Origin of the sequence: Butyrivibrio sp. Su6 (assembly GCF_900108105.1) — a bacterium.
GTDB lineage: Bacteria > Bacillota > Clostridia > Lachnospirales > Lachnospiraceae > Butyrivibrio.
The window spans coordinates 1-57,346 of record NZ_FNUR01000016.1 but is presented as its reverse complement, the minus strand read 5'-3'; the positions used below and the strand labels follow the sequence as shown (position 1 = coordinate 57,346).

The 57,346-nt window shown below is 41.0% G+C and carries 63 protein-coding genes (1 of these 63 cut by a window edge); 8 read left to right on the top strand and 55 right to left on the bottom strand.

From position 1 onward, the window contains the following. From C4S54_RS14615 to rpsJ, 26 genes are all read right to left on the bottom strand, one after another. Positions 1–768: the 5' portion of a TRAP transporter substrate-binding protein gene (locus C4S54_RS14615; RefSeq protein WP_103870157.1), read on the bottom strand. The gene continues 318 nt to the left of window position 1, outside the view; the window shows 768 of its 1,086 coding nt (coding positions 1–768); its start codon is at positions 766–768; its stop codon lies beyond the left edge, outside the window. Between the two features lie 317 nt (positions 769–1,085). Further along, entirely contained in the window at positions 1,086–1,304 is a 219-nt protein-coding gene (gene infA, locus C4S54_RS14610) for a translation initiation factor IF-1 (RefSeq protein ID WP_013280019.1), read from the bottom strand. 23 nt (positions 1,305–1,327) lie between these two features. After that, positions 1,328–2,086, bottom strand: coding sequence for a type I methionyl aminopeptidase (gene map, locus C4S54_RS14605; protein WP_103870156.1), 759 nt, complete (start codon positions 2,084–2,086; stop codon positions 1,328–1,330). Continuing rightward, the gene (locus C4S54_RS14600; protein WP_022772948.1) at positions 2,079–2,723 is read right to left on the bottom strand and encodes an adenylate kinase; all 645 of its coding nucleotides are present in this window, start codon (positions 2,721–2,723) and stop codon (positions 2,079–2,081) included. The genes map and C4S54_RS14600 overlap by 8 nt, the downstream gene beginning before the upstream one ends. Before the next feature lie 108 nt (positions 2,724–2,831). Next, positions 2,832–4,151, bottom strand: a complete 1,320-nt coding sequence (gene secY, locus C4S54_RS14595; protein WP_022772947.1) for a preprotein translocase subunit SecY — start codon at positions 4,149–4,151, stop codon at positions 2,832–2,834. Continuing rightward, positions 4,151–4,591 (bottom strand): 50S ribosomal protein L15, encoded by a 441-nt coding sequence (gene rplO, locus C4S54_RS14590; protein WP_103870155.1) that lies wholly within the window; start codon positions 4,589–4,591, stop codon positions 4,151–4,153. Before rplO ends, secY begins: the two co-directional genes overlap by 1 nt. A 117-nt stretch (positions 4,592–4,708) precedes the next feature. Continuing rightward, positions 4,709–4,897, bottom strand: a complete 189-nt coding sequence (gene rpmD / locus C4S54_RS14585) for a 50S ribosomal protein L30 (protein WP_022764368.1) — start codon at positions 4,895–4,897, stop codon at positions 4,709–4,711. 14 nt (positions 4,898–4,911) lie between these two features. Continuing rightward, positions 4,912–5,421 (bottom strand): 30S ribosomal protein S5, encoded by a 510-nt coding sequence (gene rpsE, locus C4S54_RS14580; RefSeq protein ID WP_022772944.1) that lies wholly within the window; start codon positions 5,419–5,421, stop codon positions 4,912–4,914. Positions 5,422–5,439: 18 nt separating this feature from the next. Continuing rightward, positions 5,440–5,808 carry a 50S ribosomal protein L18 gene (rplR, locus tag C4S54_RS14575; protein ID WP_022772942.1) on the bottom strand — a complete coding sequence of 123 codons (369 nt, stop codon included), beginning with the start codon at positions 5,806–5,808 and terminating at the stop codon, positions 5,440–5,442. A gap of 21 nt (positions 5,809–5,829) precedes the next feature. After that, positions 5,830–6,369 (bottom strand): 50S ribosomal protein L6, encoded by a 540-nt coding sequence (gene rplF / locus C4S54_RS14570; RefSeq protein WP_103870154.1) that lies wholly within the window; start codon positions 6,367–6,369, stop codon positions 5,830–5,832. 15 nt (positions 6,370–6,384) lie between these two features. After that, complete coding sequence (rpsH, locus tag C4S54_RS14565) at positions 6,385–6,786, bottom strand: 30S ribosomal protein S8 (RefSeq protein ID WP_022772940.1); 402 nt, start codon at positions 6,784–6,786, stop codon at positions 6,385–6,387. A 208-nt stretch (positions 6,787–6,994) separates the two neighbouring features. After that, on the bottom strand, positions 6,995–7,180 hold the full coding sequence (locus C4S54_RS14560) for a type Z 30S ribosomal protein S14 (RefSeq protein WP_022764364.1): 186 nt from the start codon (positions 7,178–7,180) through the stop codon (positions 6,995–6,997). Positions 7,181–7,201: 21 nt separating this feature from the next. Continuing rightward, positions 7,202–7,741, bottom strand: a complete 540-nt coding sequence (rplE, locus tag C4S54_RS14555) for a 50S ribosomal protein L5 (protein ID WP_022772938.1) — start codon at positions 7,739–7,741, stop codon at positions 7,202–7,204. A 22-nt stretch (positions 7,742–7,763) separates the two neighbouring features. Continuing rightward, entirely contained in the window at positions 7,764–8,093 is a 330-nt protein-coding gene (gene rplX / locus C4S54_RS14550; protein ID WP_022772937.1) for a 50S ribosomal protein L24, read from the bottom strand. Positions 8,094–8,105: 12 nt separating this feature from the next. Further along, complete coding sequence (gene rplN, locus C4S54_RS14545; protein WP_013280006.1) at positions 8,106–8,474, bottom strand: 50S ribosomal protein L14; 369 nt, start codon at positions 8,472–8,474, stop codon at positions 8,106–8,108. A gap of 21 nt (positions 8,475–8,495) precedes the next feature. Next, entirely contained in the window at positions 8,496–8,750 is a 255-nt protein-coding gene (gene rpsQ / locus C4S54_RS14540; RefSeq protein ID WP_013280005.1) for a 30S ribosomal protein S17, read from the bottom strand. 32 nt (positions 8,751–8,782) lie between these two features. Continuing rightward, positions 8,783–8,992 carry a 50S ribosomal protein L29 gene (rpmC, locus tag C4S54_RS14535; protein WP_022772935.1) on the bottom strand — a complete coding sequence of 70 codons (210 nt, stop codon included), beginning with the start codon at positions 8,990–8,992 and terminating at the stop codon, positions 8,783–8,785. After that, entirely contained in the window at positions 8,982–9,419 is a 438-nt protein-coding gene (rplP, locus tag C4S54_RS14530) for a 50S ribosomal protein L16 (RefSeq protein ID WP_022772934.1), read from the bottom strand. The genes rpmC and rplP overlap by 11 nt, the downstream gene beginning before the upstream one ends. After that, positions 9,419–10,090, bottom strand: coding sequence for a 30S ribosomal protein S3 (gene rpsC, locus C4S54_RS14525; protein ID WP_022772933.1), 672 nt, complete (start codon positions 10,088–10,090; stop codon positions 9,419–9,421). The genes rplP and rpsC overlap by 1 nt, the downstream gene beginning before the upstream one ends. Before the next feature lie 19 nt (positions 10,091–10,109). After that, complete coding sequence (gene rplV / locus C4S54_RS14520; RefSeq protein ID WP_026663744.1) at positions 10,110–10,499, bottom strand: 50S ribosomal protein L22; 390 nt, start codon at positions 10,497–10,499, stop codon at positions 10,110–10,112. Between the two features lie 36 nt (positions 10,500–10,535). Then, entirely contained in the window at positions 10,536–10,826 is a 291-nt protein-coding gene (gene rpsS / locus C4S54_RS14515) for a 30S ribosomal protein S19 (RefSeq protein WP_022772930.1), read from the bottom strand. Positions 10,827–10,837: 11 nt separating this feature from the next. Then, on the bottom strand, positions 10,838–11,680 hold the full coding sequence (gene rplB / locus C4S54_RS14510; protein ID WP_022772929.1) for a 50S ribosomal protein L2: 843 nt from the start codon (positions 11,678–11,680) through the stop codon (positions 10,838–10,840). A gap of 97 nt (positions 11,681–11,777) precedes the next feature. Then, positions 11,778–12,077: a 50S ribosomal protein L23 gene (gene rplW, locus C4S54_RS14505; RefSeq protein ID WP_022772927.1), complete on the bottom strand. Its 300-nt coding sequence runs from the start codon at positions 12,075–12,077 to the stop codon at positions 11,778–11,780. Further along, positions 12,077–12,700 (bottom strand): 50S ribosomal protein L4, encoded by a 624-nt coding sequence (gene rplD / locus C4S54_RS14500; RefSeq protein ID WP_022772926.1) that lies wholly within the window; start codon positions 12,698–12,700, stop codon positions 12,077–12,079. Before rplD ends, rplW begins: the two co-directional genes overlap by 1 nt. 26 nt (positions 12,701–12,726) lie before the next feature. Then, complete coding sequence (gene rplC / locus C4S54_RS14495) at positions 12,727–13,410, bottom strand: 50S ribosomal protein L3 (protein WP_022772925.1); 684 nt, start codon at positions 13,408–13,410, stop codon at positions 12,727–12,729. Positions 13,411–13,553: 143 nt separating this feature from the next. Further along, positions 13,554–13,865 carry a 30S ribosomal protein S10 gene (rpsJ, locus tag C4S54_RS14490; RefSeq protein ID WP_013279995.1) on the bottom strand — a complete coding sequence of 104 codons (312 nt, stop codon included), beginning with the start codon at positions 13,863–13,865 and terminating at the stop codon, positions 13,554–13,556. A gap of 647 nt (positions 13,866–14,512) precedes the next feature. Between rpsJ and C4S54_RS14485 the strand changes: the two genes are divergently transcribed. Beyond that, on the top strand, positions 14,513–15,376 hold the full coding sequence (locus C4S54_RS14485; protein WP_103870153.1) for a class I SAM-dependent methyltransferase: 864 nt from the start codon (positions 14,513–14,515) through the stop codon (positions 15,374–15,376). 43 nt (positions 15,377–15,419) lie between these two features. On the opposite strand, the gene C4S54_RS14480 is transcribed toward C4S54_RS14485, so the two are convergent. The 18 genes from C4S54_RS14480 to C4S54_RS14395 form a co-directional block, all read right to left on the bottom strand. Beyond that, positions 15,420–16,478: a hypothetical protein gene (locus C4S54_RS14480; RefSeq protein ID WP_103870152.1), complete on the bottom strand. Its 1,059-nt coding sequence runs from the start codon at positions 16,476–16,478 to the stop codon at positions 15,420–15,422. A 124-nt stretch (positions 16,479–16,602) separates the two neighbouring features. Then, positions 16,603–17,430 carry a tetratricopeptide repeat protein gene (locus C4S54_RS14475; protein ID WP_103870151.1) on the bottom strand — a complete coding sequence of 276 codons (828 nt, stop codon included), beginning with the start codon at positions 17,428–17,430 and terminating at the stop codon, positions 16,603–16,605. 2 nt (positions 17,431–17,432) lie between these two features. Continuing rightward, complete coding sequence (locus C4S54_RS14470; protein ID WP_160110779.1) at positions 17,433–18,395, bottom strand: vWA domain-containing protein; 963 nt, start codon at positions 18,393–18,395, stop codon at positions 17,433–17,435. Next, positions 18,392–19,489, bottom strand: a complete 1,098-nt coding sequence (locus tag C4S54_RS14465; protein WP_103870149.1) for a VWA domain-containing protein — start codon at positions 19,487–19,489, stop codon at positions 18,392–18,394. The genes C4S54_RS14470 and C4S54_RS14465 overlap by 4 nt, the downstream gene beginning before the upstream one ends. Beyond that, positions 19,480–19,980 (bottom strand): OB-fold protein, encoded by a 501-nt coding sequence (locus C4S54_RS14460; protein WP_146060003.1) that lies wholly within the window; start codon positions 19,978–19,980, stop codon positions 19,480–19,482. Before C4S54_RS14460 ends, C4S54_RS14465 begins: the two co-directional genes overlap by 10 nt. Continuing rightward, positions 19,946–20,845, bottom strand: a complete 900-nt coding sequence (locus C4S54_RS14455) for a DUF58 domain-containing protein (RefSeq protein ID WP_103870147.1) — start codon at positions 20,843–20,845, stop codon at positions 19,946–19,948. Before C4S54_RS14455 ends, C4S54_RS14460 begins: the two co-directional genes overlap by 35 nt. A 16-nt stretch (positions 20,846–20,861) precedes the next feature. Further along, the gene (locus C4S54_RS14450) at positions 20,862–21,857 is read right to left on the bottom strand and encodes an AAA family ATPase (protein ID WP_022772914.1); all 996 of its coding nucleotides are present in this window, start codon (positions 21,855–21,857) and stop codon (positions 20,862–20,864) included. Positions 21,858–21,879: 22 nt separating this feature from the next. Continuing rightward, a complete protein-coding gene (gene metF / locus C4S54_RS14445; RefSeq protein ID WP_103870146.1) occupies positions 21,880–22,743 on the bottom strand; it encodes a methylenetetrahydrofolate reductase [NAD(P)H] in 864 nt (287 codons plus the stop codon). 11 nt (positions 22,744–22,754) lie between these two features. Further along, positions 22,755–24,188 carry an adenylosuccinate lyase gene (gene purB / locus C4S54_RS14440; protein ID WP_103870145.1) on the bottom strand — a complete coding sequence of 478 codons (1,434 nt, stop codon included), beginning with the start codon at positions 24,186–24,188 and terminating at the stop codon, positions 22,755–22,757. Positions 24,189–24,217: 29 nt separating this feature from the next. Next, positions 24,218–25,663 carry an amidophosphoribosyltransferase gene (gene purF, locus C4S54_RS14435; RefSeq protein WP_103870144.1) on the bottom strand — a complete coding sequence of 482 codons (1,446 nt, stop codon included), beginning with the start codon at positions 25,661–25,663 and terminating at the stop codon, positions 24,218–24,220. 97 nt (positions 25,664–25,760) lie between these two features. Continuing rightward, positions 25,761–26,954, bottom strand: coding sequence for a hypothetical protein (locus C4S54_RS14430; protein ID WP_103870143.1), 1,194 nt, complete (start codon positions 26,952–26,954; stop codon positions 25,761–25,763). Positions 26,955–26,970: 16 nt separating this feature from the next. Then, positions 26,971–27,813, bottom strand: coding sequence for a hypothetical protein (locus C4S54_RS14425; RefSeq protein WP_103870142.1), 843 nt, complete (start codon positions 27,811–27,813; stop codon positions 26,971–26,973). A gap of 12 nt (positions 27,814–27,825) precedes the next feature. Further along, positions 27,826–29,127: a DUF5716 family protein gene (locus C4S54_RS14420; RefSeq protein ID WP_103870141.1), complete on the bottom strand. Its 1,302-nt coding sequence runs from the start codon at positions 29,125–29,127 to the stop codon at positions 27,826–27,828. A 6-nt stretch (positions 29,128–29,133) separates the two neighbouring features. Beyond that, entirely contained in the window at positions 29,134–32,724 is a 3,591-nt protein-coding gene (locus C4S54_RS14415; RefSeq protein WP_103870140.1) for a DUF5717 family protein, read from the bottom strand. Positions 32,725–32,809: 85 nt separating this feature from the next. Then, complete coding sequence (locus tag C4S54_RS14410) at positions 32,810–34,021, bottom strand: ABC transporter permease (protein WP_103870139.1); 1,212 nt, start codon at positions 34,019–34,021, stop codon at positions 32,810–32,812. Positions 34,022–34,031: 10 nt separating this feature from the next. After that, entirely contained in the window at positions 34,032–35,240 is a 1,209-nt protein-coding gene (locus C4S54_RS14405; protein WP_103870138.1) for an ABC transporter permease, read from the bottom strand. 38 nt (positions 35,241–35,278) lie between these two features. Beyond that, entirely contained in the window at positions 35,279–36,916 is a 1,638-nt protein-coding gene (locus C4S54_RS14400) for an efflux RND transporter periplasmic adaptor subunit (RefSeq protein WP_103870137.1), read from the bottom strand. Between the two features lie 44 nt (positions 36,917–36,960). Continuing rightward, entirely contained in the window at positions 36,961–37,662 is a 702-nt protein-coding gene (locus C4S54_RS14395) for an ABC transporter ATP-binding protein (protein ID WP_074889759.1), read from the bottom strand. A 373-nt stretch (positions 37,663–38,035) separates the two neighbouring features. Between C4S54_RS14395 and C4S54_RS14390 the strand changes: the two genes are divergently transcribed. From C4S54_RS14390 to C4S54_RS14375, 4 genes are read left to right on the top strand one after another with little or no spacing between them, the layout of a single operon-like run. After that, positions 38,036–39,139: an ABC transporter substrate-binding protein gene (locus C4S54_RS14390; RefSeq protein WP_103870136.1), complete on the top strand. Its 1,104-nt coding sequence runs from the start codon at positions 38,036–38,038 to the stop codon at positions 39,137–39,139. Continuing rightward, the gene (locus tag C4S54_RS14385) at positions 39,114–40,130 is read left to right on the top strand and encodes a FecCD family ABC transporter permease (RefSeq protein WP_103870135.1); all 1,017 of its coding nucleotides are present in this window, start codon (positions 39,114–39,116) and stop codon (positions 40,128–40,130) included. The genes C4S54_RS14390 and C4S54_RS14385 overlap by 26 nt, the downstream gene beginning before the upstream one ends. Continuing rightward, entirely contained in the window at positions 40,127–41,161 is a 1,035-nt protein-coding gene (locus tag C4S54_RS14380) for a FecCD family ABC transporter permease (protein WP_103870174.1), read from the top strand. The genes C4S54_RS14385 and C4S54_RS14380 overlap by 4 nt, the downstream gene beginning before the upstream one ends. Then, the gene (locus C4S54_RS14375) at positions 41,161–41,964 is read left to right on the top strand and encodes an ABC transporter ATP-binding protein (protein WP_022772894.1); all 804 of its coding nucleotides are present in this window, start codon (positions 41,161–41,163) and stop codon (positions 41,962–41,964) included. The genes C4S54_RS14380 and C4S54_RS14375 overlap by 1 nt, the downstream gene beginning before the upstream one ends. Positions 41,965–43,480: 1,516 nt before the next feature. Here the strand turns inward: C4S54_RS14375 and C4S54_RS14365 are convergent. The 4 genes from C4S54_RS14365 to C4S54_RS14350 all read right to left on the bottom strand — a co-directional run bounded on the left by C4S54_RS14365 (position 43,481) and on the right by C4S54_RS14350 (position 46,988). Continuing rightward, on the bottom strand, positions 43,481–43,669 hold the full coding sequence (locus tag C4S54_RS14365) for a hypothetical protein (RefSeq protein WP_103870133.1): 189 nt from the start codon (positions 43,667–43,669) through the stop codon (positions 43,481–43,483). A gap of 134 nt (positions 43,670–43,803) precedes the next feature. After that, entirely contained in the window at positions 43,804–44,274 is a 471-nt protein-coding gene (locus C4S54_RS14360) for a hypothetical protein (protein WP_103870132.1), read from the bottom strand. A gap of 118 nt (positions 44,275–44,392) precedes the next feature. Further along, complete coding sequence (locus C4S54_RS14355; RefSeq protein WP_103870173.1) at positions 44,393–45,166, bottom strand: response regulator transcription factor; 774 nt, start codon at positions 45,164–45,166, stop codon at positions 44,393–44,395. 70 nt (positions 45,167–45,236) lie between these two features. Further along, positions 45,237–46,988, bottom strand: a complete 1,752-nt coding sequence (locus C4S54_RS14350; RefSeq protein WP_160110778.1) for a cache domain-containing sensor histidine kinase — start codon at positions 46,986–46,988, stop codon at positions 45,237–45,239. A 142-nt stretch (positions 46,989–47,130) separates the two neighbouring features. Here C4S54_RS14350 and C4S54_RS14345 point away from each other — a divergent pair, with 142 nt between their 5' ends. Further along, the gene (locus C4S54_RS14345) at positions 47,131–48,498 is read left to right on the top strand and encodes a TrkH family potassium uptake protein (RefSeq protein ID WP_103870130.1); all 1,368 of its coding nucleotides are present in this window, start codon (positions 47,131–47,133) and stop codon (positions 48,496–48,498) included. A 12-nt stretch (positions 48,499–48,510) separates the two neighbouring features. Continuing rightward, positions 48,511–49,161 (top strand): potassium channel family protein, encoded by a 651-nt coding sequence (locus C4S54_RS14340; RefSeq protein ID WP_242973833.1) that lies wholly within the window; start codon positions 48,511–48,513, stop codon positions 49,159–49,161. A gap of 12 nt (positions 49,162–49,173) precedes the next feature. Here C4S54_RS14340 and C4S54_RS14335 read toward each other — a convergent pair whose 3' ends face one another. From C4S54_RS14335 to C4S54_RS14305, 7 genes are all read right to left on the bottom strand, one after another. Next, the gene (locus tag C4S54_RS14335) at positions 49,174–50,022 is read right to left on the bottom strand and encodes a carbohydrate ABC transporter permease (RefSeq protein WP_103870128.1); all 849 of its coding nucleotides are present in this window, start codon (positions 50,020–50,022) and stop codon (positions 49,174–49,176) included. Positions 50,023–50,024: 2 nt separating this feature from the next. Then, the gene (locus tag C4S54_RS14330; RefSeq protein WP_103870127.1) at positions 50,025–50,939 is read right to left on the bottom strand and encodes a carbohydrate ABC transporter permease; all 915 of its coding nucleotides are present in this window, start codon (positions 50,937–50,939) and stop codon (positions 50,025–50,027) included. Between the two features lie 99 nt (positions 50,940–51,038). After that, on the bottom strand, positions 51,039–52,400 hold the full coding sequence (locus C4S54_RS14325; RefSeq protein ID WP_103870126.1) for an ABC transporter substrate-binding protein: 1,362 nt from the start codon (positions 52,398–52,400) through the stop codon (positions 51,039–51,041). Positions 52,401–52,459: 59 nt separating this feature from the next. Further along, the gene (locus C4S54_RS14320) at positions 52,460–53,014 is read right to left on the bottom strand and encodes a hypothetical protein (RefSeq protein WP_103870125.1); all 555 of its coding nucleotides are present in this window, start codon (positions 53,012–53,014) and stop codon (positions 52,460–52,462) included. A 145-nt stretch (positions 53,015–53,159) separates the two neighbouring features. Further along, positions 53,160–54,239: a peptidylprolyl isomerase gene (locus C4S54_RS14315; protein ID WP_103870124.1), complete on the bottom strand. Its 1,080-nt coding sequence runs from the start codon at positions 54,237–54,239 to the stop codon at positions 53,160–53,162. A gap of 9 nt (positions 54,240–54,248) precedes the next feature. After that, on the bottom strand, positions 54,249–55,682 hold the full coding sequence (locus C4S54_RS14310; protein WP_278308926.1) for an NAD(P)/FAD-dependent oxidoreductase: 1,434 nt from the start codon (positions 55,680–55,682) through the stop codon (positions 54,249–54,251). A 36-nt stretch (positions 55,683–55,718) separates the two neighbouring features. Beyond that, positions 55,719–56,183, bottom strand: coding sequence for a PH domain-containing protein (locus C4S54_RS14305; protein WP_103870122.1), 465 nt, complete (start codon positions 56,181–56,183; stop codon positions 55,719–55,721). Between the two features lie 223 nt (positions 56,184–56,406). On the opposite strand from C4S54_RS14305, the gene C4S54_RS14300 reads away from it, so the two are divergent. Next, positions 56,407–56,754: a hypothetical protein gene (locus tag C4S54_RS14300; RefSeq protein ID WP_103870121.1), complete on the top strand. Its 348-nt coding sequence runs from the start codon at positions 56,407–56,409 to the stop codon at positions 56,752–56,754. Positions 56,755–57,346: the final 592 nt, after the last annotated feature.

Genomic DNA, 57,346 nt, shown 5'->3' with positions numbered 1-57,346 from the left:
GAAAGCATTAGACTTGTAGTTTGCGATTGGCTGTTCAGCGCCATCTACAACTCCTGTCTGAAGTGCTGAATAAAGCTCACCAAAGCTTACTACTGTAGGAGATGCTCCAAGCCCTTCTACAAGACCATTCATGATAGGGTCATTTGAAACACGAAGTTTCATTCCCTTGAATGAATTGATATCTTTTATTTCATTAACTGTAAAGAAATGACGGAATCCTTCTTCTCCGTAGAAAAGACCTCTTACACCGCTACCGTTCTCTGAAGGCTCCTGAAGGAATTCCTGTGCAAGGTCTGATGTAGCAAAATTCCAGAAATGATCACGGCTTGTAAAGATATAAGGAAGTGAAAGAAGCATTGACTTCTGTCCGCCATAGCTTGTAAGAGCGAAAGCTGAAATTCTGGACATATCAATTGTTCCGCCACCGCCAAGCATTGTGTCAAGAACATCGTTCTCTGAACCAAGAACACCACTAGCCTGAAGATCAATAATGATTGATCCGTTAGATCTAGCTTCTACTTCTTCTTTAAACTTCTGATCTGTCATACCTACTATGGTATCAAGAGGGTTTACCTCTGCCATAACAAGTGTGATAGCATCTGCAGCAGGTGTAACTGCTTCAGGTGCCTTAGTCTGCTCAGCTGCAGTTTCTTCTTTCTGCTCAGCTACTGGTTCTGCAGCAGGTGCTTCTGGTGCTGTTACTCCACATGCAACAATAGAAAGTCCCATTGCCAGTGCCATAAAAACTGATACAACTCTTTTTTTCATTTGTGTAACCTCCCGTTTTCTTGAAAATCAACTAAAAAAATGACATTGTCTTCTCGACAATGCCATTATATGTTACCGCGGGAGGCAGTAAAATCGGACATTATTATCATTGACTAGCATATTTTTAACACGAGGATAACCTCACATACAAACATTGCAACTATAAATGCCTTTGCTATTAAACTTACCATATTGTTATCCTCCTTTCATGAGTGATTTTTGTTTTCTGATTATTTATACGAAGGAGAAAAACAAGTGGCAAAAAAGGCAAAAAAATAAAAAAATCCGTGGCACATTTGCCACGGACAATTTCAAAATTATTTGTCTCTCCAAATAATTCTTCCTTTTGTAAGGTCATATGGTGAAAGTTCAAGAGTTACCTTATCACCAGGTAAGATTCTGATGAAGTTCTGACGAAGCTTTCCACTGATATGAGCAAGAACAACATGACCATTCTCAAGCTCAACCTGGAACATTGTGTTAGGAAGCTTCTCAATAACCTTTCCTTCAATTTCAATTACATCAGCCTTAGACATTTCTTTCCTCCTATCCTTTACTATCAAATAATAGTTAATATCTCTGGTTCGCCATCTGTTATAGCGATAGTGTTTTCATAATGTGCAGCCAGGGAACCGTCTACAGTTACCACTGTCCAATCATCATCAAGCCATCCAACATATCTCTCCCCCATGGTTATCATAGGTTCAACACATATTGTCATGCCTTTCTTTAGTTTTACCCCGGGCAACAACTTTTTATAATTAGGTACCATTGGTTCTTCATGAAGGCTAGTACCAATTCCATGACCTGTAAGCTCTCTTACTATACCATATCCATATGGTTTTATATAGTCATCAATTGCTCTTGATATTTCATGCAGCCTATGTCCGGCTTTGGCCTTTTTTATCCCTTCAAAGAAGCTCTCTCTTGTAACATCAATAAGTTTTTGTGCTTCATCACTTATCTTACCAACGCCCCATGTTCTGGCAGCATCAGAATGATACCCTTTATATATAAGTCCTGTATCAAAGGTAACAATGTCACCCTCCTGCAGGATCCTATCAGCACTAGGAATTCCATGAACAACTTCATCATTCACAGAAATACACACGGAAGCCGGAAAACCTTCGTAGTTTTTGCAATTAGGTATTCCACCAAGAGAACGGATAGTATCTTCTCCAATCTGATCAAGTTCCAATGTAGAAATTCCGGGTTTAAGCGCAGCATGAAGTGCCTCATGCACTTTTGCAAGTCTCTGTCCGGACTGCCTCATAAGCTCAATTTCTTCATCAGTCTTAATTGTAATAACTTTACGCATTCAAAATACCTACGATATTGCTAAATACTTCCTGCATATCCTTTGTACCGTCAACAGTCTTAAGAATATTCTTCTTATCATAGTAATCGATAAGCGGCTGAGTCTGCTCATGGTAAACTGACAATCTGTTCTGTACTGTTTCAGGCTTGTCGTCTTCTCTCTGAACTAACTCACTTCCACATTTATCACATATTCCTTCTTTCTTTGGTGGGATATGCTCAATATGATAAGTTGCACCGCACTTAAGGCAAGCTCTTCTGCCTGACATTCTGCGAACAATGTTCTCATCAGGAACATCTACGTTAATGGCAAAATCAACTTTATCACCAAGCTTTGTAAGCTCACTGTCAAGTACATCTGCCTGAGGAATTGTACGTGGAAAACCATCAAGTACATATCCATTCTTGCAATCATCATTTGCTACTCTGTCAAGAAGGAGCTGAACTGTAAGTTCATCAGGAACAAGCTGTCCCTTATCCATAAATTCTTTTGCCTTCTTACCAAGTTCTGTTCCATTTTTAATATTTGCCCTAAAGATGTCACCGGTTGAGATGTGTGGAATATTGAACTTATCCGCGATCATCTGAGCCTGTGTGCCTTTTCCTGCGCCTGGTGCGCCCAACATTATTATCTTCATACCATGACCCTCTTTTTATGTTAAATGATATCATTATTTTCTGATTAAAGACAAATAAGAGGCAGCAAGGGCGCATATGCTCCCCTGCGACCTCTTTTAAGTTACCAATTAATCTTCCAGGAATCCTTTGTAATTACGTACAAGCATCTGAGATTCAATCTGCTTGATTGTCTCTAAGATAACACTTACCACGATGATAAGGCTTGTTCCACCAAAGGAAACACTTGCACCGAACATACCATTAAAGAAGATAGGTAATACACCAATGATTGTAAGACCACATGCTCCAATGAAAATGATATAGTTCAAAATGCTTGTAAGATAATCACTTGTAGGCTTACCTGGTCTGATTCCAGGAATAAATCCGCCCTGCTTTTTCATATTATCTGCAATCTCAATCGGATTGAAAGTGATTGATGTGTAGAAATATGCAAAAAAGATAAGCAGTAAAATGTAAACAACCAAACCAATTGAATAATTCCAATGGTTAGGATTGCACCAGTTACTCTGGTTTAAATATGCAATAAACTGTCCCCAGAAACCTGAACCATTATAGCCAACGAGCTGACTGATAATGATAGGGAACTGGAAGAGTGACATTGCAAAAATGATAGGCATAACGCCTGCTGTATTGACCTTGAGAGGAATCTCTGAACGGCTTCCACCGTAAGTTTTTCTTCCCTGGATCTTCTTAGCATACTGAACAGGAATTCTGCGCTCAGCACCATTAAGAAGAACGACCAATACTACCATTGCAATAATAACTGCAATAATAACAATTGCTGATACTACTCCCCTTGCAATAGGCTTTCCGCTCACAAACTGACCGAAAAGTGAGCTAATATCTGACGGCATTCTTGAAAGAATGTTGATAGTCAGAACTATTGATATACCGTTTCCAACCCCATTTTCTGTGATTCTTTCACCAATCCACATCAGGAATGCACTACCAGCTGTGAGTGCTGCTACAATCTGAACTACAAGGAAAATAGACTGTGATGTTAAGAAGCCTGTATTTCTGTAGAATCCGATTGACATCGCGATGGATTCGATAAGAGCTAAAGCTACAGTTATATATCTTGTAAGAGCTGTAAGCTTCTTTCTTCCATCTTCACCATCTCTCTGCCACTCCTCAAACTTAGGAATAGCAATTGTGAGAAGCTGAATGATAATAGAAGATGTAATGTATGGTGTGATATTGAGTGCCAAAATTGACATGTTCTCAAATGATCCACCGGTAAATCGATCCATAAAGCCAAATGCATCACTCTCTGTCAAACCCTGAAACCAATTTCTAAATACTGATGTATTCATTCCAGGTACTGGAATTGCAGAACCAAGTCTGATCAGGGCTAGCATTGCAAGAGTAAATAGAATTTTCAAACGAATTTCTTTTACTTTTAATGCATTCATTAGGGACTTAAACATTAGATCACCTCTGTTGTTCCACCAAGTGCCTCGATTTTTTCTTTAGCTGATGCGCTGAAAGCATTAGCCTTAACCGTAAGCTTCTTAGTAAATTCGCCATTTCCAAGAATCTTTACACCATCAAGCTCTTTCTTAATGATGCCCATATCCTTAAGTGCCTGAACGTCAACAACTGCTCCGTTCTCGAATACTTCAAGTGCGCTTACATTGATACCTACGATGTTCTTACGATTGATGTTCTTGAAGCCTCTCTTAGGAAGTCTTCTGAAAAGTGGCATCTGACCACCTTCGAAACCAAGTCTTGGAGCTCCTGAACGAGCCTTCTGACCCTTGTGTCCCTTACCAGCAGTCTTGCCGTTTCCTGAACCATGTCCACGGCCTCTTCTAAAATTATCGCTCTGAACTGAACCTTCAGCAGGTCTTAAGTTGGATAATTCCATGATATTCCTCCTTATAAATACTGGAGCTTATACCGCTATGCGCAGCATATAATCATTATACACCACTCGCGCGTACGTAATACAGCTCCAGTTACATTTTATGTTTCGTTTTCCTTATTAGATCTCTTCAACCTTAACAAGGTGTCTGATCTGCTGAATCTGACCTCTAGTAGCTGAGTTGTCAGGAAGTTCAACAGAACTGTTAAGTTTCTTGAATCCCATTGATTTTACTGTTGCTACCTGCTTAGGTACAGCACCGATTGTGGACTTAACCAATGTGATTTTAAGTTTCTTCTCGCTTGCCATCACTCTTCCTCCTATTATGCGGTTACTTCTGAAACTGACTTACCGCGCTTTGCTGCAACTTCTTCAGGTGTCTTTAACTGAGCAAGACCATTGATTGTAGCATAAACAACGTTCTGCTTGTTGTTTGAACCAAGTGACTTAGTTCTGATATTTCTGATTCCAGCAAGCTCACATACGGAACGAGCAGGACCACCAGCGATGATACCAGTACCTTCTGGAGATCTCTTAAGTAATACTTCGGCTGAACCGAACTTACCTACGAAATCATGTGTAATACTGTTGTTCTCATCAAGAGGAACAGTAATAAGGTTCTTTGTAGCATCTTCCTTACCCTTACGGATAGCATCTGGGATTTCTGTTGATTTGCCCAGACCAACACCAACGTGTCCATTGTTGTCACCAACTACAACAAGTGCTGTGAACTTCATGTTACGTCCACCCTTAACAACCTTTGTAACACGTTTGATGGTTACAACTTTATCTGTCAATTCGAGCTGACTAGCATCTACGATTGTACGCTTCATTATGTGTTTTCTCCCTTCTTAGAATTCCAGGCCAGCTTCTCTGGCAGCATCAGCAAGTGCTTTTACCTTGCCGTGGTAGATATATCCACCTCTGTCAAATACAACGGCTTTGATACCCTTTTCCATTGCTCTCTGAGCAACAACGCTTCCTACCTTTGAAGCAGCATCAATGTCATCTGTATTTTTAAGCTCAGCCTTGATATCTTTCTCAAGAGTTGAAGCAGATACAATTGTTTTGCCGGCTACATCATCAATAACCTGTGCATATACATGATTATTGCTTCTAAAAACTGCGAGACGTGGTCTTTCAGCTGTGCCGCTGAAACGATTACGAATCCTCATGTGCTTTTTAGCACGAATTTTTGATCTTGATTCCTTACTAACCATTTTGCACTCTCCTTATCTTAATTATTTCTTACCAGTCTTACCAACTTTACGTCTGATAACCTCATCAGCGTACTTGATACCCTTGCCCTTATATGGCTCTGGAGCTCTCTTTTCTCTGATGATTGCAGCGTGCTGTCCAACTGCTTCCTTATCAATTCCCTTAACTGTAATTACCTGACCCTCAACAACTGTCTCAATTCCTTCTGGATCAACAAGTTCTACAGGGTGAGAATAACCAAGTGTCAGAGAGAGTGTCTTACCATTCTTAGCAGCTCTGTAACCTACACCGTTAACCTCAAGCTTCTTTTCGTAGCCATCTGTAACACCAATAACCATGTTGTTAAGAAGGCTTCTTGAAAGACCATGTAAAGCTCTAGTCTTCTTCTGATCGTCAGGTCTCTTAACCTCGATCTGTCCGTCTTCCTGTGAGAAGATAATCTCAGCTGGGAAAACTCTTGTAAGAGTACCCTTAGGTCCCTTTACAGTCACCTTATTATTTTCTGCAACCTCTACAGTTACGCCTGCAGGAATTGCGATTGGCATTTTTCCGATTCGTGACATGCCCGTACCTCCAATTTACCAAATGAATGCAAGAACTTCGCCACCAACCTGGAGCTCTCTTGCTTTTTTATCAGTTACAACGCCCTGGTTTGTAGAAATGATTGCAATACCAAGTCCGCCTAATACTCTAGGAAGCTCATCCTTGCCTGCGTATACACGAAGACCAGGCTTTGAGATTCTCTTAAGACCTGTGATAACTTTATCGTTTCTGTCAGCACCGTACTTAAGAGTGATGTGAAGAGTCTTGAATACACCATCTTCTACAACATCAAGCTTCTTAATATAACCTTCTTCAAGAAGAATGTTTGCAATTGCAAGCTTCATCTTTGATGAAGGAACATCAACTGTGTCATGCTTAGCAGTATTTGCATTACGAATTCTTGTAAGCATATCTGCAATAGGATCATTCATTGCCATTTTATAATTGCCTCCTTAATTATTCTTGCTTCGCCTTACTACTCCCCAAATTGAGCAGAGACACGAAGCCGCAATGGAATCATTTTAATATTTCGTGGTCCCCATCCCGGACCACCATATCAGCAAACGAAGTTCTGCTCTCGGATTAACATCCTCGCCAGAACACGCTCAAACTAGGCTCATTAGTACTTCGCCAAGTTTTCACAGCTTACCAAGATGCCTTACGAACACCTGGGATCTCGCCCTTGTATGCAAGTTCACGGAAACAAATTCTGCAGATTCCGTATTTTCTAAGGTAAGCATGAGGACGACCACAGATCTTACAACGATTGTAAGCACGTGTAGAGAACTTTGGTTTCATCTGCTGTTTCAACTTCATGGATAATTTAGCCATCTTGTCCTATTTCCTCCTTAATTACTTTGCAAAAGGCATATTGAACAGTGTAAGAAGCTCACGAGCCTCTTCATCTGTCTTTGCTGTTGTTGTGAAAATAATGTCCATACCTCTTGTCTTGTCAATCTTATCATACTCGATTTCAGGGAAGATAAGCTGCTCTTTGATACCAAGAGCATAGTTTCCTCTTCCATCGAAAGAGTTAGGGTTGATTCCTCTGAAGTCACGTACACGAGGAAGAGCAAGGTTTACGAGACGATCAAGGAAATCGTACATCTTGTCGCCACGAAGAGTAACCTTACATCCAATTGGCATACCCTCTCTTAATTTGAAGTTAGCGATTGACTTCTTAGCCTTTGTGTAAACAGGCTTCTGACCTGAAATAATAGCCATATCGTTAGCAGCATTCTCAAGAAGCTTAGCATTCTCTTTTGCTTCACCAACTGCCATATTGATAACGATCTTGTCAAGCTTTGGAACTTCCATTACATTCTTGTAACCGAACTTCTTTGTCATTGCATCAACGATCTCGTTCTTGTATAAATCTTTATATCTACTCAACGCTTAATACCTCCTTCCTAAATTAGTCGATAACCTCACCAGTCTTTTTAGCGATGCGGTTTTTCTTTACAACCTTACCATTCTCATCCTTTTCAACCTTGAATCCGATCTTGGTAGGCTGTCCGTTATGAAGATACACAACGTTTGAGATATCAAGAGCAGCTTCACGCTCTACAATACCGCCATTAGGATTCTTAGCAGAAGGCTTCTCGTGCTTTGTAACCTTGTTAAGGCCCTCAACAACGACCTTTCCGTTCTTAGTATCAACAGAAAGAACCTTTCCTTCTTTATCGATTTCTCTTCCGGCGATAACTTTAACCATATCACCCTTCTTAATCTTACTTGTTGACATCTGGGCGCCTCCTTATAATACTTCCGGAGCAAGAGAAAGGATCTTCATGAATTTCTTCTCACGAAGCTCTCTAGCTACGGGTCCAAAAATACGTGTTCCCTTAGGCGTACCATCTTCATTGATAACAACAGCAGCGTTCTCATCAAATCTGATGTAGGAACCGTCCTTACGACGTGTCTCTTTTACTGTACGAACGACAACAGCTTTAACTACATCACCCTTCTTTACAACTCCACCGGGTGTTGCTTCTTTAACAGAAGCAACGATTGTGTCGCCGATTCTCGCATATCTTCTTGTAGATCCACCCATAACACGAATTGTAAGGAGCTCTTTAGCACCAGTGTTATCAGCGACCTTCAGTCTACTTTCCTGCTGAATCATGATATTTCTCCTTTTTTCGAATTACTTTGCACGTTCAATAATGGATACAAGTCTCCATCTCTTATCTTTGGAGATAGGCTTTGTCTCCATGACCTTAACTGTGTCACCAATACGGCACTCATTGTTCTCGTCATGAGCCTTAAGCTTATATGTTCTCTTTACGATCTTCTTGTAAAGAGGATGCTTAACATGGTCCTCAATGGAAACTGTGATGGTCTTGTCCATCTTATCGCTTGTTACTTTACCAACACGCGTTTTTCTTAAATTTCTTTCCACGATCTTTTCTCCTTTTAGATTAAACAAAGTGCTTAGTTAGCTGCCTTTGCATTCTGTGTGATTACAGTCTGGATTCTTGCAATATTTCTTCTTACTTCTTTAATTCTTGCTGTATTATCCAACTGGTTTGTAGCGTTCTGGAATTTTAAGTTGAAAAGTTCCTTTTTAGCTGAAACAAGCTCTGTCTGAAGTTCATCAGCAGACTTTGCCAGAAGCTCTTCTACATACTTATTAGTTTTCATTAGATACACCGCCTTCCAAATCAGCCTTTGAAACGATCTTGCACTTGCAAGGAAGTTTATGTGTTGCAAGACGAAGTGCTTCTCTTGCATCGGCCTCGGCAACTCCGCCGATTTCGAACATTACACGACCTGGCTTAACAACAGCTACCCATCTATCAACTGCGCCCTTACCAGAACCCATACGAGTTCCAAGTGGCTTCAAAGTGATAGGCTTGTCAGGGAAGATTTTGATCCAAACCTGACCACCACGCTTGATGAAACGTGTCATAGCTACACGGGCTGCCTCAATCTGGTTTGAATTGATCCAGCAAGGCTCAAGCGCAACAATTCCATACTCACCATAAGTGATTGTGGTACCACGAGTAATTTTATGAGCCATTGAACCGCGGAACTGCTTGCGGTGCTTAACTCTCTTTGGCATTAACATTATTTATCGCTCCCTTCCTTATCTGAACTCTCACCTGCTTTAGTTGGAAGTACTTCACCCTTGTAGATCCATACCTTTACACCAACCTTACCGTAGGTTGTATCTGCTTCAGCAAAACCGTAATCGATATCTGCTCTGAGTGTCTGAAGAGGAATAGTTCCCTCGCTGTAGAACTCTGAACGAGCGATATCAGCGCCGCCAAGACGACCTGAGCAGCATGCCTTGATACCAAGTGCATCTGTCTTCATTGTTCTGCTCATGCATGACTTCATAGCTCTTCTGAATGATACACGGTTCTCAAGCTGCTGAGCGATATTCTCTGCAACAAGCTGTGCATCCTTATCAGGCTTCTTGATTTCTTTAATATCAACAAGAACTTTCTTGTCTGTAAGCTTTGAAAGCTCTTTCTTAGTTACCTCGATTTCAGCGCCGCCCTTACCAATTACAACACCAGGCTTAGCTGTGTAAACGATAACCTTAACTCTATCTGATGCTCTCTCGATCTCAATCTTTGAAACACCAGCTGCATATAACTTCTTCTTCAGAAATTTTCTGATATTATAATCTTCTACAAGATTATTGGCGAAATCGCCAGATTCAGCATACCACTTGGAATCCCAGTCAGCGATAACACCAACTCTGAGGCCATGAGGATTAACTTTCTGTCCCATTCTTAGGTTCTCCTTTCAATTATCTTTCGTCCAAAATAACAGTCAGATGACTCATTCTCTTGTTGATTCTGTACGCTCTGCCCTGTGCTCTAGGCTGAATTCTCTTCATGATAGGGCCGTTGCTAGCTGTACACTCAGCAATGTAGAGGTTTGATCTGTTCATACCTTTGTTGTTCTCAGCGTTTGCTACAGCACTGTTAAGGAGCTTGTAGATTACGCTTGAAGCATATCTAGGATTGTACTGAAGGATTGCAAGTGCAGTCTCAACATCCTTTCCTCTGATAGCATCCATGACAAAGCATGCCTTCTGAACTGGTATTCTTGCGTAAGATAACTTTGCAAAAGGTCTTGTTTCTTTATTGTCACGATTTCTTTCTCTTTTAATCTTTGATCTATGCTTGATCTCCATTTCCATGGAAATTTCCTCCTTTCATCGAACGAATAATTAGTTTATGCTGCTCTTTCTCTCAGCGGGAGAATTTCCAGCATGTCCTCTGAATGTTCTTGTAGGAACAAACTCACCGAGCTTGTGTCCAACCATATCTTCAGTAACATATACAGGAATATGCTTTCTTCCGTCATGAACAGCGATTGTGTGTCCAACAAAAGACGGGAAAATTGTAGAACGACGTGACCATGTCTTAACTATCTGCTTCTGGCCCTCAGCGTTCATAGCATCTATCTTCTTAAGCAGGCTTGCGTCTGCAAAAGGTCCCTTTTTAAGTGATCTAGACATTTTATTCCTCCTTATTTGATGGCTTTACCGTTTCTTCTTCTTACGATGAGCTTGTTAGAAGCCTTCTTAGCCTTACGTGTCTTATAACCAAGAGCTGGCTTACCCCAAGGTGTGCTAGGACCAGAACGTCCGATAGGAGCTCTTCCTTCACCACCACCGTGTGGATGGTCATTAGGGTTCATAACAGAACCACGAACTGTTGGGCGGATACCCATGTGACGAATTCTTCCGGCCTTACCATAGTTAATAAGGTTGTGATCACCATTTCCTACAACACCGATTGTTGCTCTGCACTCGATAGGAACCATTCTCATTTCGCCTGAAGGAAGACGAAGTGTTGCATACTTTCCTTCTTTAGCCATGAGCTGTGCAGCGTTTCCTGCTGAACGAACCATCTGGCCGCCCTTTCCAGGATAAAGCTCAATGTTGTGTACGTTTTCACCGACAGGAATCTCTGAAAGTGGGAGGCAGTTACCAACACGAATTTCAGCGCCTGCTCCGTTCATAACTGTCATTCCATCAGTTAAACCGTTAGGTGCAAGGATATAAGCCTTTGTGCCATCCTCGTACTGAATAAGTGCAATATTAGCTGATCTGTTAGGATCATACTCAATTCCGATAACCTTTGCAGGCATATCGTCCTTATTTCTCTTGAAATCAATGATTCTGTACTTAACTCTGCCGCCGCATCCACGATGTCTAACAGTGATCTTACCCTGGTTGTTACGACCAGCTTTGCTGTTCTTTGAAACAACAAGTGACTTCTCTGGAGTTGCTTTTGTAATCTCTGAGAAATCAGATCCAGTCATGTTTCTTCTGGATGGGGTATATGGGCCGTATTTCTTAATTCCCATGATTTTTTCTCCTTTTTCTTTATCACGTGACTAGTGATTTATCACTTGAATCCCGGACTCTGTATTGGATTCGCACGTATAATCATCATTATCTAAATTAGAGTCCCTGGAAGATTTCGATGTCCTTGCTATCTTCTGTAAGCTGTACGATTGCTTTCTTTGTCTTAGCTGTGAATCCGACTGTCATTCCACGTCTCTTCATCTTACCAGCTGCATTGATTGTGTTAACTTTAGCAACCTTAGCACCTTCGAACATCTTCTCTACAGCTTCCTTGATCTGTGTCTTGTTAGCTTCAGGATTAACAAGGAAAGTGTACTTCTTCTCGCTCATGCCAGCCATGCTCTTCTCTGTAAGAACTGGCTTAAGGATTACGTCATAATACTGTAATGCTGCCATTAGCAATACACCTCCTCTATCTTAGCAACTGCATCCTTTGTAAGGACGAGTGTTCTAGCGTTTACGATATCATATACATTAAGTGTATTTGTAAGTGTTGTATTTGCCTCAACAAGATTTCTAGCTGAAAGAACTACGTTCTTGTCGTTATCAGCAAGTACTACAAGAGCCTTACGTGTTGCCTTAAGGTTGTTCATAACCTCTGCAAATCTCTTTGTCTTGATCTCATCAAACTTGAGCTCATCAACAACGATGATGTTGCCTGCCTGAGCCTTGTCTGTAAGTGCAGACTTAAGAGCAGCTCTCTTTTCCTTCTTGTTCATCTTGAAAGAATAATCTCTTGGAACTGGAGCGAATACAACTCCGCCGCCCTTCCACTGAGGAGCTCTGATAGAACCCTGTCTTGCATGACCGGTTCCCTTCTGTCTCCAAGGCTTTCTTCCGCCTCCGGAAACTTCAGAACGTGTTTTTGCTTTCTGTGTACCCTGGCGCTTATCAGCGAGCTGCTGAAGAACTGCCATGTGTACGAGATGTTCATTTACTTCAACTCCGAAGATAGCATCGCTTAAATCGATTTTGCCAACTTCTTTGCCTTCCATATTATAAACAGATACATTAGCCATCTGTATGGTCCTCCTTTCGCGTTCTATTAGCCTACCACTTTAACTGTTTCCTTGATAGTAACAAGTCCCTTCTTAGGTCCTGGAATAGCACCCTTAACAAGAATAAGATTCTTGTCAGCATCTACTCTTACTACCTCAAGATTCTGAACTGTTACCTTTACGCTGCCCATGTGACCAGGCATTCCCTTGCCCTTAAATACGCGGCTAGGATCTGAACTTGAACCATTAGAACCCTGATGACGGTGGAACTTAGAACCGTGTGCCATAGGTCCTCTGTGCTGACCGTTTTTCTTAATAGCACCCTGGAATCCTTTTCCCTTTGATATTGCTGTAGCATCAATCTTGTCGCCTTCAGCAAAGATATCAGCCTTGATCTCAGCACCAAGTGCATACTCAGCTGCGTTCTCAAGCTTGAACTCTCTTACATATCTCTTGCAAGAAACTCCAGCCTTTTTGAAATGTCCCTGCTCAGCCTTTGTAGCACCGTGACGGTGGTAAATTGTCTTGCTTCCGTTCTTGTCCTTGTTAACAACTTTTTCCTTCTTGTCAACAAAACCAACCTGAACAGCGCTGTAACCATCGTTCTCAACAGTCTTAACCTGTGTTACTACGCATGGACCTGCCTGAAGAACAGTTACAGGTACTAATGAACCGTCTTCCTTGAAGATCTGAGTCATTCCAACTTTTGTAGCTAAAATAGCCTTCTTCATGTTTGTTTTACCTCCTTATTACGTCTACAGCGGATGCTTGTTTCGTTCGCAATGTCGCTTAAATTGCACCTTTGTGTCAATTATCCAGTTAGTCACGGCATCATGCGTCTCGCATCATACTAGTAGAGGTGAATCAATTTTAATTATTTCATCTTGATGTTTATGTTTACACCTGCTGGCATCTCGAGTCTCTGAAGAGCCTCAACTGTCTTTGATGTAGGTGTGATGATATCGATAAGTCTCTTATGTGTTCTCTGCTCGAACTGTTCTCTAGAATCTTTGTACTTGTGAACCGCTCTAAGAATAGTAACAACTTCCTTCTTTGTAGGAAGAGGTACTGGTCCACTTACCTGAGAACCGTTCTTCTTGACTGTCTCGATAATCTTCTTGGCAGATGCATCAACAAGCTGATGATCATATGCCTTAAGTGTAATTCTCATTACCTGATTTGCCATAAAAAAAGTCGCCTCCTTTTCGCACTTTTAATGAAGTACGACAAGCGGTGACTGTACACTCTCCCGTGTGTGTCCTAACCTCAAATACATAATAAGGCCCTGGATTCCTACACGTCGTTTCTGCCTTGGGTTAGTCGGCAGACATTGAATTAACTGTACAGTGACTTGTCGTCAGTTTGGTTGGCCAAAGCAACTGGCCTCTAGACATTCGCTCCACGGAAAACCTGCTTAACTGGATAAAGCAGCAACCTCACGCTTCATAGCTATCATGTCACAGCATATGTTACTATAAAGCATTTTATTTTATATTGCAACCACTTTTTTAAAATTAATCACTTTTATCGCAAAATCCACCTTTTTTGACTGTTTTTCTTGATGTTTTTTAATCTCTTATGCTATTATGATGACGAAAAACTGATCGCTGTAGTACAATGATTACTATTCATTCAGCAGCCAGCACTGTGCTGCTGGGCTGCGTAAAAAAGTGATTCATGTGGCAATTTTGCCCATCGCGAAGCGATTTAATTGCAAAATTGCTTTGTTACTGGTCAGGAACTGAACAGTAACATACAATGTTTCGAGCATAGAGACTATAAATGCATGTTGTATGCATTGCAAATTAATATATAGAAGAAAGGCATTATAATATGTGGATTGCAGATGGTTGGAAAGACTATGAAGTTCTGGACACTTCAAGCGGTGAGAAGCTTGAAAGATGGGGAGATTACCTCCTTGTTCGTCCTGATCCTCAGGTTATCTGGAATACAGAGAAAAAACATTTTGGATGGAAAAAGCCAAACGGACATTATCATAGAAGCAATAAAGGCGGCGGCGAATGGGAGTTTCATAAACTTCCTGAAGAATGGACTATTAATTATAAGGAACTTACATTTAATCTTAAGCCATTTAGCTTCAAGCACACAGGTCTTTTCCCTGAGCAGGCTACTAACTGGGACTGGTTCTCTTCATTAATAAAAGAAGCAAACAGACCAATCAAAGTTCTTAATCTGTTCGCTTATACAGGCGGTGCTACTATTTCAGCTGCCAAGGCCGGAGCAAGTGTAACACACGTAGACGCAGCCAAGGGAATGGTCGCCTGGGCAAAAGAAAATGCTGCTTCTTCAGGCTTATCAGATGCACCTATCAGATACCTTGTTGATGACTGTGTTAAGTTTGTAGAAAGAGAAATAAGAAGAGGTAATAAATACGACGGAATCATAATGGATCCTCCTTCATATGGAAGAGGCCCAAAGGGTGAAATCTGGAAAATTGAAGAATCTGTTTTCCCATTTATACAGCTTTCCTCAAAACTGCTTTCAGATGATCCTCTTTTCTTCCTTATTAACTCTTACACAACAGGATTACAGCCTGCAGTTCTTTCTTATATGCTTCACACAGTTCTTGATCCTATTCACAAAGGTACTGTAGAGGCAAATGAAATAGGACTTCCTGTAAAAGGAAATGGTCTCGTCCTTCCTTGCGGAGCAAGCGGACGCTGGACTGCACAATAAAAATAAGAGCAATGATCAATAAACGGTCATTGCTCTTTCTTTATTAATAGTTAGATGTAATTGTTACTGCATGATAATATGCATCGCTTCCTCTTTGTGCAACAACTGTAACGCTCTTATTAAGAAGAAGTACAGGACACTTTGAGAAGTTTGTATTGGAATCAAGTCTTATTTCCATGACTCCATCATTTGTATCAAGGTGAAGTGTTCCTTCATCAGTATCATCATCAACAGTACCTGTTATAGTAGCCTGAGTTGATGAATCAAGAGTAGCTGTTGATGAAGCAGTGTCTGAATTATTTACAAGCTTTGATGTATGATTCCATGCATCAGATCCTCTGTAGAAGCTTACTGAAATCTTCTGTCCCGGTAAAAGAACTCTGCATGCACTCGCATCAGTACCAAGATCTAAAACAAATTCCATAGTTCCTGCGGATGTTGAAAGATACAGGATTGAAGCTGTAGTTCCTTTCTCAACTGTACCTGAAACAGTGCTTCCTGAAGATGTAGAACTTGATGTGGTAGTCGTTGTTGTAGATGAAGAAGATGAAGAACTGCTGCCCGCATCTGCGATTGAAATCGCATGCATATAAGCATCAGAACCTCTTTCAACAACAACCTTTACCTTCTTACCAATGATAAGCATTGTCACATCATCAAGGTCTGTATCGTCGTCCATTTTGATCTGCATTGTTCCGTTATCAACAACCAGATACAAAAGCTCTTCAGATGTTCCCTTTGCTATGCTTCCTGTAACAGTAGCCTTTGTAGAAGCATCTAATGTAACTTTACCAACCTGACTTGATCCTGATATGGAAGATACATGCCAATACTCATCGCTTCCTCTATAACAGGAACAACTGATAGTAGTTCCGGGAAGTACAAGCTTTGTACCGCTTATGGTAGTATTGCTGTCAAGTTTTATCTCCATTGTTCCACCGCTAGTGGTCAGATATAAAATTTCTGAAGTCGTCTTATCGGAAACAGTACCAGAAAATGTGGTCTCAGCAGCCTTGGAAACACTCGGAACAGAAAGCCCCATGATAGCTACAAGCACCATTGTAAGCAGCACGCCTATAGTAGCTGACAAACTTTTTTTCATAGTTTTCCCCTTTCGTACAATATATTCACTTTTTCAAAGTATATTATACATCATCTTGTATGCAATTCAAAGTATCTGCACTGGTCAAAACCTTAGATTTAACAGAATTTTCAAAGGTTTCAAGCTACCAAGGGTGCTTTGGTCCGGAAGATGAGCCATTTCCTTCCCCTTCTTCTGAACCTTCTTCGCCGTCACCATTCTCTTCCTGGCCATCGCCCTGCTCTCCACTGCCTGAGTTTTGGCCTGAATACTTCTTATGCTCTTCAAGCTGATCTATTTCTTCCTGTCTCTCCTGCATAGCATTCTTTTTATTCTGCTCAAGAGCCTGCTGTTGCTGCTTCTGCTTATTGGAATCAGATGAACCACCAGACTTCTCTTTTTCGTCATCGCCTTCTGATTCTTTTTTGTCCTGTTCGCCTTCTCCGCCATCAGAACCATTTTGCTGAAGCTTTTCGATCATCTTGTCAATATCATCTTTTAACTGCTGAGCGTCCTTATTATGGCCATTCTCACCCTTATCTTCAGCACAACCGTGCTCTATCAGCACACCTCTTGCCTGATACAATACAGAAAGAGCATTCTGCACTTTTTCTTCAGAATCAAGGTTTTCAAAATCAATTATATGAAGAAGCGCAAGAGCCAGGTTGATCCTTATCTGACAGTCCCACGGCTCTTTGGGATTAAATTTCAGAGCATCGTAGTAATAACTTACGGCACTAATGTAATCGTTCTGCTGATATGCAGCGTTTCCTACATTGTAATAAGGAATATAACCCTGAGGAAAATTCATCAAAAACAGTGTCTTTTCTTTGGAAGTATCATATATTCCCTGTTCATAAGAAACAACAAAACCTTTATTCACAAAGACTCTGACTATTGCCGAAACTGATATAACTACGACAGCAACTGATACGATAAGTATCGCCAGATACTTTATTGGTGTCTTTTTCATGCTCAGAGCCTCCCTTTCCTTACAATTACAAAAAGCTCCCAAAGAAGAACAAGTGCCAAAGCTATAGCAAAGTAAAAATATGTATCCTGAAAAGCTTCAGCTCCCATGCCCTTTTCAACAATAGTCTTGCTGCTTTGCTTGATCAGTTCTATCTCGCCCTTTATTGCAGCATTACCATCATTTACATTGTAATAATTTACTTCCAGGTCCTCTGCTACCTGCTTCAGATTAGCCTCATCAATCCTGGATATCGCATCCTGATGAGTATCATAATCATAGATATATCCCCAGCTGCCGTCTTTCATTTTGCCACCGGCTTCTGTGCCATATCCAAAGACCGCACCGCCATCCACATACTGAGCAAGATCCTTATATGAAGAGAGGCTTGTGCCGTTTGTTATTTCGCCGTCGCTTATATAAAAGACTATAGTTTTTCTGTTCTCCTTTCTTGATGATGACAAAAGAAGTGACTCAATATCCTTATATGGAAGAGAAAGGTCGCTTCCTGTTGCCATTGTGCTGTCAGGAGAAGAAAACGTTTCGAACAGATTCTCTATATACTGAAAATCCTGCGTGAACGGAGCAAGTACATGGGCCTGATCATCAAAGGTGACCAGTGCAAAATTAGAGCCTGCAAGTTCATCTATTATGAATCCGGCATCGGCAATAACTCCATCCATTCTTTCTTTTGACCCGTTGTAGTCGCAAGCCCACATACTTATGGTAGTGTCCACAACAAAAAGAACATCGAGATTCTTTGTTGAGAATTCATATTCATCATCCGTAGTTACAGGCCTTAACCCTATGCAAAAGACCAAAGCATATATAAGTCCAAGCCTGATAATGGTCAATATCTTATCTTTTAGTTTTAATGGATTCCTGGAAATTATGGTAACTGTAACTGCTACAAACACAAGAAGAACAAACACCATAACTACAAGAGGAAAAATAGGCCTAATACTCATCTTTGCAACACCAATCCTGCTGACAATCCAAGTGCCAGACATATAATTAAAATAGTAAACGGAATATAAGGAAGATCCACATACTGTCTGGACATAACTACCTTAACCAGCATTGCTTCCTGTTTCTGTATATCTTTTACAATCTCTGATACAGCCTGATCCTGTGTGCGGACATAAAACTTACCGCCGGTTGATTCAACAGCCGTTTTGAACTCTTCCTTACAGGAATTATAATCATATTCATCAGGAGCATAGAAAGCTTCTTCACTTGGGAATATACCAAACACAGTAACCTTGTTCTGAGCGCAGGCTTTAGCTGCATCTTCAAGATCCATGATCTGTTTTTTTCTGGCATTTAACTCGTTATCCGTGCACATGATGATAACTCTGGTCCTGTCAGACTCTCCAAGATAGGGGAATGAATACAGCGCTGTTCCCAGTCCCTCACCCACAAGTGATGATCCCTTGCTCTGATTATTATAAAGAGTTCCGGCATCATAATAGTCCAGCTTAAAAGCCAGTTCTTTGTACTCTTCAAGCAGTTCGTCAGGAATATACATGTACTCTCCGTACTTATCCTGATATTCCTTCTGAAGCGCGAAGTATTCACTAAGCTCATCAAGCTTTTGAAGAACATATTCATAATCATCTGTTAAAGGGACATATGTGACTGTAGATGTGTTAAAGATGTTTATTCCTATCCTGTCTCCCTCAAGCCCCTTAACCACTTCCTTAAGATAATCTGTTATTTCGTAGTTAAGATCATAAAGAGAATAGGATACGTCCAAACAAAGAATGATATCTCTTTTCTTTACCCCACTATATATATCATCTTTTTTGTAAGGTCTTGCTATAAGAACCAAAGATGAAACAATACTTCCAATTATCCCCGCTATAAGAATGCATCTGAGCACAAGATACCTTTGCTCAAGTCTTTTATATATCTTTGACTGCTTTAATCTTTTGGTGTTGGCAGCCTTGATCCCCGTGGCATATATAAAACTTTTCTTCCTTTTTATATAAAAAAGCCCGGCAACAAAAACCGCAACAGCTATCAGACCAAAGACAACCACCTTTCCATACATCAGTTCCATGTTTTGATCACTCCCATTGCCCTGTTGCAGGAAGCTTCGAGATTCATATTCTTTGATCTCTCGTCCTCGCCAAACTCAGGCACATAATATTCCTCAATAAGAGTATCCAGCTTAGAGAGCTTTAGTTCTTTCAAATCTCTTAATGTGTACTTTGTGACATCTATTTTAGTTGTCTCAAACACAAATCCCCTGATTATCAGACTCAGCTTCTGATAGCCATCTCTCTTTGAGATCTTTTTTGCTTTATAATCCGCAATTAAGCGCTGTGTCTGCAAAACATACTTTCTTTTTGCATTATAAAGGGTAATCTGCCCAGCCTTCTTATAAGCAGTCTTTTCTTCAGTAGTTACTTCCCGGACAGTTTCCTTGTTTTTCATTTTAATAATGGCAAAAATGACTCCTGCTATTCCTGCCACTAACAAGATGCTAAAAACTACAAGCACCCATATTTCATACTCAAAGGGTGGTTGTAATGTAACCGTAGTTTCCATGTCTATACCTTTCAAACAGGACAATCGCCTTGTCTATTATCTCACTTTCGGTCTTAAGGGATACTGCTGCCACGCGGCTCTGCTTACAGGTATCATGCACCTGATCTCCCAGTTCTTTCCTCAGCTCTTTGTCAAACTCTTTTAACTTCCTGCTGTGGGAAAAGAAAAATCTCTCGTACCGGCTGCTCTCCAGATCATACACGTTCTCACCAAACAAAGACGCATCCTCAATTCCAAAAGCAAGAAGATCATGATCTTTCGTTATTGCTCTTACTGTATCCTTGCTTATACCGGCAAGACCTTCCATATCTGTAATAAGAACTATGATCATCCTCTTATGAACCATACTTACAACATCCATCAGAGTCTGGCTTATCGTCCTTTGATTGTCCTCACAAATATGCTTTTCGTACTCATACAAAAGACCCTCAAGATGGTCAGGACCCGACTTAAACAAGCTGACACTTGGCTGATCCGCCTTAGAATAAGCCATGGCAAAATCAGAGCCGTTTCTTCCGGCAATATATGCAAGAGTTCCAAATGTCATAAGGGCAATCTCCTTTTTGGAATCTCCGCAAGGAGTATCGCCCTTCATTTTAAGACCGCTGTCGCACACAAACATCATATTATGTCTTCTGTCGGTCATATATCTTCGCACAAGGATCGTTCCCATCCTCGAGGATGACTTCCAGTCAATGTCATGGACTTCGTCTCCCGGAGTGTACTCCTTAAGGTCCTCAAAATCCATGCTTCGCCCCTTATGGATTGAGTGGAAATCTCCCTCAAGAATATTAGAGGTCTTTTTTGTGGTATAAAGAGCTACCGCCCTTCTTATTCTTGATAAATACTCATAATCTATGTTCATTTTTGTCAGCTCTCTATCATGGAGTTTTTACGGAATTAACAATTCCGTCAATTACCATCTCAACAGAAATATTGTCCGCAACTGCTGAATAGTTAAGACCGATTCTGTGTCTTAATACCTGATGACGGACAAGCTTGACATCTTCAGGAGTAACATAGGTTCTTCCCTGCATAAGTGCTGCTGCCTTGGACATCTTAAGGAAAGCAATGGAAGCACGAGGGCTGACACCGATCCTTACGTATTTGCCAAGTTCAAAATCAGGAATCTGATTGGCCCTTCTGCTGGCAACAACAATACTTGAAATATACCACTTAATGGCATCATCAACATAAACCTTATCCACAATGTCCTGAACCTTATCAACATCCTTGATCGTAAGAACAGGTGGATCAACTCTTGAGATAGTACCTGACTCGATCCTGCTAAGGATCTCTACTTCCTCGGCAGCTGTAGGATATGTGATCACCTCTTTTATCAGGAATCTGTCTGTCTGTGCCTCGGAAAGAGGATATGTACCTTCCTGCTCAATTGGGTTCTGAGTAGCAATTACAATAAAGATATCCTCAGGCATGTGATAAGCCTTGCCACCTATAGTAACCTGCTTCTCCTGCATGGCTTCAAGCATGGCTGACTGTGTCTTGGCACTTGATCTGTTTACCTCATCAAGAAGTACAAAGTTAGCAAATACAGGTCCTAAGATTGTTTCAAATTTCTGTGTTGCCTGATTATAGATCTGTGTACCTACAATATCTCCGGGCAAAAGATCCGGTGTGCACTGTATACGTGCAAATTTGCCATCCACAGCATCAGAAATAGCCTTTGCTGCTGTAGTCTTTGCAAGACCCGGTACTGACTCTACAAGAATATGTCCGTCTGCAATTATTGATGCGATAAGTGAGAACTTAAGCCCCTTTTGTCCAACAACCTTTGAATCAAAATAATCAGAAAGCTTTTTTATTACATCCTGTGAATAGTCAAAATCCTCTTGGTTTATGTTGTTCTGAATGTTCATTTTTTATTTTCCCCTAACAATATTACTTTATGATAGCCCCTAGATTGCGCATTATGCCTGCTGCAATATCCGGCTTATTCATGGAATAAACATGAATATGGCTAACGCCGTTTGAAATAAGATCAATTATCTGATCACATGCATAGATAATTCCCGCCTCTTTAAGCTTTTCAGGATTATCCTGAAATCTGTCCACCATGATCTTCATCTTCTGTGGAATAGTTGAACCTGACAGAGCCACACTTCTGGCCACCTGTTTTTCATTGGTAATAGGCATGATACCCGGAATTACCGGAACATCAATACCCTTATCCTTTATGCGATACAAAAACTGATACAGCGTGGAGTTGTCAAAAAACATCTGAGTAGTCAAAAAGTCACAGCCGGCCTCTACCTTTTCTTTAAGGTGCTGAATGTCCTCTGACTGTCTTGCGCACTCTACATGTCCCTCAGGGTAGCATGCTCCTCCAATGCAGATATCCGGATCTATGGACTTAATGTCATAGATAAGCTCTGTCGCATGGTTGTAATCAAAATGAGTCCTTCCCTCTTTGGGTATGTCACCTCGAAGTGCCATGATATTCTCAATACCCTTTTCCTTATAGGTATTGATCATTGACTTCACATGATCCTTGTCGGATGAAACGCAAGTCAGATGAGCAAGTACCGGCACATGATATTTATCCTGAAGATCTGCCGCAATACTTGCTGTGTTTTTACTTGTTCCGCCGCCGGCTCCGTAAGTTACGCTCATAAAATCCGGGCCGAGGGCTGCAATCTCAGCTGCAGCCTTCTCAACGGCGGGATATCCATTATCTGTCTTTGGCGGAAATACCTCGAATGAAAGTGTCACTTCCTTTTCTTTAAAAATTTCTGTAATCTTCATATTTTTGCCCTTTATACATTAATTTCAGCTGTAACTCCAAGAAGCTCTTTGTTTTCCTCAATGATAGGGTTAACTACCTCTGCAAGGAATTTCTCCACCTGATGTGCACTGCATCCAACATACTTTTTAGGATCCATTGATGCCTTGAGCTCATCAAGTGTAAGGTGGAATGCAGGGTCAGCAGCAATAAGCTCAAGAAGGTTGTTGTCCTTGCCCTCAACTTTAACTGTCTTGCCGGCTTCCATAGAAAGCTCACGGATCTTTTCATGGAGTTCCTGTCTGTCTCCGCCTGCCTTTACAGCATCCATCATGATATTCTCTGTAGCCATGAATGGAAGCTCTGCCAAAAGATGTTTCTCAATAACCTTAGGATATACCACAAGACCATCCACCACATTGAGGCAAAGGTCAAGGATACCGTCTGTTGCAAGGAATCCTTCAGGAATTGAAAGTCTCTTATTGGCTGAATCGTCAAGTGTTCTTTCAAACCACTGTGACACTTCAGTAATAGCAGGATTAAGAGTATCTATTATAACATATCTTGAGAGAGAACATATCCTTTCACTTCTCATAGGATTTCTCTTATAGGCCATAGCTGATGAACCAATCTGGCTCTTTTCAAATGGTTCCTCAACTTCCTTTAAATGCTGAAGGAGTCTGATGTCCTGCGCCATCTTTGTTGCAGATGATGCAATACCTGCAAGAACATTTATAACCTTCATATCTATCTTTCTGCTGTATGTCTGACCTGAAACAGCCATGCAGCCCTTAAATCCCATCTTTTCAGCAAGCATAGGATCAAGCTTATCAACCTTTGTGAGGTCTCCGTCAAAGAGCTCAAGGAAAGAAGCCTGTGTACCTGTTGTTCCCTTTGAACCCAAAAGCTTCATATTATCAATAACATAGTCAAGATCCTCAAGGTCAATTGTAAAATCCTGAAGCCAGAGAGAAGCTCTTTTGCCTACAGTTGTTGGCTGTGCTGGCTGGAAATGAGTAAATCCAAGGGTTGGAAGATCCTTGTACTTGTCAGCAAACTTAGAAAGCTCATAGATAACATTTACAAGTTTTTTACGGACAAGCTTCAAAGCCTCAGTCATTACAATGACATCTGTGTTGTCACCAACATAGCAGCTCGTTGCACCAAGGTGAATGATTCCCTTAGCCTTTGGGCACTGCTGACCATAAGCATATACATGGCTCATAACGTCATGGCGAACTTCTTTTTCTCTTGCTCTTGCAACATCATAGTTGATGTCATCCTGATGCTCTTTAAGTTCATCTATCTGCTCCTGAGTAATGTTAAGTCCCAGGTCTTTCTCAATCTCTGCAAGAGCAATCCACAGTTTTCTCCAGGTCTTAAACTTCATATCCTGTGAAAAGATATACTGCATTTCCTTACTTGCATAACGCTCTGATAATGGGCTTGTGTATCTGTCTGTATTCATTTTATTCCTCCTGATCAATCCTGGTATTTTTATCGCTCGTAGTCCCCACGTATATCCGTCTTTGGTGGTTCAATAGGGTATTGGCCTGTAAAGCACCCTTTACAAATTCCCAGCTTTCCACCGACCATTTCCTCTAATCTCTCAATCTTAAGGTAGGCCAGTGAATCTGCTCCGATTATCTTGCAAATATCTTCAACATTCCTGTTGTAGGCAATAAGCTGATCTCTTGCAGGTACATCTGTTCCAAAGTAGCAAGGCCACAAAAATGGCGGTGAGCTTACTCTCATATGTACCTCTTTTGCTCCTGCATCGCGGAGCATTCGCACGATTCTGTCAGATGTTGTACCTCTGACAATGGAATCATCTATCATGATGATCCTCTTGCCCTTAACGCCGCTTGTCAAAGCATTTAGCTTGACCTGAACGCTGGACTCTCTATTTTTCTGTTTTGGTTTGATAAATGTTCTTCCGATATAAGAGTTTTTGACGAAGGCCTGTCCGTAAGGAATTCCTGATTCCATGGCATATCCAAGAGCTGCAACGTTTCCTGATTCAGGAACACCTACAACCATGTCTGCATCAACAGGTGAATCCTTGGCCAAAAATCTTCCGGCTGCAATCCTGGCATCATAGACGCTGATTCCATCTATTGAACTGTCAGGTCTTGAGAAATAAATATATTCAAATATGCATCTGGCATGTTTCTCCTTTTCGATGCACATTGATTTGTCTGACTGGATCCCTTTTTCAGGAGAAATAGTAACTATCTCACCCGGCTCAACATCTCTGATAAATGTAGCTCCTATGGTATCAAGCGCACAGGTCTCAGAAGCCAACACATAACAGTTATCTCTTCTTCCTATTACAAGAGGTTTAAATCCATAAGGGTCTCTAGCACCGATAAGCTTTCTCGGTGACATGATAACAAGACTGTATGCACCTTTTATCTTGAGCATAGCCTTTCCCACTGCCTCTTCTACAGAGCTTGCAACAAGCCTCTCTCGTGCAATATAATATGCAATTACTTCTGAATCAATAGTTGTTTGGAAAATCGCACCTGTATAAGCGAGCTCTTGACGCAGCTCCGGTGCATTGACTAGGTTACCGTTATGGGCTAGTGCCAGGGTACCTTTTACATAATTAAGAACTAAGGGCTGAGCATTTTCTCTGGTGCTGCTTCCTGCTGTAGAATAGCGGACGTGACCTACACCAATATCACCCTTTAGCCCGTCTAAAATATCCGGCGTAAACGCTTCGTTTACAAGTCCCATGTCTTTATAGCTGGAAACCTTGCCTTTTGGACCATTCGTCTGACTCACAGCAATACCACAGCTTTCCTGTCCTCTGTGCTGGAGCGAAACGAGCCCATAGTAGATAGATTCTGCTACATCACCGCCGTCGAAATCGTACATGCCAAAGACACCGCACTCTTCGCCGAGGTGTTTGTAATTCTCCAATCTGTTTTCTCCCACCATTTGGTTCTCCTCAAATACTAAATACGTAATGAATGCTCAAACACAAAAATAATACCATCTATCTTTTTTGCTGACAATGAAAAAAATACCCAAATGTTTACACATTTGGGTACATTTCTTCGTATCTTGAAACCATATCAAGTATTTCCTGAGCATATTGCGGGTAGAGCTTTGCAGTATCTTCGATCTCTCTTTTTGCATTACCCGCTACGATATTTCTGTTGTATTCCATCCGCTTTCTAAGGGACTGCCTTTGTACATTGAGGCTGTGCCTTATTTCAACCTCCTCATTGTGGCTTATAAGAGCCTCCACCTGATGAACCCATATATCAGGGTCTTTTACCCTGTAGTGCCTGAGGATATAAATAAGATCCTTTTGGTTTGCATCAAGGCTTCTTCTTGAGTCCTCGTATTTCTCGCGCTCTTTTTTCTCCTTCAGATACTTGTCATACATGCCGCTAAGCTCTGCAGAATTCATGACTCTGTACTTCATACAGAGGTAGTCGATAAGATTGGTGTTATTGACATACCTTATCTTTACTGAATTCTGAAGCATTATAAGCCTTGAAATGGACTTTTTTACACTCTTTAATTCAACCACAGCTCCGGTGCTCTGAACATACAGCACGGTGATAACTATGGCAGATAAAAGAATGCTTATCATAAAGCCATAGGTAACATTAAGCTTAAGTCCAAACTGTAATATCAGTAAAAAAATAATTATAAGACAGAGAGTTACTCCTATTACTATAGTAAGGGTCTTGGAACTCTCAATAGTTTTCTCAAGTTCCTCTTCTCTGAAAAGATATGCCTGATGCTCTGAATCAAGCCTCTTTAGATCATTCTTTATCTTCTTTTGAAAGCTTTCTGCTTCAAGGAGCTTTTCTGCTCCAATCTGTGCCTGAGCCTGAAGCCTTTCCATATGTTCAAAGTCTTCATCGCTCATTTTGCTCTTGCGCTTTACAAATTTCTCCTGCTGCTCCTGGGATTCAATTATTCTCTGGGCACAATCAGTGACCTCAGCCCTCTGCTCTGGCGGAAGTGAATCAATTTCCTCCATGTCCCTCAAATGGCTGGTAACATCTGCATATTCTACTTCAAGGGCGTCAAGCTGCCTGGAGGCTTCTTCCATCTGCTGGAGGCAGCTCCCAATGTACTCCCTTCTCTGAACCGGATCATCCATATCAAGGTCTTTTCTGGTATAGACAATATCATTCCAGTCCTGAAGTTCTTCCTGCATCACCCTGTCATCGGGTTTATTTCTTCCAAAAATATCATCCAAAAGTCCCATACGTAAGTCCCCCAGCTTATCCTACTTTACTTTTGACGAGATCTCTGTACTCGGTTTTCAGCTCCTCTGTAATCTTCCCCACCACATCATAATACTCGCCCATCTTGCCCTCTGCCTTGTAGACAGAAAGAGTTCCCACCGCAAGATTGGACTTGCTGCTTCCAAACAGCTCTTCGAGCTCATTTACCCGTCTTTCAAGAGCCATTGAAGCCTCATACATATCTTCATTATCCGTCACAAATGAAACATATTCCTTGTCAGAAAGATTCATTCTTAAAGCCCCAAGATACTGAATAAGTGACGCCTCATCGCCGCCATCCCTGTAGGCTTTCAGAAACATATCCGCAGCTCTTTCAAAGAGAAAGAGTCTCGCGTACATAACACCTTCATTGTGCTCTATCTTTGCTTTCGTCTTCTTATCAAGTTCGTCCGTATTATTTAAAAGAAATTCATATTCCTTGAATGCCATGCTATAGCGGTTATTTTTCAAAAGATAATCCGCACGGGCCATCTTTTTCCTGTAGACATCCATTCCTGCATTGGCTCTAAGTATCTCTTCAGTCCTGTCAACTTCCTTCTTACTGTTATACCCTACATAATCAAGAATGGTTCCCGCAAGAGACGCGATGGAGCACTTCTTCATGTACATGCTCCGAAGCTCATCCGCAAGTCTTTCTAGAGAGCACTCCTTCTCAATCCAGTCAAAAAGGTCATTTCCAAAGCTGTCCTCATCCAAAAGAAAAGCATTATTTACAAGTATGTAGCAAAGTTCCTCAATGCAGTAGACATTTTTGCCCACCTTTTCTATATGAAAGGGAGTCTTTGCATATGTTCCGATACAAAGAATTGGCTTACTCATAACATAACCTCATTACAGTTCAATTATCTGCTCCCAGGTCTTTCCCGAAGATGGGAACAGCTCTCCAAAGCCCAGATCCTGAACCTTGACGCCCACCTCATTTACAGAATTCATCTTCATGGAAATTCTAAGTCTCGTTGTCCCTTCCGGTCGTTTTTCAAGGCCGTCAAGATACAGCTGCACCATTTTGGGCATCTTTCCTGTGAGCGGAGTAACTTCAACATTAAGTATTCCACTTGGATCCATGATTATCTCGATAGAAACCTCAGCCTCATACCAGTTGGTTCCCGCATCAAGAAGTGCACAATACACTTCTGTTCCGCATTTCATCAGCTTCATTCCGAGATTGGATTTTAATTTATCCTCTCCAAGGAATACATATTTTTTGGAATGCTCCGAAGGTTTTATCCTTTCTCTTGCTGCAATACTGGCTCCCTTACTAAAGAGATTATTGCCCTGGAATACCCTTCTTGTTCTGCACAAAAACTCCAAAGACCTTTTTGCCCATTTGTCCCTGAAGCCGTCCCCTAACAGGAACACAGTAGATATGATCTTTTCACCGCAGACCTTCTGCATTATCGTAAGGAACTCATCATCAAGTCTCTCGCAGGTCTTGTGGTACAAAGCGGCTTCCTTGGGAAATCCAGCCGGATCAATCCTTAAATTGTCAAAAGAGCTGTCTTCAATAGTTGCCACGATCGGTGTTGTATTGTGGTTTAATGTCATTTCATAGACATTAAGTTTTTCCATGTCATAGTCACAGGCAAGGATCACATGATGCATCAGATCATCCGGCTGATACAGCATGTAATTATAAAAGCTCTCCTGATGGCTCTGATAAAATATGTTTTTTGTCTTAAGCTCAAGAGCTGATGTAACGGCATTTAAAACCTGAACCATTCTGTGGTCAAGGCTGCTTGTTGTTATCATTATGGCATCCACATTATCAAGTGAAAGCTCCATAGATAAAAGTGACAGACTTCTTTTAACAAACAGGGTCAAAAGAGCTATAGGATCATACTCGGTCCCTGCCACCATCACAGGCTTACCAGCCCTTGCCGACGCTAAAAGATCAGGAGCAGCAGTTGCATCGCCCTCCTGAATATGGCGCACCGCCTCTTTTCCATAAAACCACTGATTTACATCATTTCTTTTGCACAGCACGGTAGGAATATTATACAGTTCTGCTCCGGCCAGTACTGAGAGAGTCTCCGGCATATCCGCATCTGAAGCCAGATAGCTTATCTGCGAAACCTTCTCGCCCAAATCATATCCCAGCACAAAGCGCTTTTCATCCGAACTCCCAAAAAGCATATCCTATCATCCTTCTTCGCCATTATCTAAAAAGGCCGTAAACAGCCTGTCACAAACAAATCTCTTTTTACCAAGCTCCAAAAGAAGCTTATCCACAGTGTCATAATCCTGGAGAGTCTCTCCGATCATGATATCGTTGATATAACTGAACCTGCTGCCTGTATGAGTCTTTATAATATCGCTCTTCTGAATGGTTCCACTCTCCGTGAGAACATCCTCTCCAGTTTCTGAATCCTCTGTGATGTAGTACTGGAGCTGCTCTCCAAAGAAAAGAACAAAAGAAGCAACGAATATTCCTTCATACATCTCGCGCATTTCCATGCTCTTGTACTCATTGTCCTCATCCCCTGCAAGTCTGTAATGGACATAGCAGTGCTTCTGCGGCATGGTCCTGTATTCAAGCATGGTTTTATCGGTAAACTGCACCATTTCAGGAAGAAGCTCTTCATACTCTGTAAAGAACGGGAAATATATCTTTTTATCCACAAGTTCTCTAAGAAATGCTACAGCTACATCCTGACTATATTCTTCACCCGTCTTTTTCTCATTGGCGTAGTACCTAAGATACGCAAGCTTACATACATCAAGAAGAGGAACCCCCATCAGTGCAAGGCTCTCTATCCTCTGATAGACAAATCCGTCGGTGACTTTTCCACGAACAAAACTGTCATATGCACACTGTGAAAGGAAGGCAACCTCAATATCAGTGCTGGCTCCGCTCTTTACATAGGATTTAAAGATCTCGATCTTTTCACCTACAAAGGAACCGCTATAGAGCATCTGCAGAAGCATTCGCTCAGCAAGTGGATAGGTATCAAGACCAAAAGACTGCGCTGCCCTGAACACATCCCTCATCTCTTTGATGGTACCGTTAAAGTTTGCCACCAGATACTTTAACAGCTGCTCATCATATTTTGCCTTGGAAAAGGCATAATAAGCTATCTCAATTTCCTGCGGTCCATTATCATAAATATCCCTGTCAAGCATCCTTGAGCACATACGCAGGATAATCTTAGGGTCAATTGAATAGGTTCCGTATGTCTTTATCCACTCCATGGCCTTATCGTAGAGTCCGGCCATTACCATAAGCTCCAATAGTTCATCGCGCTCCGTGGTGCTTATATCAAGCGGATCGATATTCACAAGATACTCAGTAAGCTGCCTTGTAAAATCATTGTCATAGTAGAACCTGATAAGATTATTTCTTATCTCATTCTTTACCTTTTTTCTGACATACTCTGAATCAGCAAGATCTCTGTATCTGCTCACATTGTCCATATCGATGGTGTAAGCATTCTTGCCAAGATCACACAAAAACAGATCCAGGTTCTCTTTTCCCTTCTGAATATAAGGAATTGCATAGTCTGTCAGCTTCCCGGGTATCATCATTCTGATATTGGTATAAGCAATCGTAGTTGCATACCTGTTATCATCCCTGTCTGTCAAAAGAACTGTATAATCATTGCCGTACAAAGGAACGTAAGCCTTGCCATCAGTTACCTGATAGCGCATTTCCTTTGCACACTTGTCGTAAATAACGCAGACGCTGTTCACTCTTTTATCTGAGGTTTTTATCTCAGCTGTATTTATGACATACAAAACCTTAGGTGCATTGGCTGCATCAACCATCTGCTTTGTGAGCAAATTCTTGTAAAGATATCCAAGATCCTTATTGATCCTGCCCCTGTCAAGCTGAGCCATGAGAAACTTCTCAATCTGTGGCAGATAAGTTTCATAGAGCTCAGGGTAATCCTGCCTTCTCTCATGAATATATCTGTAAAGGATCGCATTTTTATCATACTCAAGGTCACTCTGGTAAGAGAAGTACATGAGAACCATCTTGCTTATCTCACACGGAAGAGTTCCCTCATCAGTTACATAGATGGACATCATGTAATACTCATAGAGCCTTGTTATACGAAGCTGCCTGTCGACACCAAGGACATACCACTCAAAAGCTGCCTTTGAAGTCTTACCTCCCTTTATCAAAAGAGATACGATAGCTTCAAGGACAAGATCATTTTCTTTTACCTCATAGCAGGCCTTTAAAATCCTGTAGAGCCTGTCGCTGTAGCCTCGAACGCGGGTTGAAAGATATACTATCTGATCGATCAGATTAAGGCTTATGATCTGTTTCTTGGCACCGTACTCAAGAACATAGAGTTCAAAGTCCTCAAGCCTTGTCAGGATCGAAGGCGTCTCATTTAAAAGTCCCATGGCCTCGAGGTAAAGTATCGGACTCCTGCATCCAAGCGCAAACTGTTCCTCGATACTCATCCACTTTCTGGGACTCGATGACGCATACTCATCAGCCACATACTGAATAAGCCAGGCAATACGCCAGTTATCCGGATTGCGCCTAAAAATCCCCTCAAGTCTCTCAGCCACATCATTCAAATAACTCTCTTCTTTACTACAAAGCGTAGAAAGGTAGAGATAGTAGCTATAGAGTGTATCTCCTGGAGAATCAAGGGCCTCTTTCTCGGCTTTGTCAAGAATCCACTTGCCCTCATTAACTCTTCCTGCAGTAATATAATAATGAGCTGTATAGAGCCTGAACTCCAGGTCCTTATCATCAATTGCATTCATCTTGGCAATTATCTTGCCTGTATCTGAGACCCAGGCTCTGGCGGTTATCTTTTTACATCTGTAATTCTCATAGGCCCTGACAAGCTCGACCTTAAGCTGCTTTTTCTCCTGATAATCCGCTGTAGGATGCCTGCCTGTAAGCTCCACTGCCACTGTCACAGGAATCTCAGTCTTAAAAAAGGCATTCCTGAAAATGATCCTGCCAAAGTTGTTACCCTCATGGAGCATTTCTGTCCTAAGCCTTATCTTTATATGGCAGGAACTGCCGCTAAAACTCTCATCATTTAGATCTGTTTTATCAAGGCTTATAAAATCCCCATCCACATCGGCATGAAGGTCAGTATAGCCCCATCCATTTCTGGTTATGAGGATTCCATAGTCATGAGTAGTTCCCGTAAAATCAATATGCATCTCTTCCTGATCAATAATATATTCAACAGGCTTCTTTTTATTGATACTTATGAGAAACTCTTCAACGTTCTGCTCATTAACCCTGCCCACAGAAAGCCCTCTGTAAAGGCTCTCGTACTGGCTGTCATTTCCCTGGAATACACTTATAAAATCCTTGGAATAAAAGAGGTCAACTGCCTCCTTCCAATCAGTCTTAGCTAAATTTGCAAAATGGAAAAGATTTTTGATATCACCAAGGCTTGATGCTATATGATCATGCCTTACTGTGACTACAAACGGAAGAACATACTCTCCCTGATTAGATATGATCCTGAAATCCCCCTGGTGAACATCACCCTTGGAAAGGCCTCTTGAATCATACCTGTAAGAAACTTCATATGGTGAACCTGTAAACTCCGGAGTTATAACCTCCATCCTGATATCTGTTGATGAAATCCTGCCTGTGACAAACCTGTTCTCAGGTCCGAATATAGTAAAAGAGCCTTCGACTTCTTCATCCGGTCCCAAAGAAATCTCAACTCTGGGCACAGAAAAATCCAGGCTCTTATCATCATATTCAAACTGCCCCTTAAGGAGTCTCTCCACAATCTCTCTCACAAGCTCACCCCAAAAACATTCTTACTACCTAGTATATCACACTAAGGCCGTTTTTAGTACTCATGGAGTGACAGTGAAACTAACTTTACTCCGTTCTAAGGGCTTCAATTGGATCAAGTTCAGCAGCGCGCTTTGCAGGATATATTCCAAAGAAAAGGCCTATAGCTGTAGAAATAGCTACTACAAGCAGCACCAATAGCGGATTTACAGAGAACGCAAATCCTATCACCGTGCAGATAAGGTACGCCAGGGAAAGCCCCAGGATAATGCCTATGATACCACCCGTAAATGTAAGTATTGATGCCTCCGCTAAAAACTGCGTAAGTATGGATGATGTACGGGCTCCGAGAGACTTTCTGATACCTATCTCTCTTGTCCTTTCTGTAACAGAAACAGTCATGATATTCATAACGCCGATACCTCCAACCAAAAGAGATATGGCAGCAATTATGGCAACAACAGAGGTTATGATCGTAAGAATAGTATCTGTAGTCTGATCAAATCCATAACCGGAAGACACCTTTACAGCACCTTCGCCTCTAAGTCCCATGACATTCTCAACAACTGACCTTGCCTGAGACAAAACAGCATTTTTGTACTCACTGTCAAGATAAATTGTAAAGCTCTCCAGAGTATCCAGATTCAGACTGTATACGCCAGCAGCTGCAGTATATGGCACATCTCCCATATACATAGGTTCCTCCATATAACCGGCATATGCTGTATCCATTGAAGTATCTTCTCGTATGCCAATTACCAAAAACTCTCCGGTAAGATCATAAGCTGTGATAGTAACAGTCTCTCCTACTGCTTCTTCATATCCAAATAACTTTTTTGCAGCTATCTGGCTAAGTACACAGACTTTTTTACCATCTTCTACATCTGAAGCGTTGAAGTAACGACCGTGAACCATTTTCACGCCTGCGCCATATTCCATTGCCTCACTTCCACAGCTTAAGCTCATATCATAAGCCTGGCCACGCACCATAGTTTCTCCCCAAATAGTAATGCTTGGAGATACTCCGTATATATTCTCGAGTCCCTCATCTATCCTGTCCAGATCATCCTTAGTAAAAAGCTTATCTGTTTTTGTATTATCCAATGAAACTGATACAGTAGTGGCACCAATGGAATCCATTTCACTGTTCACCGTAGCCTTCATGCCGTCTCCGATGATCAAAACGGTCAGAACCGCAGCGATTCCTATTATGATTCCAAGCATTGTAAGAAAAGATCTTCCTTTATTGTTCCTTATGCTTGAAAGCGCACTTTTTATATATTCTCCAAAAGTTCCCATTTTATATTCCTTATAATCTCAGCGCATCGATCGGCTTCATTTTTGCAGCTTTTCTTGCCGGGTACAGTCCAAAAAACAGTCCCACTAAAATAGAGAAAAATGCTGCTCCAAGTACTGATGAAGGTGTAATGATAACGTTAAATCCTATAGCAGTACAGATAATATGCGCAAGGATTATTCCCAAAATAATCCCAACAATTCCACCAAGGAATGTAAGGATGGATGCCTCAAACAAAAACTGCGACATGATAGCTGCAGTTTTTGCGCCAATTGATTTTCTTATGCCGATTTCTCTTGTTCTTTCTGTTACAGAAACAAGCATAATGTTCATTACGCCTATTCCACCTACCACCAGGGAAATAACTGAAACCAGTAAAAGAAATGAAGACGCATAGCCAAGGATCTGATCAAGCTGTTTTGAGAAATCAGCCATACTATATCCTGATATGGCATTAGTTCCCCTAAGGCCATGAGTGTTCATAAGGATATTTTTGGCCTCGGTAACTCTGTCATTTAGTATTCCCTGATCAGCAAAAAGAACCAGACTATAAAGCTTATCTGCCTCATAATCAAAATCCGCGCAAAATGCTGTATATGGAGCTTCTATCTGAGCGTAGTAGTCCTGCCCCTCCATAAGAAAAGTATACATTTCATTCATGTGATCACGAAGCCCTACAACAGTATAGGTTGCAGTCTTCCCCCACATGGTTATCTCTATTTCATTGCCAATACACTCATCTGTTCCAAAGAGTTTTATAGCATCATCTATGAGCATGACACACACTCTTTGTCCACCTTCAACCTGCTGCCTTGTAAAATAAGACCCCTTTACAATTCCATTTCCAAGAGCATATTCAAAAGCCTCTGTTCCGGCACTTACATTTGCTTCAAAAGTACCTCTTTTTGCCTTTACCTTTCCATACCCGGAAAAATTAGGAGATACACCCTTTATATCAGGAAGCTCATCCTCAATCAGTCTCATATCTTCTCTGGTAAAAAATTCAGAGGTTTTCTTTGTGTTTATACTTATTATTCCGTAGTTACCGGCTATTCCGTTAAGCTGACTCTGCACAAACTCAGTCATGCCGTTTCCCAGAGCAACAACAGCAATTACTGCCGCTATACCTATGACAATTCCAAGCATCGTCATAAGAGTACGATAGCCATTACCAATTATCTGCTTGATCGCACTTTTAAAATATTCACCAAACTGTCCCATTATCTTTTATCCAAACATCTCTGTTAAAAACATGCTTATCACATGTTATTAACAGCTACTGCCATACCTTCTGTGAGCGTTGATACATCTGACGAGATAACTTCATCTCCTTCAGACAATCCTTCGATTACCTGTGCCTCTGTGCTTGTTGAAATACCAACTGTTACATTCTTTCTTGTTACTACGCCATTTTCAACAACATATACATAGTCGCCTTCTGCATCTGTCTGAATATATTCATATGGAAGAACGATAGTGTTGTCGGCCTTTTCAGCATGGATCTTATTTGTTGCTTCAACACCAAGGATTATGTCATTGTCAGGATTAGTAACCTTTATGATTGTCTCTACTACTGCAACGCCGTTGCTATTCTTTGTGGCATTACCTGATATCTTGGTAACTTCGCCATCATATGCTTTTCCGTTGATTGTTATATCAACCTTCTGGCCAACTGCAATCTTAGGAAGATCACTCTTTGAAACAGAAAGAGCAACCTGGACATCTTCAAGATTTGCCATTGTAACCATCTTAGCTCCTGCAGTAACTGTTGCGCCCTCTACTACAGCAACTTCTGTAACTACGCCGTTAAAGTCTGCCTTTACGCCTTCCTTTGCAGCTTCGAGCTTATCAATTGTATCCTGCTGAGTGAGCTGAGTTGACTCATAGGAAGCCTTTGATGAAGCTGCTGTTCCGCCATTAACCTGAGCTGCCTTTGCAGATGAAAGGTGGCTCTGCTCCTCTTTAAGGGCTGTGATCTGATCATTCCAAGACTTGATCTCGGCATCAGTCTTAAGAGCATATGATACGTCATTGTATGTCTGCTCAAGAGCAAGGATCATCTGTCTGTCGCCCTCTGATGGCTCTTTGTATTCTCCATCTGTCTTATTGCCGGACTCATTTCTTGTAATGTATGAGTTGCTTCCTGCATCAAAGTATTGTTCATACTTATCATCAATACTGTTCTGGTTTATATCGTACTGAGTATTCTGTATATCTTTAAGAGTCTGATTGATCCTGTTTGTTTTCTCAGTGATCTTGTCGTTAAGCGAATTGATCTCCGCAGTGATCGCATCAAGTCTGTCATTGATCTGCTGAGCTGTCATTCCCTCTGCATATTTTCTGTCTGCAGCTCCAACTGCTGAATAAAGTGAATTATAATTTCCCTTTGCCTGAGTGATTGCAAGCTGGGCTGTCTTCTCAGCAAGGTCAAGAGCCTCTGTGTCATATGTGTACAAAACATCGCCGCTTGACACCTTATCGCCAACCTTGATATCAAGAGTTTCAATTGGTGCAGCTACTTCTGAAAAGTAAGTCTTGGTCTCAGCACTCTGAACTGTTCCTGAGATAGAAAGAACATTCTCTATGTTTCCAAGTACAACAGGTGAAGTCTCAACCATTGTCACCTGATTCTGTCCAACAAGGAACTGTCTTCCTATGGCGCCAAGTATCAAAACAGCTGCCACGCCGCCAACTATATATCTCTTCTTTAATTTGAATTTCTTTTTACCTGTAACTTCTTCAGGAGGTGTTGCCTCCTCATAATCATCATAAACCTCTGCAGTGCTTCCTGTTGTTTCCTTTATAACTGCAGTTTCAGCTGCATCTTCCTTAACAGCTTCATTTGTCACAACTTCTTTATTTTCTTCAAGATTTTTGTCTTTCTTGTTCTCTGACATTTTTCTCCTCCATACTTTTCAATATCGGTTTTTATCAAAACAAATCAATCATCCTTATAATTCTTATTGATCACATCACTCTTTATCTGACCATCTGAAATCGTGATTATTCTCTTTGCCTGCTCTGCTATTCCAGGGTCATGAGTGATTATTATTACGGTTCTTCCTTCTTTATAGAGCCTCTTGATAATACTGATTATCTCTTTTGTTGAAGCTGTATCCAGGTTACCTGTGGGCTCATCTGCCAAAAGAATTGGTGGTGCCTGCGCAATAGCTCTGGCTATAGCAACTCTCTGCTGCTGACCACCTGACATTTCATTTGGCTTATGTGTCTTTCTTTTTTCAAGGCCGACACTGTTTAAAGCAGCATTTGCAAGTCTGTCTCTTTCTCTTTTACCAACTCCGCGATAGATAAGTGGAAGCTCCACGTTCTCCAAAGCAGTAAGCGATGGTATCAGGTTAAATCCCTGAAATATGAAACCAATTTCCCTGTTACGCACGTCGGACTGCTCATCATCTGTCATATGAGAAACGTCCTGACCATGCAGAAAGTATTTTCCACTGGTTGGTGTATCCAAACACCCAAGCATATTCATAAGGGTAGATTTTCCGGAACCGGATTGACCTATTATGGCGACAAATTCGCCCTCTCCAATAGTAAGGCTCACGTGATTAAGAGCCCTTACCTCATTTTCACCAGGATTATAAATCTTACTTACATCCTTGATCTCTACTAGTTTTTTCATAACATCCCTCAACGTAAGAATCTTTCTTACGCCTCTTTTACACAATTTAATCCCACGTCACTTTTTATCATGCCCTAATTGCCAAGTAAAATCAAGCTTTACCAATTTAAATTATAAAAATTTAATAAACTGAGCACAATTTCGAAACACTTTTTGAAATATATCACACAACATAAAAACAAGCCTGATTACACTTAATCGGGCTTGTTTTACACTTTATTTGTGTCTGTACTCCGCAAATAGTTTTATCCCGGTTAATCGATTTTACTAGATTTAATTGTTGACAACTCGTGATTTCTATGAGATTATTGTTAGCACTTGCTAACGCTGCGTTAGCAGCAGCTAATTATAATAACACTAGAGGAGTAAAATTATGAAGAACAAACTTATTTCAGCTTTATTCGCAGGTCTCCTTGGCCTTAGCGTCGTGGCATGTGGAGCAACATCCGAAACTGCCACAGTAGATACTGCAGCAACTGACAGTTCAGAAGCAACAACTGTTTTCGGATCAGAATCAACAGAAGGATCTTCTTCAGTTTCTGAAGACAGCGCTTCTAATAGCGATGCAACTTTCCCACTCACGATCACTCATGGACTTGGCGAGACCGTTATCGAGGAAAAGCCTGAAAACGTTGTAGCAATTGCATGGGGAAATCCTGATGTTCCTCTCGCTCTTGGAATTGTACCTGTTGGAATTTCAGAAGCAAATTTCGGACCAAGGGATGAAAACGGCCTTCTTGCATGGACAGCAAAAGCATTTGAAGATCTCGGTGCTACTCCTAATGTATTTGATGATACAGACGGATGGGACTACGAAGCTATCTCAGACTGCCAGCCTGATGTAATCCTTGCAGCTTACTCAGGACTTAGCCAGGAAGAATATGACAGACTCAGCGAAATTGCTCCTGTAGTTGCATATCCTACAATTGCCTGGACAACAACATGGCAGGAAGAGACCATAAATGATGCTGCAGCCCTTGGCCTTGAAGCTGAAGGAAGAGCCCTTGTTGCTGATGTTGAACAGCTTATTTCTGACAAGCTCTCCCAGTACCCTGACCTCAATGGAAAAAGAGTTGCATTTTTCTGGCTCTCAGAAGATGACCTCGGAACCTTCTATATTTATACAAACAACGATCCAAGAGCAGCATTTCTTGGAGATCTTGGATTTGTAACTCCAGAGAGCGTAACTGGACTTATTGATGATCCAAATGCTTTTTCAATAACAGTAAGTGCTGAAAACGCTGATGTTCTTAGCGACGTTGATATCATCATTACATATGGTACAGAGTCACTTGTTACAGCAATGCAGAATGACGGAAGATTTTCAAATATTCCTGCCGTAAACAACGGCGCATTCGTTTTACTTGATTCAAATGATGCTCTTGCAGCAGCAAGCACACCAACAGTTCTTTCTATTCCTTACGCAATTGATGATTATCTGGAAGTGTTAAATGAAGCAGCAAAAAAGATACAGTAATACAAAACTAATCATAGGAACAATAATACTGATCATTCTGACAATTGCCGGTGCCATTCTTTCAATAGTATATGGCAGTAAGAACGTACCCATTGCTGATATAGTCAGCTTTTTTACCGGAAAAGAAACAGATAAGTTCATTGCAGCTGTAATTTCTGCCAGAGTTCCAAGGACAGTCTTCGGCCTCATTGCCGGAGGCTGCCTTGGCGTTTCCGGTGCAATGATGCAGTCTATCACAAGGAACCCAATAGCAGACCCAAGCATTCTTGGTGTAAACACAGGTGCTTCTCTCATGGTAGTTATAGGCATTGCATACCTTAATATTTCTTCCGGAATTGGACTTATAGGGCTATCTTTCATAGGGGCTATGGCCACTGCATTTTTTGTCTACGGAATTGCAAGCGTAGGCTATGGCGGGGCAACTTCTTTAAAGCTGGCCCTTGCTGGAACAGCCGTGTCAACTGCCCTTGGTGCCATTGTTAATACTATCATGCTTCCAGACTCACAGGTCATGAAGGAATTTCGTTTCTGGCAGGTAGGAAGCATCAGTGGTGGAAGCTGGGAAGATGTAAAACTGCTCCTTCCTTTCTTTTTGGCAGGACTTATCCTCTCTTTACTTTGTTCATCACCACTTAATGCATTGTCACTTGGCGATGAAATGGCTATCTCACTGGGTGTAAAAGTCGGACAGATAAGGATAGTATCCGCATTTGCAGGAGTTCTTCTCTGTGCATCTGTAACCGCCCTTGCAGGGCCCATTGGATTTGTGGGGCTTATGCTACCCCATGTTATAAGGCAGCTTTTTGACAATGACATGAGAATTATTGTTCCACTATCTGCTATAGGTGGGGCAGCTCTTTTGACAATTTCGGATGTTTTAGGAAGGATTCTTGGAAGTCCGGGAGAACTTGAGGTTGGAATCATCACAGCCATCCTTGGTGCCCCGGTATTTGTAGCAATTGTATGGATGACAAAGGCCAAAAATATATGACGACCAAACTAGAAACAGATTTAAAAAATATATATTCAAAGCAGCGAAAAAGAAATATCGCATGTGCTCTATTTTTCATTATTATCATTGCTATTCTCGCAGTCCTCATGATGACAATAGGAAATACGAATTATTCACTAAGCGAAGTCATTAAGGTACTTCTAAGCGATGAGACAAAAGGGGCTGCCTACACCATAAAAAGTCTAAGGCTTCCAAAGCTTATTGTTGGAGGTCTTGCCGGTTTTTCTTTTGGACTTGCAGGCTACACTTTTCAAAACCTTTTAAGGAATCCTCTCGCTTCTCCTGACATTATCGGAGTTACCGCAGGTTCCTCTGCCGCTGCAGTTTTCTGCATCCTGATACTTGGTATCAGCGGAGCTGTTGCTTCAATCTTCTCAGTAGTAGCAGGTCTTTTAGTTACAGGACTTATTCTTTTACTCTCTGGTAAAGGAAATGCCTTCAGCAGCAGAATGATCCTCATAGGAATCGGTTTTCAGGCAGTTTTGAATGCCCTTATTTCCTGGATGCTGCTTGTTGGTTCTGAATACGATGTAGGAACAGCGCTAAGATGGCTTCGTGGAAGCCTCAATCCCGTTCAGATGTCTGATGTTCCGGCTATAACAATAATGACTGTTCTAGCAGGTGGAGCTCTCCTATTCTGCAACAAAGAACTCAGGATCATGCAGCTTGGAGACGAATATGCTACTACTCTTGGTGCATCGATAAATATTATCAGGATATGTTGCCTTATCTGCGCTTTGCTCCTATCCTCAGTAGCAACTGCCGCAACAGGTCCCATTGCTTCAGTAGCTTTTTTATCAGGCCCTATAGCAACAAAGCTAACAAGGAATGGATCTATCGCAATGCTGACTTCCGGATTTGTTGGAGTAATACTTGTTTACGCTTCCGAGCTTATAGGCAAAAATCTTTTTGAAACCAGCTACCCTGTGGGAGTCGTAACAGGACTTTTGGGGGCTCCATACCTGCTACTGCTTTTACTTAATATCAATAAAAAAGGAGAAAAGATCTGATGAGTAAGATTGCACAGAGTCACACTTTCACTGCAAATGGGATATATGCAGGCTATGACAATAAACTAATTATAGAAGATATGAATTTGAGCATTCCCGCAGGAAAGTTCAGCGTTTTGATCGGACCCAACGGATGCGGCAAATCCACCTTGCTTAAGAGTTTTGCAAGGCTTCTGTCTCCTTCAAAGGGAAATATCCTTCTTGATGGAAACCCAATTTGCGAACTCCCCACAAAACAGCTTGCTAAAAAAGTTGGTCTTCTACCACAGTCACCTATCGTTCCTGCAGGAATAACTGTAGCTGACCTTGTTGCCAGAGGAAGATTTCCCTATCAGAATCTTTTTGGCCAGCTCACCAAGGCTGACTATGAAGCCATCTCCTCAGCAATGTGTGCAATGGGAATAACAGAACTTGCCGACAAACAGGTAGATTCTCTTTCAGGCGGGCAAAGACAGCGCGTATGGATTGCACTTGCACTAGCCCAGGACACAGATATACTGCTGCTTGACGAACCTACCACATATCTTGACATTGCATATCAGGTAGAAATTCTTGACTGCCTTGCCAAGCTAAATGAGATAAAGAAAGTTACAATCGTTGCAATACTGCACGACATTAATCTCTCAATCAGATATGCTGATCACATATTTGCTATGAAAAAGGGAAAACTTGTAGCAAGCGGTAACCCCAAAGATATCATAACTCCTGAACTCATGCAGGAAATTTACGGAATGGACAGTTCCATCATACTTGACCCTGAGACCGGTGATCCTTATGTGATCCCTAGAAGCAAGGCAAGTTAAGGGTATCTCCAAGTTATTTAAATTGAAGAGATTAGGGAGAGTATTCTGTTGTATGCGATAAGCATACATCAGAGTACTCTCTTTTTGTATATGCGTAAGTGAGTTAGGATACATAGGGACGATTCAAATAGATTAATCTATGTTACGAATACGTACGCCACCATTGACTGAACCTGAGGAAAACGCCTTGTCAGCTTTGCCGACGGTGAGGATGATGGGAACAGTAGATTTTCTCGCACCGTCGGATTCAGCATTGTAGCGTTTTCCTCAGAACCCGTCAATGGCAAGCACCTGCGGTGTGGCTGGGTTAAGGTGCCTCAGGATCCAATTCCGAGAACAGTAGGGGTGGCTACTTTCAATAATGTGTAGGGGCAATAACAGCAGAAGGCTACTTTCAAGGATATGTAGAGCTAAGAACAGCAAATGCAGATACTTTCTAGAATGTGAAGGGCTATATGCCAGCGGCTCCCGTTGTAAAGATAGCCGAAATGCTGTTTTGGGTATATAGCTTGTTTTCAATAGCTCGGCCACCTGTAATAAAACCGTTTTTGGGCATATACGGTAATTATCCGTCCACAGCCACCCTTTTAACGGGTGGCCAGAGGCTTGAAATCAGCCTATATGCCCATTTGAGCGCTCGTGAGGGGTGGCTGACATCGCAAAAAGCTGCTATATGCCCAAAACGATATTTTTTCTATTATATTGATCGTTATACGGACGGAATGATTTTTATAACAGCGATTTTCTGAGATATAGGATAAAACCTGAATTTCTATCGAAATCCACTTTGATAATACCTATCATGACCAGAAACATGACCTAAGTAATAGAAAAATACAAAATAGGTCATGAATTTTGTAGCAGTTTAAGCAGTATCACGATAAAAAATATGACCTAAATAAAAGAAAAATACAGAATAGGTCATAATTTTTTTAATAGCACAGCGATATCACGCCAAAAAACATGACCTAGACAGGTGAAAAATGCTATTTAGGTCATGTTTTCAAGTAATAGCATGTATCCATGCAAGCGTATCCTCGTATGTTACAATAAATCAATTATCACAGTAAAATGAGCATATAGCCCTGCACATCCTTGAAAGTAGCCATCCCTACTGTTCTCGGAGTCAGAGCCCGAGGCAATAACACCCAGCCACACCGAAGGTGCTCGCCATTGACGGGTTCTGAGGGAAACGCTACAATGCTGAATCCGACGGTGCATGAAAATCTACTGTTCCCATCATCCTCACCGTCGGCAGAACCTGCAGGGCGTTTTCCTCAGGTTCAGTCAATGGTGGCGGACGGAGACGCAATCTAAAACTTTTCTAAGAGAATATGAGAGACGACTCAATAGGCTTTAAATTGGGAACTAATCACTAGAGCCGTCCCATTTTCCTACAGAGCCAATTACTTACGCATATACAAAAAGAGAGTATTCTAATATATACTAATTGCATACATCAGAGTACTCTCCCTAATCTACAAAATAAATAATCAACTTTTCACAGCTCATCATTTTATTTTGATGCCATCCGTTTGCCACACTTTTTGCATTTTAGAACAGGTTTTTTCAATACCTTAACATCGGTCTTCACAAACTCATGATCTCCGCCTTTAGGGCAGTTTCCCTTGCGCTTAGCGCCGCCAATTACATCCTCAAGATAATCGTCTGTTATTTCCATTCTTACATTTTTATTCTCATCCATTTTCGTACCCTCCATACTCATACGAAGTGTTCTATTAATCAACAAATTTCAAACCAATAATAACAATAGCCCGCAAAGCTATGTATCATTTGTTATCCATTTATACGAATCAAAATGAATTTTGGCAATTCTGGTCAAGGACGATATTTTTTCAAAAGCTGTTTCATAAAAATTGGCTGAAATATAAAAATAAGAATGTATCCAACTATAAAGCAAATGACAAGAGAATGAAGAAACATTGGAAGAAATGAAAGCTGCGCCATCCCGCCGCTTGATTTCATGGCCATTGTATATGCCAGTAGTACCATTACAAAAGTCATAAGCGGTGTATAAAGAAGATTTGAAATAAGACTGCTTAAGAGGCGCTCTTTTATTGTCCCCTGTTCAAAACCTGCCTTGCGGCAAGCATCACCGGTTATTTTACCTACAGGGACCACAAAACCAATGAGTATGCTAATAATCGCACTTACAATGAAGCTAAAAATAAATCCAACAGGCGTAAAGTGACCTGAAGAAAGTGTCCCGGTAAGGGCCAGGCAAAAGCTCATAAGAATTCCCATTCTGATTCCCATTTCTCTGCCAATCTTTTTCATCTGCTCATTCATAGGCGTCTCCTTCTTCACATAAAACACAGTTGCAGCTATCTGATTATTATTTATATTTTATCATAATCGCGTCTACTATTAAATCTGCAATTACGTGTTGAAATAACCGGGCTATCCCTTATGAACTTTTTTCAAGTACATAGTCTGAATAGCTCATGCCGGTATATTTTTTAAAACACCTGCTAAAATAGTTAGGATCAGGAATTCCCACTTCTCCTGCCGTTCTATACATCTTATATCCAAGCTCTGCATAGCGAAGAGCCTTTTTCATTCGAAGATCTGTGAGATATTTGGCAAAATTTTTCCCGGTGTCAGCCTTAAACTTACGAGACAGGTAGCTTGCGCTAAAGCCAAAATTCTGAGCAATGAAAGTCAGGTTGAGCTTGGGATCCGTGAAATTCTCCATAACGTACTTTTCTATAAGCTCAGTGGGATTTACCTCTTCATCATAATCGTCATTTTCACCATCTTTATCCGGATTGCTTCTCTGTCCCAGATTATACCTTGATGCATCAAGCTTTTCTTTTGCCCTCTCGAGAACCTTTGTAACTTCCGCTCTTACCATAGGTTTAAGCATATAGTCAAACACAGGAAGACTCACACATTTTCTGGCATACTCAAACTGATCAAATGCCGTCATTATTATAATGATAAGATTCGGATATCTTGCAGTCGCAATCTCCGTAAACTCTATGCCATCCATAAAGGGCATTGAGATATCAACAAATGCTATATCCGGCCTTATCTCATCAATTACATTTATGGCTTCGATCCCACTTGCTGCCTCTCCAACAACCTCCATTCCAAGGCTCTCGTAATCAATCGCTGCCTTCATAAGTTTTCTTGCCGATTCTTCATCGTCAATTACCATAACTCTGTACACATTTCCCATAATAACCTCTCCCTGAAACATCAAACCCCTATATTGCCAAAAAACTAATGTCCAATCCCCTGAAAAAAAGTCAGCTCGTGGCCGGAATTACAAATTCAATTTCAGTAAATTCCCCAATTTCACTCTTTATCCTGACAACATCCTCTTTTCCTGTATAGTACCGTATTCGCTCTATAGTCCCCCAAAGACCAAAGCTCTCGGTGTCAAGGTCATTTTTATCCTTCCTCTCAAGAGAAAGGATCTGATCTATTTTTTCCTGGCTCATACCTATTCCGGTATCATGTACGATAATGTGCAGATTTCCATCCTGAAGTCTGCTGCTTATCTTTATTTTACCTCTTTCGCCCTTCAAACGTATACCATGATATATACTGTTTTCCACAAGTGGCTGCAGTATAAGCTTTGGAACCACAACTTCCTGAGTATTTTCAGCTATGTCATACTCATCATCCAATATGTCGCCATATCTTAGCTTTTGAAGAGAAAGATAATCCTTAACGATCCACACTTCCCTTGAAAGCGGGATTGCCCTGTCGCCCTTACTTAAGAAATTTCTGTAAAAACTGCCCAGAGTTTCAAGCGCGTCATGAACATTTCCGGCTCCTGCGTCCATAGCCATAAAGCCAATGGTCTCAATTGAATTATAAAGAAAATGCGGCTTTATCTGCTCCTGCAAAACTCGCATCTCTGCCCTCTGAAGAGTCTTTTCTTTTTCCATGAGCTTATCAATAAGGTCATTAACATGATCAATCATGCCGTTGTAGTCACCCTGAAGCATATCAAGCTCACTGTAAGGCACTTCGACATTTATTTTCTTAAGCTCTCCCGACTGCCTGTTTGTTTCCATTGAATTGGATAATTCAAAGATTGGATCTGTTATAGTCTTTCTGATAAATGTTCCAACGAAAAATGCAAGAATAATGAACACTATCATCAAAAACAGCAGAATATACAGCATTCTGAAGGGAATCCCCTCTGTTCCGTAGGGTGAAACCCTGAGAATAACTATAGGAAGGTCACTTACAAGACACCCCGACAATAGTTCTCTCTCTCCGTCTATAAAAACGTCCTCATGCCTTATAGATGTACTTACGAATTTATTGTCAAAAAAGTCTACGTAGCTTTTATTTCCTGCAATAAAAGTCCCATCACTTCCCATGATGCAGATATTGTCATAGCTAAGGCTTGCCAGCATTCTCTCAAAAACCAGAGATGAAATATTCATCATGAGAATTCCGGTTCTTTTCTGAGTGTCAATGTCATATATTGCTCTTCCAATTGTGACAACAGGGCGCCCGTCCTGCTTGGTCGCTATACCGTTACTGTTAAGGGAAACCACTGCTCTGCCAAGACCTTCATATATATCACCTTTCCATTCTTCACTGTTCATAAGTCCATAGTCATACTGATAGGTAAACCGGTTAGTTGCCAGCATGATCAGGTCTTCTCTGAAGATCATGACACTATCCACGCCCTCTGTTACGTTCAAAATGTCCATAACTCCATATCTGGCGTCGTTTATCATACTGATATCTACAGAGAGCATCTTTGCCCTTAAAAAAGTCAGAACCCTGTCATCTATCATTATAAGTCTCGAAAGAGATGTGTATTTCTGAATATCGGAACTAATGTTACTTGAAAGTGTCTTAAGAACATTTTCAGAATCTCTGGTGGCGTAGTCTTTTTGCTCCTGCTTTGTGATTACATATGTTGAAAACACAAATACGATGGCAGCAACAAGAACTATCCCAAAGATCAGCCTTTTAAGGCTAAAAGAAAGCGTATTTTGCTTTATGTTTTTACTTATTATGCTTAATTTCATTCCCCAATATCCCCAAATACCTCTAAAAATAACACCCATATTCATTATAACCGATTTCTTCCTGAAAGTATCTGCGCTTGTTAAGTAAAAACCAAGGAAGTATAATGACTTGACGACGCATTTTTTTCGGGAGGACTTATTTTTGAAAAAGTGGAGTTTTTCATCAGAACATCTGATACCCCTTAGCTTTTTGGGAGCTATACTAATTGGAGCAATTCTTTTGTTCCTTCCTATATCAACGGCGCCAGGAAACACCACAGATTTCCTGACAGCTCTTTTTACAGCAACCACATCTGTATGTGTTACCGGACTTGTTGTAGTAGATACCTACAGCCACTGGAGCGTTTTTGGACAGGTTATTATCCTTATCCTCGCCCAGATCGGTGGTCTTGGTATCATCACTGTTGCATCTTTGTTTATGCTGGTCACAAGAAAAAAATTCTCAATGGGCCAAAGGATCATTCTTACAGATGCCCTTAACCTGAATGAACGCTCAGGAGTTTTAAGAATACTTGTCCGCATAATGCGCGGGACTATTATTGTTGAACTGCTTGGAGCAATTCTTTATTCCATCAGCTTCGTACCTCTCCTTGGATTCCAAAAAGGTCTATGGGCAGCTATCTTTAATTCTGTTTCTGCCTTTTGTAACGCAGGTATGGACATTGTCGGACCTACAAGTATGGGTGTTTTCAATTCCAACTCACTTGTCCTTTTCACAACAATGGCACTTATCGTTTTAGGAGGCCTTGGCTATGTAGTCTGGTTTGACTTATCTTCCGGAATCCTTAAAGGAATTAAAAAAAGATATTCTCCAAAACTCATCTGGAAAAGACTGTCCGAACACACAAAACTTGTTCTTTCCCTGACATTTATCCTCATTGTCCTTGGAGCAGTATCTATTTTGGCATTTGAGTATAACAATCCCGAAACCTTAGGAAACATGCCGCTTTCTCAAAAGATCATGAACAGTTTTTTTGAATCAATAACTCTAAGAACAGCCGGATTTGCCAGTTTTTCACAAAAATCCATGACTGACCTGTCCTGTATTATGGCTTTTATTCTTATGTTTATAGGCGGCTCACCTGTAGGTACAGCCGGCGGAGTCAAGACTGTAACTTTCTTTTTGGCGGGTCTGAATATTGTTAATTACATAAAAAACGATGATAAAGATCTTGTGTTTAATAGAAAAGTTTCCTATGAACTTATGCGAAAAGCCACTGTTATCGTAGCTGTCAGTTCCTTTACAGTTGTGCTGTTCACCCTCTTACTGATGTCAACAGATACATCACTTGGAGTCACAGATGCTCTTTTTGAGATAGTCAGCGCATCTGCAACAGTTGGCCTTTCCAGAGATGTTACAACGACTTTAAATCTAGCAGGCCGAATCATCGTAATTATAGCCATGTACCTTGGAAGGATCGGCCCCATTTCCATGGCAATCTTTTTTGCAAAAAGAAAAACCAGAAATAATTCAGTTCAATACATCGAAGGCAATTTCTACGTAGGATAAAGGAGAATGACAATGAAAAAATCAGTTGCAGTTTTAGGATTAGGAAGATACGGAATCAGCCTTGCCAAAAGTCTTTATGAAATGGGAGCTGACGTCCTTGTTGCTGACAAAAATGAAGACCTTATAAAAGAAATGGCAGACTTTTGCACTGTTGGCATATGTGCTGACCTGGAAAATGAAGAAGAAATAAAGTCACTTGATATAAAAAACATGGACATTGTTGTCTGCGCTATGGGACGAAATCTGTCGGCCAGCATCATGTCAGTTGCTGTTGCCAAGGAACTTGGTGTTCCGCTTGTTGTAGCAAAAAGTTCCTCAGAAAGGATGTCTTCCATACTCAAAAAAGTCGGAGCAGATAAGATCATCATTCCTGAGGACTTCGGAGGTTTGCAATCTGCAAGAATCCTTATTTCAGATACTTTCATTGACTATTTCCAGCTGGATGAAAATCTCTCAATGGTTGAAATAAGACCAAGAGACAGCTGGATTGGAAAGAACCTTTTGGAGCTTGATCTCAGAAAGAAATACAAGCTCAACGTTGTCGCTGTAAAAAACAGCCAGACAAAATGGGGCTTTATTGATCCTCAGAGAAAGCTTACTTCTGATACCACTCTCCTTGTAGTCATTGAAACAAATGAACTAAATAAAATAAATAAGGGCTGATCCTTATTTATTTTACCCCTTAACGGCGCCAGCTATAAAGCTGGCCTGTATCTTGCCGCTAAGGAATATATAGAATATAAGGGTTGGAAACGTCGCTATTACAAGGGCTGCACCGATTGGCCCCCACTCTGTGGTATGCTGTCCGGAAAGTGCCTTTATACCTACAGGAAGCGTCCTGTGTGCTGAATCTGAGATAAATACATTTGCAAACATGAACTCGTTCCAGCACTGGAGGTATGAATAAACTCCGACAGTTGATACCGCAGGTTTCATAAGTGGAAGTATGATCTTAAAAAACGTTCCAAAGAGTCCGCATCCGTCTATCCTTGCTGCCTCATCAAGGGCTGTCGGTATTTCTGCCATAAAGCCGGAGCAGATAAGGATTGCCATTGACAGTGCAAACGCTGAATAAGGAACGATCAGTGTCGAGTACTTATTAAGCCAGTGTAGTTTTGACAAGACTACGTAAACAGGCACGATTGATGCCTGAATTGGAATTGTCAGTCCCAGCATAAAAAATGCATTTGCAAGTCCGCTAAATTTCCATCTGATTCTGGTTATCGCATAGCAGGCCATCATGGCTGCCATCATTGAAATCCCTATTGCAAGAGTTGTCACAAGAAGGCTGTTAAAAAAGTACAGTCCCATATTTCCTGTGTTCATGGCTGTTGCAAAGTTAGACCAGAGCCATTGTCTTGGAAGGCCTATAATATTGCTTCCGAATATCTCATCATTTGACTTAAGCGAAAAAGTGAACATGAAATAAATCGGAAAGATATTGATCAGGGCCCAAATGATCAGAAATATATTTGTTATAACCTTAAGATAAGGTTTTTCTTCCTTAAGTGTGTAACTTTCCATCTTTAATCATCCTTTTCTTTAAATGCTGCTGTTATGAGAAGTGCAAAGGCAAAGCACAGGATTATGAGCATTACAGATATTGTGCTGCCCATTCCATATCTGTTTCTAAGGAACAGCATGTTCTCAAGAAGTGTGCTTGGAACCTCAGTTGACTGGAAGGGACCGCCTTCAGTCAGGATCCTTACAAGATCATAGGTCTTGAGTGAACCTGTAACAGCAAAGATAACGCTTACCCTTATGATTGGCTTGATTATCGGTATGACAACGTATTTGTCAACCTGCCATTTGGTTGCGCCATCAAGCATTGCCGCTTCTCTAAGATCTATGGATACTCCTTTTACTCCGGCGTACATAAGTAGCATATGATAGCCGATGTACTGCCAAACCGTCGGAACGATGATACTTCCAAGAGCAGTTTTTACATCGCCAACCCATACGTGCTTTAGATTTCCCATGTTTATTGCATCCAGAAATCTGTTTAAAAGGCCGTAATCCGGATTGTAGATCTTAAGCCATAACTGACCTATTACAACTGTAGAGATCAGCACCGGCATAAAGAAAATTGACAGGAAAGTTCTTTCTCTTCTCGCTCCTCTTCCCAGCAAAAGCGCCAGTAAAAGCGCAAAGGGCAGCTGAACAAAGACAGAGAAAAATGCCAGGATCAATGAATTTTTTAAAGATGTGATAAATTTGATAGAACCATTTGTAAACAGCTCTATGTAGTTATTAAAACCAATGAATGTGCCTTCAGAAAAGCCATTCCAGTCATATAAGCTCCTGTATACAGATACAGCGATAGGAGCTATCAGAATACTTATAAAAAGAAGTAGACCGGGAAGCAAAAATACAAAGATAGCAAAAGCTTTTTTCAGTTCTTTTTTTCTTCTCTCCCTCTCTACGTTTTTTTCTTTTTCCATACGAAAACCTTCCCCTATATTCCTTTTAAAAAAGGCCCTCCCTCTCTCTTAGTAAGGAAACAGGAAGGACCTTTATTTATAACAAGTTATGAAAAAGTATTACTGAATATCTTTTGCAAGACCCTCTATGAACTGACTTCCATCAAGGAGGCAGCCATAAACCTGATCTACATATGAAAGATATGTGTTAGCAGAATCTGCACTCATAGCTGTATCGCCGAAAAGAACCATTGAATCAGCGCCTGCAACGATTCCTGCTACAGTCTGTGTAAGTTCGTTAACTGAACTTGTATCGCCGTAAGGTGTCCAAGCTGGAAGTCCGCATCCATCAAGGTATCCATAGTGGCAGATGAGCTTACCAAGCTCGAATGCATAGTCAGCAGCTCTTTCTGCATTAGGTGAAGATGCTGCAACTGCAAGTGTATCTGAAGGTCCGCCAATGAGCTGTCCAAGTTTTGACTTGTCTGCGTTGATAACAGGGAACTCACCTACTTTTACCTTAGGGAAGAACTCTGCATTAGCTGCAAAGTCAGCGCAGTTCCATGTTCCGTTCATATAGAACGCATACTTGCCTGCCATGAAGTTATTCTTAACTTCATCGTTTGTAAGGCCGATTCCTGAAGGATCGAAATATCCGTTAGTAACAAGGCTCTGGAATGTATCAACGGCGTCTGCTACATCCTGATTGTTCCATGTTGACTTTCCAAGGAATATATCATTAAGTGTGTCTGCTCCGGCACTCTTCTCGATAACTGACTCGAGGTACTCAGTTACGCACCATGTCTCCTTACCAGCGCATCCAAAAGGAATGATTCCTTTTGCTTTAAGTGCGTCACAGCAAGCAATAAACTCATCATATGTGCCAGGGATTTCTTCGTAGCCAACTTCCTTAAGAAGCTCCATGTTAGCAAAAAGACCAACGATGTTCATTGTAAGCGGCACGCCATAGTGCTTTCCGTCATAAGTTGAGTTGCCAAGCATAACCTCTGGAAGTTCTGACTTATAGTTCTGATAAGCATCATCAAGGCAATAAACCTTTCCTGCTTCTACGAAATCACCAAGGAATGCACATGACCATGTAAAGAAGATATCAGGCATCTCATTAGCAGAAACTGCAGCTTTGATCTTGGTCTTGTAGGACTGATTCTCGAAAGCTTCCCAAGTAAAGTTGATCTCTGGGTGATTTGCCTGCATATCAGCGATAGCAGCTTCATAAGAGTGGCGGTTTGAATCACTCTCTGTAGCAATACACCACATGTTAAGAGAAATAGGCTCTTCTGAAGTAGTTTCAGCTACTGCCTCAGTCTTCTCTTCTGTCTTGGCTTCAGTAGTAGCTTCCTGCTTTGCAGGCTCTGAAGCTGATCCTGTATCAGCAGCTGGCTGAGAAGCACTTCCACATCCGAAGAGAGACAATGTCATTAAACCCGCCATAAACATTGAAACAATACGTTTTTTTTGCATTTCATACCTCCCTTTATTAAATTGTTGTTTTATCTAAAGCGCATGCAGCTTAAGATTCTTTAACTTTTGGCCTCTGTCTTTACCATAGGCCATGGATAATCGATAGTGAGCTCATCCCCATCAAGCTCATAGTAAAGATATGCATCCTCTATGGGATCGTCATACATCAGCTTTATGCAGGAATTCTCTTCATCCACTGTATATCTGCCAAAAAAGATATTCTCCTCAGAGAACTTTCCGTCATCAGTAAACTGATACTCCCATCCGTTGTCCTGTTTCCAGACACCAACAATTCCGTCAGTATCTTTTTGACCATCGTACTCATAAGTGGACTTCTCGTACAAAAGCATCGTATCGCCTTCCATCACATAACGCAGTCCAAAATGATCCCCATTATCATCATCCAGCATTATGTACGAGTCGTCCTTTGAGTATGAATACTTTTCGCCCTTGTAAAGAGCTTCTCCGTCATCGTAAAAGGATAGGATTTCTTCACCGGGTTCATGGATGTACGCCCAGCTCTCAGTTTTTTCAGCTGTCTTTCCACAACCAAAAAGCACCAAAGATGCGCATAAAACCAACATAGTTACCAGGTAATATTCTAATTTTTTCATACCCTTTTTCCTTCCCTTCATGGTTTAAATATATCCGATTGTTCACAGAAATTTAATGGAATATTTTGACTTTATTAAGCACATTTTTTACTATTTAGACAAAAAAATCCCACATGACAATAATTTGTCTGTGGGATTTGCACTATTATCTAAAATATTTTTGATATATTTCCATCAAATTGGATGTAGAAACTTCTTCATCAGCCACTAAAGTAACCGAATTCCACAATTTCTCATTGAGTCGCTTGTTCAATGTAGCCACAAAAGCGTCATACTGCTGTCCAAAAACCTCTCTTTTTCTCTCCGCTACGATTTTTTCCTTGTTAGCCTCAGTCTCTTCTCTGTTAAAAGTAGTTATGCATTTGATGATCACATACCCTTCTGAGGTTTCTATGATATCGCTGACTTCATCAGTTCCCAGATTAAATGCAGTCGTATCATAGATGGACTCCATATCGCCCTTTCCAAAAGAAATAGTTCCTTCATCAGCCTCATTGTACTGAGCCATGAGCTCTTCAAAGCTTCTGCCTTCTTCAAGCTCACTTACAATACTTTTCATGTTTCTGTAGATCGCATTTTTTTCTGAATCGCTGACAGGCGCCTTTTCTCCACCGGCATCAAGAGTATAAGTTTTTAGAAGTATCTGCTCCACGGTTATGGTTCTTGCTTCATCATCACTAATCTCCGGGTTAATGTCCCTTATGATGTAGTCATAGAGCTTATCGGCCAGGGCTCTCTCCTCATAAATAGCAAGCACTTCTTCAAGTGTCACATTGCCCATGGCTTTGATATCAGCTTCCGTAAGGCCTCCGTAATACTCATTTGCCGCCTGAAGCGAAAGATTTATCTCAGACTGGTCAAGGGAGATTCCATTTTCCTGTGCCAAAAGATTCATAGCCTTTATCTGAGCGATCTTGGCTAGAACCGATTCTTTTAATCTGTCTTCTACAGTTCCTGCATCAGTCTCTTTGCCCCAAATATCACTTCCAAAGCTCTCTTCATAGCCTTCCTGGGTATTTACCAGATACACAAGAGCCTCCGACAGATTGCAGCTCTTGTCCTCGATTGTAAACACCTCATTCTTGGAAAAACCTGTTGTAAAAACAAGCCTTACATCTGAAAGGTCCGTGCCGCATCCGGTAAGAACAAGGGACAAAGCCAGAATAGAAGCAGCTGATAAAATATTCAGTTTACCTTTTAGTTTTTTTAGTGTTCTAAAAATCATGTCTGCCTGTTATTTCATACTGCTGATGATACTGCGGGCAACAGAAAGTCCATTTGCACTCGCCTGCTGAAGACCTCTTGTAACACCTGCTCCGTCTCCGATTGCGCGAAGACCTTTGATACTGGTCTCAAAGTCTTTATTTACAATAACTTTATTGGAATAGAACTTAACCTCTACACCATAAAGCAGGGTCTCGTCTGAAGCAATTCCGGGAGTAACCTTATCAAGAGCCTGAATCATCTCATCGAGATCTACCATTATCCTGTGTGGGAATACAAGTGAAAGATCTCCTGGTACAGCATCCTTAAGTGTCGGAATCAGATTATTCCTGCAAAGTCTCTCTTCTGTCGTTCTACGACCTCTTTTGAAATCGCCATAGGTCTGAACAAGTATCTTGCCACCACAGAGCATATTTGAAAGTTCTGCTATTTTTTTACCATATTCGATTGGTGTTTTAAAGGGCTTAGTAAAGTTCTTTGAAACCAAAAGTGCAAAGTTGGTGTTGTTTGTCTTAAACTCTTTTCCCTTATAGGCATGTCCGTTAACTACTGCAAGACCACCCTCGTAGTACTCTGTAGCAACTTCACCTGAAGGATTTGTGCAGAAAGTTCTCACCTTATCATCAAAGGTTGGTGTGTGGTAAATAAGCTTTGCCTCATAAAGATTTTCATTGAGGAACTGCATTACCTCATCCCTTACTTCAACGCGGACTCCTACATCTACTGTTCCAGGTTTTGTCTCGATTCCAATCTCTTCGCACTTATCCTTGAACCAGTCTGCGCCCTCTCTTCCGACAGCAGACACAATTTCTTTTGCCAGGAAAGTCTCCCCTTTATCTGTCACTACTCCTGTAGCAACGCCGTTCTCCACAATGATATCCTTGACCATCGTATTAAACTCTATTGTGACACCCTTGCCTAAAATATGTTCCTGAAGACGGGAGTAAATCTTATATCCCTCCTCAGTGCCAAGATGTCTTATGGGACACTCTACAAGCTTAAGATTGGCGTTTATGGCTTTTCTTCTGATCTCACGAAGCTCAGCCTCTTTATCAACGCCATACACGCTGGTATCTGCACCAAATTTAAGGTATATCTCATCAGATTCATGTATAAGCCTTGTAGCCTCATCATACCCAAGAATTTCAGGAAGTGTTCCTCCAACATCCGGAGAAAGTGAGAGCTTTCCATCAGAAAAAGCTCCTGCTCCCGCAAATCCTGTAGTAATTGAACATGGCTTGCAGCCTGCGCAGGTCTTGGTAACTCTCTTAGGGCAGTTTCTCTTTTCAATAGAGCGGCCCTTTTCTATCATCAGAACCTTGAGATCAGGTCTCTTCTCCATAAGTTCATATGCGCAGAAGATACCTCCTGGACCCGCACCAATAATTATCACATCAAATTCTTTTGCCATTAAAATCTCCTCTCTGTAATCAGATAAGCAGATAATTATAACATATCAAAGCCGAAAAAATCCAAAAGTTTAGTCGTCTATATGCCCGCTTAGATCATCAGCATCATCAACGTCATGGATATCGCCTGCTCCAAAGCCTATGTTCTGCATGCTCACAGTTCTTCTCTTAATTCTTGCGGCTTCCGAAGCCTGAAGTAGGAAGTCTTTTATCTCGCGTCCATGCTTTATATTCTTCATAGTGATAGTCCTGTCTGTGACATCAGACGTAAATAAAGTTATTGTAGAAAGACCTGCCATGCGCTGCAGAAGTGTTCTTGTGATCTCCACATCACTGATCTTATACATATAGCAGTCATTCTCACGGACAGTAAAAAAGCCGTTGATTATAGTAAAGTCATTGTCTCTTATCTCATACTTCGTAAAAGTCCAGGGAAGGCCAAACAAGAGCCATCTGCTGCGCTCTGTATATCTAAGTTCTCCCTTTGACATTTTAGATTCTTCATATTTTTCTGGATTTGCAATTCTAGGACTCATCTTATCTTCCCCTTGTGATCACATTTTATTTTTAAATAATACTTTTTGATTATAAGTTTTTTATCCTCATTATTCAATTTATGGTTAAGGGCATTCCCTATCAGTATTATAACAAAAAGCAATTTTTTTAGATTACCCACTTCAGATTTTCAGTTCTTCATCCGATAAACTTCATGAGGCAAAAGAATGAAAGCATTATTGAGGTTATAGGAGAAAAGTGGAAATGGATTTTAACTTTTTGGCCGCAGCAAACGGAATAACAAGTAAATATTTAAACCAGCTATCACCAAGTAGTGCTTCTGTGAGTGCACTTACTGCTGGGGAAGATGCAAAAGGCAAATTTGGAGAAGAGTTTGATAAAGCCTACGATTCATTGCAGGCTACCAGAGCACTTGATGCAACAATGCGTCAAAGCTACGCTTCTTCACATAAAGATGATTTTAAACAGGCTGCTGACAGACTGGGATATTCTATAGATAACAGAGTTATTGACATGCTCCACCTTGAGATCACATCAAAGATGGATGCACAGGTCAACGAAGCAATGAATAACGCAATTGATAATCTTTAAAAAAAGTTGTCGAAAGAAAAATCTTTCGACAACTTTTTTCTTTGTTTTTGCAATAATAAAAGACAATACATTAAACACACAGGAATACAGACTGACACTTAAATTAAGAGTCAGTTAGACAACGCAAAAAAGCGCGCAAAAGAACTATAGTGATCATCACACTATCTTTTATGAAGGAGTCATAGACATCCCTGTATGTTCAATGTTTGTGAGATTTGGAAGATGCAAGAATCATAGCCGCGTAAGCTATCATAAGCAGCGAATTAGACACGCTGTCCGCATCATCCATTGCTCTTTCGAGCAGAAATAATGTTCGTAACTAATAACTTGTCGTTCAACGATTGCAACTTTATCACAACTAAAATTGCATGTAAATAGCACTACCTTAATCTTAAGAATTTCTATCGCAAATCTTAAGAATTCCTTAAGAAGTTGACTATTTATGGATTATTTGTATTTTCTTATTTGTGCCATACCGGATCACACCAATAAGACAGAGGGACGGTTCCAATGTCATTTAGTTAAGGAAATTCATATATACTTTCATATCAAAAACATTATTGCAAAAGAAAAAGTGATTCTACAAAGAACG

What these genes read in the sequence shown, in the direction of transcription:
- rplX (WP_022772937.1), bottom strand. Translation starts at nt 8,093, where the DNA reads ATGTCAACAAGTAAGATTAAGAAGGGTGATATGGTTAAAGTTATCGCC.
- C4S54_RS14335 (WP_103870128.1), bottom strand. Translation starts at nt 50,022, where the DNA reads ATGGAAAGTTACACACTTAAGGAAGAAAAACCTTATCTTAAGGTTATA.
- C4S54_RS14475 (WP_103870151.1), bottom strand. Translation starts at nt 17,430, where the DNA reads ATGAAAAAGACACCAATAAAGTATCTGGCGATACTTATCGTATCAGTT.
- C4S54_RS14470 (WP_160110779.1), bottom strand. Translation starts at nt 18,395, where the DNA reads ATGAGTATTAGGCCTATTTTTCCTCTTGTAGTTATGGTGTTTGTTCTT.
- rplO (WP_103870155.1), bottom strand. Translation starts at nt 4,591, where the DNA reads ATGGAATTATCCAACTTAAGACCTGCTGAAGGTTCAGTTCAGAGCGAT.
- C4S54_RS14385 (WP_103870135.1), top strand. Translation starts at nt 39,114, where the DNA reads ATGAAGCAGCAAAAAAGATACAGTAATACAAAACTAATCATAGGAACA.
- rpsS (WP_022772930.1), bottom strand. Translation starts at nt 10,826, where the DNA reads ATGTCTAGATCACTTAAAAAGGGACCTTTTGCAGACGCAAGCCTGCTT.
- C4S54_RS14400 (WP_103870137.1), bottom strand. Translation starts at nt 36,916, where the DNA reads ATGTCAGAGAACAAGAAAGACAAAAATCTTGAAGAAAATAAAGAAGTT.
- C4S54_RS14600 (WP_022772948.1), bottom strand. Translation starts at nt 2,723, where the DNA reads ATGAAGATAATAATGTTGGGCGCACCAGGCGCAGGAAAAGGCACACAG.
- C4S54_RS14405 (WP_103870138.1), bottom strand. Translation starts at nt 35,240, where the DNA reads ATGGGACAGTTTGGTGAATATTTTAAAAGTGCGATCAAGCAGATAATT.
- metF (WP_103870146.1), bottom strand. Translation starts at nt 22,743, where the DNA reads ATGAAGATTACAGAAATTTTTAAAGAAAAGGAAGTGACACTTTCATTC.
- C4S54_RS14560 (WP_022764364.1), bottom strand. Translation starts at nt 7,180, where the DNA reads ATGGCTAAATTATCCATGAAGTTGAAACAGCAGATGAAACCAAAGTTC.
- rplV (WP_026663744.1), bottom strand. Translation starts at nt 10,499, where the DNA reads ATGGAGATCAAGCATAGATCAAAGATTAAAAGAGAAAGAAATCGTGAC.
- C4S54_RS14320 (WP_103870125.1), bottom strand. Translation starts at nt 53,014, where the DNA reads ATGAAAAAATTAGAATATTACCTGGTAACTATGTTGGTTTTATGCGCA.
- rplC (WP_022772925.1), bottom strand. Translation starts at nt 13,410, where the DNA reads ATGAAGAAGGCTATTTTAGCTACAAAAGTTGGAATGACTCAGATCTTC.
- C4S54_RS14300 (WP_103870121.1), top strand. Translation starts at nt 56,407, where the DNA reads ATGGATTTTAACTTTTTGGCCGCAGCAAACGGAATAACAAGTAAATAT.
- rplR (WP_022772942.1), bottom strand. Translation starts at nt 5,808, where the DNA reads ATGGTTAGTAAGGAATCAAGATCAAAAATTCGTGCTAAAAAGCACATG.
- rplF (WP_103870154.1), bottom strand. Translation starts at nt 6,369, where the DNA reads ATGTCACGAATCGGAAAAATGCCAATCGCAATTCCTGCAGGCGTAACT.
- C4S54_RS14460 (WP_146060003.1), bottom strand. Translation starts at nt 19,980, where the DNA reads ATGGAAACTACGGTTACATTACAACCACCCTTTGAGTATGAAATATGG.
- C4S54_RS14425 (WP_103870142.1), bottom strand. Translation starts at nt 27,813, where the DNA reads ATGAGTAAGCCAATTCTTTGTATCGGAACATATGCAAAGACTCCCTTT.
- C4S54_RS14465 (WP_103870149.1), bottom strand. Translation starts at nt 19,489, where the DNA reads ATGGAACTGATGTATGGAAAGGTGGTTGTCTTTGGTCTGATAGCTGTT.
- purB (WP_103870145.1), bottom strand. Translation starts at nt 24,188, where the DNA reads ATGAATACAGACAGATACACAAGCCCATTATCAGAGCGTTATGCAAGT.
- rplN (WP_013280006.1), bottom strand. Translation starts at nt 8,474, where the DNA reads ATGATTCAGCAGGAAAGTAGACTGAAGGTCGCTGATAACACTGGTGCT.
- C4S54_RS14455 (WP_103870147.1), bottom strand. Translation starts at nt 20,845, where the DNA reads ATGAACATAGATTATGAGTATTTATCAAGAATAAGAAGGGCGGTAGCT.
- C4S54_RS14480 (WP_103870152.1), bottom strand. Translation starts at nt 16,478, where the DNA reads ATGAAAAAAAGTTTGTCAGCTACTATAGGCGTGCTGCTTACAATGGTG.
- C4S54_RS14330 (WP_103870127.1), bottom strand. Translation starts at nt 50,939, where the DNA reads ATGGAAAAAGAAAAAAACGTAGAGAGGGAGAGAAGAAAAAAAGAACTG.
- map (WP_103870156.1), bottom strand. Translation starts at nt 2,086, where the DNA reads ATGCGTAAAGTTATTACAATTAAGACTGATGAAGAAATTGAGCTTATG.
- rplW (WP_022772927.1), bottom strand. Translation starts at nt 12,077, where the DNA reads ATGGCAGCATTACAGTATTATGACGTAATCCTTAAGCCAGTTCTTACA.
- rpmC (WP_022772935.1), bottom strand. Translation starts at nt 8,992, where the DNA reads ATGAAAACTAATAAGTATGTAGAAGAGCTTCTGGCAAAGTCTGCTGAT.
- C4S54_RS14365 (WP_103870133.1), bottom strand. Translation starts at nt 43,669, where the DNA reads ATGGATGAGAATAAAAATGTAAGAATGGAAATAACAGACGATTATCTT.
- C4S54_RS14395 (WP_074889759.1), bottom strand. Translation starts at nt 37,662, where the DNA reads ATGAAAAAACTAGTAGAGATCAAGGATGTAAGTAAGATTTATAATCCT.
- C4S54_RS14360 (WP_103870132.1), bottom strand. Translation starts at nt 44,274, where the DNA reads ATGAATGAGCAGATGAAAAAGATTGGCAGAGAAATGGGAATCAGAATG.
- C4S54_RS14390 (WP_103870136.1), top strand. Translation starts at nt 38,036, where the DNA reads ATGAAGAACAAACTTATTTCAGCTTTATTCGCAGGTCTCCTTGGCCTT.
- rpsE (WP_022772944.1), bottom strand. Translation starts at nt 5,421, where the DNA reads ATGAAGCGTACAATCGTAGATGCTAGTCAGCTCGAATTGACAGATAAA.
- C4S54_RS14340 (WP_242973833.1), top strand. Translation starts at nt 48,511, where the DNA reads ATGAAAAAATCAGTTGCAGTTTTAGGATTAGGAAGATACGGAATCAGC.
- C4S54_RS14315 (WP_103870124.1), bottom strand. Translation starts at nt 54,239, where the DNA reads ATGATTTTTAGAACACTAAAAAAACTAAAAGGTAAACTGAATATTTTA.
- C4S54_RS14305 (WP_103870122.1), bottom strand. Translation starts at nt 56,183, where the DNA reads ATGAGTCCTAGAATTGCAAATCCAGAAAAATATGAAGAATCTAAAATG.
- C4S54_RS14450 (WP_022772914.1), bottom strand. Translation starts at nt 21,857, where the DNA reads ATGAACATTCAGAACAACATAAACCAAGAGGATTTTGACTATTCACAG.
- rplB (WP_022772929.1), bottom strand. Translation starts at nt 11,680, where the DNA reads ATGGGAATTAAGAAATACGGCCCATATACCCCATCCAGAAGAAACATG.
- C4S54_RS14410 (WP_103870139.1), bottom strand. Translation starts at nt 34,021, where the DNA reads ATGGGAACTTTTGGAGAATATATAAAAAGTGCGCTTTCAAGCATAAGG.
- secY (WP_022772947.1), bottom strand. Translation starts at nt 4,151, where the DNA reads ATGTTTAAGTCCCTAATGAATGCATTAAAAGTAAAAGAAATTCGTTTG.
- C4S54_RS14350 (WP_160110778.1), bottom strand. Translation starts at nt 46,988, where the DNA reads ATGAAATTAAGCATAATAAGTAAAAACATAAAGCAAAATACGCTTTCT.
- C4S54_RS14420 (WP_103870141.1), bottom strand. Translation starts at nt 29,127, where the DNA reads ATGCTTTTTGGGAGTTCGGATGAAAAGCGCTTTGTGCTGGGATATGAT.
- C4S54_RS14375 (WP_022772894.1), top strand. Translation starts at nt 41,161, where the DNA reads ATGAGTAAGATTGCACAGAGTCACACTTTCACTGCAAATGGGATATAT.
- C4S54_RS14355 (WP_103870173.1), bottom strand. Translation starts at nt 45,166, where the DNA reads ATGGGAAATGTGTACAGAGTTATGGTAATTGACGATGAAGAATCGGCA.
- infA (WP_013280019.1), bottom strand. Translation starts at nt 1,304, where the DNA reads ATGTCTAAGGCTGATGTAATTGAAATTGAAGGAAAGGTTATTGAGAAG.
- C4S54_RS14430 (WP_103870143.1), bottom strand. Translation starts at nt 26,954, where the DNA reads ATGGGACTTTTGGATGATATTTTTGGAAGAAATAAACCCGATGACAGG.
- rpsJ (WP_013279995.1), bottom strand. Translation starts at nt 13,865, where the DNA reads ATGGCAAATCAGGTAATGAGAATTACACTTAAGGCATATGATCATCAG.
- C4S54_RS14380 (WP_103870174.1), top strand. Translation starts at nt 40,127, where the DNA reads ATGACGACCAAACTAGAAACAGATTTAAAAAATATATATTCAAAGCAG.
- rpsC (WP_022772933.1), bottom strand. Translation starts at nt 10,090, where the DNA reads ATGGGACAGAAAGTTAATCCTCATGGCCTCAGAGTTGGTGTTATCGCT.
- C4S54_RS14325 (WP_103870126.1), bottom strand. Translation starts at nt 52,400, where the DNA reads ATGCAAAAAAAACGTATTGTTTCAATGTTTATGGCGGGTTTAATGACA.
- purF (WP_103870144.1), bottom strand. Translation starts at nt 25,663, where the DNA reads ATGGTGGGAGAAAACAGATTGGAGAATTACAAACACCTCGGCGAAGAG.
- C4S54_RS14485 (WP_103870153.1), top strand. Translation starts at nt 14,513, where the DNA reads ATGTGGATTGCAGATGGTTGGAAAGACTATGAAGTTCTGGACACTTCA.
- rplP (WP_022772934.1), bottom strand. Translation starts at nt 9,419, where the DNA reads ATGTTAATGCCAAAGAGAGTTAAGCACCGCAAGCAGTTCCGCGGTTCA.
- rpmD (WP_022764368.1), bottom strand. Translation starts at nt 4,897, where the DNA reads ATGGCAAGCGAGAAGAAACTTAAAATCACATTGGTTAAGTCCACAATC.
- rpsH (WP_022772940.1), bottom strand. Translation starts at nt 6,786, where the DNA reads ATGGCAATGAATGATCCTATTGCAGATATGCTTACAAGAATTCGTAAT.
- rplD (WP_022772926.1), bottom strand. Translation starts at nt 12,700, where the DNA reads ATGGCTAATGTATCTGTTTATAATATGGAAGGCAAAGAAGTTGGCAAA.